The organism is Bacillus sp. CFBP9009, assembly GCF_036541465.1.
In the GTDB taxonomy this organism is placed as follows: domain Bacteria; phylum Bacillota; class Bacilli; order Bacillales; family DSM-1321; genus Peribacillus.
The window spans coordinates 115,343-166,316 of record NZ_JAZHFU010000009.1 but is presented as its reverse complement, the minus strand read 5'-3'; the positions used below and the strand labels follow the sequence as shown (position 1 = coordinate 166,316).

Annotated in this window: 52 protein-coding genes, 1 rRNA gene and 1 pseudogene (1 of these 54 only partly in view); 23 read left to right on the top strand and 31 right to left on the bottom strand. The window is 41.5% G+C overall.

Annotated features, from left to right (window positions below; genetic code table 11):
• Together V3595_RS20095 and V3595_RS20090 are read right to left on the bottom strand one after the other, a co-directional pair.
• Window positions 1-71, bottom strand: a 16S ribosomal RNA gene (locus V3595_RS20095); the annotation flags it as partial.
• 270 nt (window positions 72-341) lie between these two features.
• Window positions 342-1,217 carry a nucleotidyltransferase-like protein gene (locus tag V3595_RS20090; protein ID WP_241593563.1) on the bottom strand — a complete coding sequence of 292 codons (876 nt, stop codon included), beginning with the start codon at window positions 1,215-1,217 and terminating at the stop codon, window positions 342-344.
• 175 nt (window positions 1,218-1,392) lie between these two features.
• On the opposite strand from V3595_RS20090, the gene V3595_RS20085 reads away from it, so the two are divergent.
• Window positions 1,393-1,746, top strand: coding sequence for a YgzB family protein (locus tag V3595_RS20085; RefSeq protein ID WP_101225973.1), 354 nt, complete (start codon window positions 1,393-1,395; stop codon window positions 1,744-1,746).
• 100 nt (window positions 1,747-1,846) lie between these two features.
• On the opposite strand, the gene perR is transcribed toward V3595_RS20085, so the two are convergent.
• The 5 genes from perR to V3595_RS20060 form a co-directional block, all read right to left on the bottom strand.
• Window positions 1,847-2,290 carry a peroxide-responsive transcriptional repressor PerR gene (gene perR / locus V3595_RS20080; protein WP_076371177.1) on the bottom strand — a complete coding sequence of 148 codons (444 nt, stop codon included), beginning with the start codon at window positions 2,288-2,290 and terminating at the stop codon, window positions 1,847-1,849.
• A gap of 156 nt (window positions 2,291-2,446) precedes the next feature.
• Window positions 2,447-3,391: a D-2-hydroxyacid dehydrogenase gene (locus tag V3595_RS20075; protein ID WP_485909012.1), complete on the bottom strand. Its 945-nt coding sequence runs from the start codon at window positions 3,389-3,391 to the stop codon at window positions 2,447-2,449.
• 148 nt (window positions 3,392-3,539) lie between these two features.
• The gene (locus tag V3595_RS20070) at window positions 3,540-4,649 is read right to left on the bottom strand and encodes an aminopeptidase (RefSeq protein WP_485909010.1); all 1,110 of its coding nucleotides are present in this window, start codon (window positions 4,647-4,649) and stop codon (window positions 3,540-3,542) included.
• 11 nt (window positions 4,650-4,660) lie between these two features.
• Window positions 4,661-5,131: a thioredoxin-dependent thiol peroxidase gene (bcp, locus tag V3595_RS20065; protein ID WP_485909008.1), complete on the bottom strand. Its 471-nt coding sequence runs from the start codon at window positions 5,129-5,131 to the stop codon at window positions 4,661-4,663.
• A 62-nt stretch (window positions 5,132-5,193) separates the two neighbouring features.
• Window positions 5,194-5,613, bottom strand: a complete 420-nt coding sequence (locus tag V3595_RS20060; RefSeq protein ID WP_101225970.1) for a potassium channel family protein — start codon at window positions 5,611-5,613, stop codon at window positions 5,194-5,196.
• Window positions 5,614-5,746: 133 nt separating this feature from the next.
• Here V3595_RS20060 and V3595_RS20055 point away from each other — a divergent pair.
• Window positions 5,747-6,130, top strand: a pseudogene (locus tag V3595_RS20055) (acyl-CoA thioesterase).
• A gap of 41 nt (window positions 6,131-6,171) precedes the next feature.
• On the opposite strand, the gene V3595_RS20050 reads toward V3595_RS20055, so the two are convergent.
• Genes V3595_RS20050 through V3595_RS20040 form a run of 3 tightly spaced genes read right to left on the bottom strand, consistent with a single transcriptional unit; the run spans window position 6,172 to window position 8,809 of the window.
• Window positions 6,172-6,957, bottom strand: coding sequence for an ABC transporter permease (locus V3595_RS20050; RefSeq protein WP_048678294.1), 786 nt, complete (start codon window positions 6,955-6,957; stop codon window positions 6,172-6,174).
• 4 nt (window positions 6,958-6,961) lie between these two features.
• A complete protein-coding gene (locus V3595_RS20045; RefSeq protein ID WP_072272421.1) occupies window positions 6,962-7,753 on the bottom strand; it encodes an ABC transporter permease in 792 nt (263 codons plus the stop codon).
• A gap of 48 nt (window positions 7,754-7,801) precedes the next feature.
• The gene (locus V3595_RS20040) at window positions 7,802-8,809 is read right to left on the bottom strand and encodes an ABC transporter ATP-binding protein (RefSeq protein ID WP_034305344.1); all 1,008 of its coding nucleotides are present in this window, start codon (window positions 8,807-8,809) and stop codon (window positions 7,802-7,804) included.
• A 151-nt stretch (window positions 8,810-8,960) separates the two neighbouring features.
• On the opposite strand from V3595_RS20040, the gene V3595_RS20035 reads away from it, so the two are divergent.
• From V3595_RS20035 to V3595_RS20020, 4 genes are all read left to right on the top strand, one after another.
• Window positions 8,961-9,281, top strand: a complete 321-nt coding sequence (locus tag V3595_RS20035; protein WP_402906295.1) for a hypothetical protein — start codon at window positions 8,961-8,963, stop codon at window positions 9,279-9,281.
• A 144-nt stretch (window positions 9,282-9,425) separates the two neighbouring features.
• Window positions 9,426-10,715 carry a glutamate-1-semialdehyde 2,1-aminomutase gene (locus V3595_RS20030; protein ID WP_485909004.1) on the top strand — a complete coding sequence of 430 codons (1,290 nt, stop codon included), beginning with the start codon at window positions 9,426-9,428 and terminating at the stop codon, window positions 10,713-10,715.
• 339 nt (window positions 10,716-11,054) lie between these two features.
• Window positions 11,055-15,527, top strand: coding sequence for a glutamate synthase-related protein (locus V3595_RS20025; protein ID WP_485909002.1), 4,473 nt, complete (start codon window positions 11,055-11,057; stop codon window positions 15,525-15,527).
• Between the two features lie 321 nt (window positions 15,528-15,848).
• On the top strand, window positions 15,849-16,940 hold the full coding sequence (locus tag V3595_RS20020; RefSeq protein WP_485909000.1) for an FUSC family protein: 1,092 nt from the start codon (window positions 15,849-15,851) through the stop codon (window positions 16,938-16,940).
• Between the two features lie 57 nt (window positions 16,941-16,997).
• Here the strand turns inward: V3595_RS20020 and V3595_RS20015 are convergent, their stop codons facing one another.
• The gene (locus tag V3595_RS20015; RefSeq protein ID WP_214747548.1) at window positions 16,998-17,456 is read right to left on the bottom strand and encodes a MarR family winged helix-turn-helix transcriptional regulator; all 459 of its coding nucleotides are present in this window, start codon (window positions 17,454-17,456) and stop codon (window positions 16,998-17,000) included.
• 324 nt (window positions 17,457-17,780) lie between these two features.
• On the opposite strand from V3595_RS20015, the gene V3595_RS20010 reads away from it, so the two are divergent.
• The 5 genes from V3595_RS20010 (at window position 17,781) to V3595_RS19990 (ending at window position 22,203) form a co-directional block, all read left to right on the top strand.
• Window positions 17,781-18,419 (top strand): biotin/lipoyl-containing protein, encoded by a 639-nt coding sequence (locus tag V3595_RS20010; protein WP_485908998.1) that lies wholly within the window; start codon window positions 17,781-17,783, stop codon window positions 18,417-18,419.
• Window positions 18,420-18,459: 40 nt separating this feature from the next.
• Complete coding sequence (locus tag V3595_RS20005) at window positions 18,460-20,079, top strand: DHA2 family efflux MFS transporter permease subunit (protein ID WP_485908996.1); 1,620 nt, start codon at window positions 18,460-18,462, stop codon at window positions 20,077-20,079.
• 18 nt (window positions 20,080-20,097) lie between these two features.
• Window positions 20,098-20,628: an NAD(P)H-dependent oxidoreductase gene (locus tag V3595_RS20000; RefSeq protein ID WP_063234827.1), complete on the top strand. Its 531-nt coding sequence runs from the start codon at window positions 20,098-20,100 to the stop codon at window positions 20,626-20,628.
• 13 nt (window positions 20,629-20,641) lie between these two features.
• Window positions 20,642-20,989 carry a hypothetical protein gene (locus tag V3595_RS19995; RefSeq protein ID WP_485908994.1) on the top strand — a complete coding sequence of 116 codons (348 nt, stop codon included), beginning with the start codon at window positions 20,642-20,644 and terminating at the stop codon, window positions 20,987-20,989.
• Between the two features lie 293 nt (window positions 20,990-21,282).
• Window positions 21,283-22,203: an EamA family transporter gene (locus V3595_RS19990; RefSeq protein WP_485908992.1), complete on the top strand. Its 921-nt coding sequence runs from the start codon at window positions 21,283-21,285 to the stop codon at window positions 22,201-22,203.
• 72 nt (window positions 22,204-22,275) lie between these two features.
• Here V3595_RS19990 and V3595_RS19985 read toward each other — a convergent pair whose 3' ends face one another.
• The 5 genes from V3595_RS19985 to fabL form a co-directional block, all read right to left on the bottom strand.
• Complete coding sequence (locus V3595_RS19985) at window positions 22,276-24,024, bottom strand: ABC transporter ATP-binding protein (protein ID WP_485908990.1); 1,749 nt, start codon at window positions 24,022-24,024, stop codon at window positions 22,276-22,278.
• Window positions 24,025-24,274: 250 nt separating this feature from the next.
• On the bottom strand, window positions 24,275-24,805 hold the full coding sequence (ntdP, locus tag V3595_RS19980) for a nucleoside tri-diphosphate phosphatase (RefSeq protein ID WP_048685440.1): 531 nt from the start codon (window positions 24,803-24,805) through the stop codon (window positions 24,275-24,277).
• A gap of 233 nt (window positions 24,806-25,038) precedes the next feature.
• Window positions 25,039-25,293 carry a YgaB family protein gene (locus V3595_RS19975; RefSeq protein ID WP_063577340.1) on the bottom strand — a complete coding sequence of 85 codons (255 nt, stop codon included), beginning with the start codon at window positions 25,291-25,293 and terminating at the stop codon, window positions 25,039-25,041.
• Window positions 25,294-25,455: 162 nt separating this feature from the next.
• Complete coding sequence (locus V3595_RS19970) at window positions 25,456-25,731, bottom strand: gamma-type small acid-soluble spore protein (protein WP_485908988.1); 276 nt, start codon at window positions 25,729-25,731, stop codon at window positions 25,456-25,458.
• 81 nt (window positions 25,732-25,812) lie between these two features.
• Complete coding sequence (gene fabL, locus V3595_RS19965; protein WP_230178804.1) at window positions 25,813-26,562, bottom strand: enoyl-[acyl-carrier-protein] reductase FabL; 750 nt, start codon at window positions 26,560-26,562, stop codon at window positions 25,813-25,815.
• Between the two features lie 68 nt (window positions 26,563-26,630).
• Between fabL and V3595_RS19960 the strand changes: the two genes are divergently transcribed.
• Entirely contained in the window at window positions 26,631-26,855 is a 225-nt protein-coding gene (locus tag V3595_RS19960) for a hypothetical protein (RefSeq protein ID WP_061461732.1), read from the top strand.
• Between the two features lie 164 nt (window positions 26,856-27,019).
• Here V3595_RS19960 and mutY read toward each other — a convergent pair whose 3' ends face one another.
• Window positions 27,020-28,126 (bottom strand): A/G-specific adenine glycosylase, encoded by a 1,107-nt coding sequence (gene mutY, locus V3595_RS19955; protein WP_485909019.1) that lies wholly within the window; start codon window positions 28,124-28,126, stop codon window positions 27,020-27,022.
• 219 nt (window positions 28,127-28,345) lie between these two features.
• On the opposite strand from mutY, the gene V3595_RS19950 reads away from it, so the two are divergent.
• A complete protein-coding gene (locus tag V3595_RS19950) occupies window positions 28,346-29,323 on the top strand; it encodes a metal-dependent hydrolase (RefSeq protein ID WP_485908986.1) in 978 nt (325 codons plus the stop codon).
• Between the two features lie 55 nt (window positions 29,324-29,378).
• Here the strand turns inward: V3595_RS19950 and V3595_RS19945 are convergent, their stop codons facing one another.
• Complete coding sequence (locus tag V3595_RS19945; RefSeq protein WP_101225953.1) at window positions 29,379-29,645, bottom strand: YfhJ family protein; 267 nt, start codon at window positions 29,643-29,645, stop codon at window positions 29,379-29,381.
• Between the two features lie 113 nt (window positions 29,646-29,758).
• Here V3595_RS19945 and V3595_RS19940 point away from each other — a divergent pair, with 113 nt between their 5' ends.
• Window positions 29,759-29,914: a small, acid-soluble spore protein K gene (locus tag V3595_RS19940; protein ID WP_034305387.1), complete on the top strand. Its 156-nt coding sequence runs from the start codon at window positions 29,759-29,761 to the stop codon at window positions 29,912-29,914.
• Window positions 29,915-29,953: 39 nt separating this feature from the next.
• Here V3595_RS19940 and V3595_RS19935 read toward each other — a convergent pair whose 3' ends face one another.
• Both V3595_RS19935 and recX read right to left on the bottom strand, forming a co-directional pair.
• On the bottom strand, window positions 29,954-30,265 hold the full coding sequence (locus V3595_RS19935; protein WP_063234815.1) for a YfhH family protein: 312 nt from the start codon (window positions 30,263-30,265) through the stop codon (window positions 29,954-29,956).
• 75 nt (window positions 30,266-30,340) lie between these two features.
• Window positions 30,341-31,138, bottom strand: coding sequence for a recombination regulator RecX (gene recX / locus V3595_RS19930; RefSeq protein WP_485908983.1), 798 nt, complete (start codon window positions 31,136-31,138; stop codon window positions 30,341-30,343).
• 125 nt (window positions 31,139-31,263) lie between these two features.
• Here recX and V3595_RS19925 point away from each other — a divergent pair, with 125 nt between their 5' ends.
• The 3 genes from V3595_RS19925 (at window position 31,264) to V3595_RS19915 (ending at window position 32,647) form a co-directional block, all read left to right on the top strand.
• Window positions 31,264-32,184, top strand: coding sequence for a TIGR01777 family oxidoreductase (locus tag V3595_RS19925; RefSeq protein WP_485909017.1), 921 nt, complete (start codon window positions 31,264-31,266; stop codon window positions 32,182-32,184).
• 53 nt (window positions 32,185-32,237) lie between these two features.
• Window positions 32,238-32,360, top strand: coding sequence for a YfhE family protein (locus V3595_RS19920; RefSeq protein ID WP_081088510.1), 123 nt, complete (start codon window positions 32,238-32,240; stop codon window positions 32,358-32,360).
• Window positions 32,361-32,461: 101 nt separating this feature from the next.
• Window positions 32,462-32,647 carry a YfhD family protein gene (locus V3595_RS19915; protein ID WP_101225951.1) on the top strand — a complete coding sequence of 62 codons (186 nt, stop codon included), beginning with the start codon at window positions 32,462-32,464 and terminating at the stop codon, window positions 32,645-32,647.
• Window positions 32,648-33,032: 385 nt separating this feature from the next.
• On the opposite strand, the gene V3595_RS19910 is transcribed toward V3595_RS19915, so the two are convergent.
• From V3595_RS19910 to V3595_RS19890, 5 genes are all read right to left on the bottom strand, one after another.
• Entirely contained in the window at window positions 33,033-34,613 is a 1,581-nt protein-coding gene (locus tag V3595_RS19910) for a fatty acid--CoA ligase (RefSeq protein WP_485908981.1), read from the bottom strand.
• Window positions 34,614-34,746: 133 nt separating this feature from the next.
• A complete protein-coding gene (locus V3595_RS19905; RefSeq protein WP_485908979.1) occupies window positions 34,747-35,898 on the bottom strand; it encodes a thiolase family protein in 1,152 nt (383 codons plus the stop codon).
• A 35-nt stretch (window positions 35,899-35,933) separates the two neighbouring features.
• Window positions 35,934-37,079: an acyl-CoA dehydrogenase family protein gene (locus tag V3595_RS19900; RefSeq protein WP_485908977.1), complete on the bottom strand. Its 1,146-nt coding sequence runs from the start codon at window positions 37,077-37,079 to the stop codon at window positions 35,934-35,936.
• Window positions 37,080-37,160: 81 nt separating this feature from the next.
• The gene (locus V3595_RS19895) at window positions 37,161-37,928 is read right to left on the bottom strand and encodes a 3-hydroxyacyl-CoA dehydrogenase (protein WP_485908975.1); all 768 of its coding nucleotides are present in this window, start codon (window positions 37,926-37,928) and stop codon (window positions 37,161-37,163) included.
• Between the two features lie 73 nt (window positions 37,929-38,001).
• Window positions 38,002-38,397, bottom strand: coding sequence for a MerR family transcriptional regulator (locus V3595_RS19890; RefSeq protein WP_241593503.1), 396 nt, complete (start codon window positions 38,395-38,397; stop codon window positions 38,002-38,004).
• A gap of 164 nt (window positions 38,398-38,561) precedes the next feature.
• Between V3595_RS19890 and V3595_RS19885 the strand changes: the two genes are divergently transcribed.
• The 3 genes from V3595_RS19885 (at window position 38,562) to V3595_RS19875 (ending at window position 40,565) form a co-directional block, all read left to right on the top strand.
• Window positions 38,562-38,987 carry a universal stress protein gene (locus tag V3595_RS19885; RefSeq protein WP_137020306.1) on the top strand — a complete coding sequence of 142 codons (426 nt, stop codon included), beginning with the start codon at window positions 38,562-38,564 and terminating at the stop codon, window positions 38,985-38,987.
• A 163-nt stretch (window positions 38,988-39,150) separates the two neighbouring features.
• On the top strand, window positions 39,151-40,035 hold the full coding sequence (cidR, locus tag V3595_RS19880) for a cidABC operon transcriptional activator CidR (RefSeq protein WP_485908972.1): 885 nt from the start codon (window positions 39,151-39,153) through the stop codon (window positions 40,033-40,035).
• A 158-nt stretch (window positions 40,036-40,193) separates the two neighbouring features.
• The gene (locus tag V3595_RS19875) at window positions 40,194-40,565 is read left to right on the top strand and encodes a hypothetical protein (protein ID WP_485908970.1); all 372 of its coding nucleotides are present in this window, start codon (window positions 40,194-40,196) and stop codon (window positions 40,563-40,565) included.
• A 64-nt stretch (window positions 40,566-40,629) separates the two neighbouring features.
• On the opposite strand, the gene V3595_RS19870 is transcribed toward V3595_RS19875, so the two are convergent.
• The 5 genes from V3595_RS19870 to V3595_RS19850 form a co-directional block, all read right to left on the bottom strand.
• Window positions 40,630-41,352: an amino acid ABC transporter ATP-binding protein gene (locus V3595_RS19870; RefSeq protein ID WP_485908968.1), complete on the bottom strand. Its 723-nt coding sequence runs from the start codon at window positions 41,350-41,352 to the stop codon at window positions 40,630-40,632.
• A complete protein-coding gene (locus V3595_RS19865; protein WP_485908966.1) occupies window positions 41,349-42,005 on the bottom strand; it encodes an amino acid ABC transporter permease in 657 nt (218 codons plus the stop codon). The genes V3595_RS19870 and V3595_RS19865 overlap by 4 nt, the downstream gene beginning before the upstream one ends.
• Window positions 42,006-42,083: 78 nt before the next feature.
• Window positions 42,084-42,905, bottom strand: coding sequence for a basic amino acid ABC transporter substrate-binding protein (locus tag V3595_RS19860; RefSeq protein ID WP_137024064.1), 822 nt, complete (start codon window positions 42,903-42,905; stop codon window positions 42,084-42,086).
• A gap of 338 nt (window positions 42,906-43,243) precedes the next feature.
• Window positions 43,244-44,263 (bottom strand): AI-2E family transporter, encoded by a 1,020-nt coding sequence (locus V3595_RS19855; RefSeq protein WP_230178816.1) that lies wholly within the window; start codon window positions 44,261-44,263, stop codon window positions 43,244-43,246.
• Window positions 44,264-44,680: 417 nt separating this feature from the next.
• Entirely contained in the window at window positions 44,681-44,911 is a 231-nt protein-coding gene (locus V3595_RS19850) for an excisionase family DNA-binding protein (protein WP_283900766.1), read from the bottom strand.
• A gap of 261 nt (window positions 44,912-45,172) precedes the next feature.
• Between V3595_RS19850 and V3595_RS19845 the strand changes: the two genes are divergently transcribed.
• The 3 genes from V3595_RS19845 (at window position 45,173) to V3595_RS19835 (ending at window position 47,266) form a co-directional block, all read left to right on the top strand.
• Window positions 45,173-46,099 (top strand): glycine-rich domain-containing protein, encoded by a 927-nt coding sequence (locus V3595_RS19845; RefSeq protein ID WP_485908963.1) that lies wholly within the window; start codon window positions 45,173-45,175, stop codon window positions 46,097-46,099.
• Between the two features lie 313 nt (window positions 46,100-46,412).
• Window positions 46,413-46,946 (top strand): hypothetical protein, encoded by a 534-nt coding sequence (locus V3595_RS19840; RefSeq protein WP_485908961.1) that lies wholly within the window; start codon window positions 46,413-46,415, stop codon window positions 46,944-46,946.
• Between the two features lie 71 nt (window positions 46,947-47,017).
• Window positions 47,018-47,266, top strand: a complete 249-nt coding sequence (locus V3595_RS19835; protein WP_485908959.1) for a hypothetical protein — start codon at window positions 47,018-47,020, stop codon at window positions 47,264-47,266.
• Window positions 47,267-47,392: 126 nt separating this feature from the next.
• Here V3595_RS19835 and V3595_RS19830 read toward each other — a convergent pair whose 3' ends face one another.
• Window positions 47,393-50,974 carry the 3' portion of a hypothetical protein gene (locus V3595_RS19830; protein ID WP_485908957.1) on the bottom strand. 1,089 nt of this gene lie beyond the right edge of the window, so only the last 3,582 of its 4,671 coding nucleotides appear in the window; its start codon lies beyond the right edge, outside the window; the stop codon is at window positions 47,393-47,395.

The following is a 50,974-nucleotide window of genomic DNA, read 5'->3' as shown; positions in this document are numbered from 1 at the left end:
ATTCGCTCGACTTGCATGTATTAGGCACGCCGCCAGCGTTCGTCCTGAGCCAGGATCAAACTCTCCGAAGAAATGTTTGACTTGCTCATTTGCTTTTTTGATAGTGTGTGCTCACTTAAAATTTAACGTTGGCGCTTTGTTTTGTTCAGTTTTCAAAGAGCAATTTCGTTGTCGTTTACTTCGTAAGCGACTTTTACATCTTATCATGTCTTCAACATTGTTGTCAACATGTTTTTTAAGTTTTTTTTGTTTTGATGAAGCTGCGAAAGCTGATGTCCCGCAGCGACATGTATTAATATAACACCTATATTACTATTGGTCAACAATAAAAAAGCACTTTTTTAAAAGTTTTTTGATACCCGATAAAACCGGTGATATACCTCGTGACCTTTTGTCTCCGCTTTGATGACGTCGATTACCTTCTTCTCTATCAAATATTCCAATAAAACACCTAGGTCGACTGAATAAAACTTAACTTCCGGATGCTCCATAAGCTCCGCAATCGTCCACGGATCTTCTTTCGTCCCCATTATTTCGACCAAATGCTGTGAACCTGCATTCGTCCTCGAATAAATAAGAAATTCGCTCGCAAGGAAAAGAAGCTCCAATCTTTTTTCGAGAGTTTCCTCACTGCTGATCAATTCTTTATACAACTTATAGATCTCAGGTTCCATATGCTTCACTTGGTTCCAGACCGTAACCTCCGGATAAAAACCTTGTTCTATTATTTCCAAACGGGCCAAGTGATGCAGGGAATGAACGATATGGTTGTATGCCTCCAGATAATGGCCTTTTTCAAAGAAGCTTTTCCCATCCATGTACCTGCGAATTAACTTCGCAAACTCCATCCCCATTTTTAACTTCCTTCCATAGAAGGGGAACTCCCGGATTTCTGTTTTCAAACGGTCCAAATATTCATTCCGGTCAAAAAGAACCTTCCCGTTATATATCCAGTCAACCACTTTGCGGTTCGTACCTAATAGAAGCCATTCTTTTAACTGGTCTTCCTTTACGATATGTAAGGCTGCCTTTTTATCCCGGTAAGTGTAATGTTTTAAAAACACGGCCTCTTCGGCTTCGTCTGCAATCACAAAAAGGATGTAGTCAAATGTATCGGTAATCGGGCTATTATCATCCCTTTTTTCTATTAACAAGATTCCAAGTGTAGATTTTAAACTTGCTCGCTCTTGATAAATCGGGCGAAGGATATCTTCCATCATAAATTCCTCCAAAACCTTTTTTTTTAGATTTTCGACAAAACTCTTCAAATTCCTGCTTATGTCCCTTACCCCAAACCATCTCAATTCAAAAGTAATATGTATCCTTTATTTCTTTTTTGTTCCATCCCTTGTTTATGTTATAGTTAAAGTTATATTTTAGGAGGGACAATCCATGGCTAAATATTCTAGCAAAATCAATAAAATACGCACTTTTGCTTTGAGTTTGATTTTCATTGGCTTCATCGTAATGTACCTTGGGCTTTTCTTCAAAACGCATCCTGTTGTCATGACGATTTTCATGGGGCTGGGCCTTTTATTCATAATCGCAAGTACAGGGGTTTATTTTTGGATTGGAATGCTTTCCACAAAATCGATCCAGGTTGTCTGTCCTAACTGCGGCAAACCTACAAAAATACTAGGGCGTGTAGATATTTGCATGCATTGCGAAGAACCATTGACACTTGACAAAAAGTTGGAAGGCGAAGAATTCAACGAAAAATATAACCGAAAAAGCCTGCATGACTAAAGGAATTCGGCTAGCTGAATTCCCTTTAAAGAAGTCTTTAACAATTGTATCATTTCTTCATAACATGAAAAAAAGTTCCAACCAAGTGGAGGAACTTTTTTTAATGCGATTCTTTTTTCGCACAATCCGTACAGTCGCCGTAGATTTCCATCCGATGGTGACTAACATTGAAACCAGTGACTTGTGCTGCGAAGTGCTCGACTTCATCCAATGCAGGATAATCGAAATCCACAATTTTCCCGCAAGTTTGGCAAATTACATGATAATGATTCGTCGTCACAAAATCAAACCTTGCTGAAGAATCACCATACGTAAGTTCTTTTACCAAACCTACCTCACGGAACACACGCAGGTTGTTATAAACCGTTGCCACACTCATATTCGGAAACTTGCCTTCCAGCGCTTTATATATATCATCAGCGGTAGGGTGGGACATGGAGCTTATCAAATACTCAAGTATCGCATGGCGTTGAGGAGTTATTCTTACACCGGTATCTTTTAAGGAATCCAACGCTTCTTTTAACTGAACTTCAGACACCGTCATCCACCTCTTTTTCTCATTAAGTATGCATTCTTAAATTATAATGTTTATAAATAGTGTACCTTTTATGCGTTGAATTTGTCAATAATTCAATGGCTTAACCATTCTTTTTTAGTTTATTCATGAACACATTGAATCTTTCCCATTTTTGCATTGAGTTTAGTATCCCCTGGATAAGTCGATTACGTTGGTGAAGTCTTTTCCAGCTTTCAGGTATTCACGCATATTTTTTTCGAATATGGCAAAGGTTCTTGGTAAATATTCTCCGCTTTTACTTGAAAGATGCGGAGTGACTGTAACATTCTCCATCCTCCAAAACGGATGCCCTTTTCCTAAAGGTTCCGGATCAAATACATCCAAGATGGCATGAGATAATTCCCCGGCATCCAGCGCTTCGATCAACATTTCATCGTTAACCAGGTCGCCGCGGCCAATATTCACGAATACTGCAGTTTCTTTCATTGCTTCAAAGTGTTCTTTTTGCAGAAGGCCCTTCGTTTCATCCGTACTTGGCAGGACGGATACGATATAATCGGCTCCCGGTATGGCTTCCAATAAATTATCCAGGGCATAAAGGTGATCGATGGATTCCACTGGTTTACCGCTCCGGTTCACTCCTATCGTCGTCATCCCAAAGGCTTTCCCAAGACGAGCCACTTCCCCTCCAATTGCACCCGCACCAATAACGAGCATCGTCTTGCCATTCAATTCCCCTACTTCAATCTTTCTATCCCACAGTTCTTCCTTTTCATTCTTCATAAGCAGTTTCAATTTCTTTTCATATTGCAAAAGCATCCCTATCGTATACTCTGCCATCGGGATTTTATGAATGCCTCTAGCATTCGTCACCAGAATGCCCCGTTCCTCTATGGCTTTAAATGGCATTAATTCCATCCCTGCACTCATGACCATGATCCATTTCAAGTTCGCAGCTTTCCCAATGATTTCTTCAGTTAAGTCTTCACCATATGTAATTAAGATTTCCGCTTCACGAAGCGGCCCATCCGTCCATCCTTTTTGATAAATGAAGCTCAAGTCAGGAAAAGCTTCCGTCATCTTCTTTTGGATGCCTTCATTCGGAATGACAGTTGAAAGTATTAACATGTTTATCTCTCCCTTTTAATTAACATAAAAAAACACGGGCTCTATGTGTCCCGTGCAACTTTCTCTGAGGAGGTATTCCCTTAATAAAGCATATTCAGGTGTCCCCTTTTTGAGTTGGACAAAAGCCTTAGCCTTATTAAAAAAGGCTTTATATTAAAGAATTTGGGTTTAATGCATCTAATTCCGGCAAAATGAAAACGCCATCCCTTCTGATCAGGACGTCGTCAAAGAAGATGTCACCACCCCCATATTCGGGCCGCTGAATCAAAACCATATCCCAATGAATCGATGATCGGTTTCCATTATCCGCTTCTTCATAGGCAAGTCCAAGAGCCAAGTGCAGACTCCCGCTTATTTTCTCATCGAACAAGATATCATCCATAGGTTCCAATATGTATGGATTGATCCCAATTGCGAACTCCCCGATAAACCGGGACCCTTCATCAATATTCAGAATTTGGTTCATTTCAGAGTCACGATTGGAAGTAGCTTTAATGATTTTTCCCTTTTCCAAGTTTAATTCTATGTCACTAAAGGTGAATCCTTCATAGGTTGTTGGTGTGTTGAAGGATATCCTTCCATTGAGACTATCTTTTATGGGTGCCGTAAACACTTCCCCATCCGGTAAATTCTTTTTTCCGGCACATATGACGGCCGGCATACCTTTGATGGAAAAGGTCAAATCTGTTCCTGGCGAAACTATCCTGACTTTATCAGTTCGTTCCATCAATTGTTTTAACGGTTTCAAGGCCGTCTCCATTTTCCCGTAATCCATGTTGCATACATTCAAAAGAAAATCTTCGTACCTGTCGAAGGTCATTCCGGCTTTTTGCGCTGATGCGTTGGTGGGATAATTAAGCAAGACCCAACGTCGGTTGTTTACATAGAAAAGAGTGGGCGAATTCATAGCCTCCCCTTGAAGACGGTGCCTCTCGATGGGAACATCGGTCATTTCCACATCGTTTTCTTCCCCGGTGATGATGATGACCGCATCGATATCCTTATATTTCTTCAAGGCCCATTGCGAAGAGGTGTCAAGTTGTTCCTTTACATTCCCTTGTAACAGGTGGCGGCTTATTTCATCGTCTTCGAGTTCTACATATGGGTAAGCACCCACTCTGTAAATTTCATCAATCAGCTCTTTCAATAATGGTTTCGTGTTGATATGCCCCCGTATGAGGATTCTCTCTTTTGGCTGTAATTGTATCGAATGATGAATCAGCCTGGCTGCAAGCTTCGTTATTCGCTCATCCTTCATCTGCCTGTCCCTTATTTTTCGAGGTCGCGAAGAGTTTGAAGAGCTTCTTCGACGTGGCCTTTGACTTTTACTTTACGCCATTCTTTGACTACCTTACCAGCCTTATCAATCAGGAAAGTTGAACGTTCAATGCCCATATACTCCTTGCCGAAGTTCTTTTTCAATTGCCACACATCAAATGATTCAGCCGCTTCATGATTTTCATCAGCCAGCAGCAGAAAAGGCAATCCATGTTTTTCGATAAATTTTTCATGACGTGCAGCTGGGTCTGGGCTTATTCCAATGATGACCGCGTTCAATTCCTCAAATTGCTCATTATGGTCCCGGAAATCACAGGCCTCTGTCGTGCAGCCTGGCGTCATGTCTTTTGGATAGAAATATAAAACAATATATTTCCCCTTAAAATCCGATAGGGACACCATTTCACCATTGTTTGCAGGGAGCTTGAAATCAGGTGCTTTTTCTCCAATTTTAACAGTCATATTGAACCCTCCATTTCTTTCATTATGGTAAGAGTACCCAATAATCGAAAGAAACACAACTTTCATTTATCCTTCCTATCTTTGTGCTCTAAATCGATCACCGTCCGGATCACGAACGCTGCCGGCAGTGTATAACCGATGAAAGCCTGAATCGTAGCTATCATCCTGCCCATGCCAATCGGGGCTATATCTCCATACCCTACAGAAAACATCGTCATCGCACTAAAATAAAAAGAAGTCTTCAACTGTTCATAGAAAGTGCCATCCAATCGATTGCCCATATCAAGAATCACCGAATGATTCTGAAGTTCGTATAATAAATAAATCAGTGCAAACCCAACTAATATCGTCGCATATAAATTGCCAAGCCACAGCATATCCTCCAGAGAAAACTTCTTTCCTCCCGACTCAACAAGAAATAACGTACGAATGCTCATCACCATGCAAAAAATGATTCCTGCAATCAAGATGTAGAAAGTCATCCCCCACGCCCCATTTCAAAACGCCACTTCCTCTATACATACTCCCTGTCCAAACAATATATTCTTTTTTAGGAACAGACCTCATCCTTATCACCTACACACCTAATAACCGGATACAAATCATCACAATACCATCTTTGGCGGGAAAGTAATGGCCTATGTTGATAAAATAGCCTGCATTTGAGCTATGCGCCATTGTCGAAAACCCGTTGTGACTGCTTCAAGCAACTCTTTTGATTTTTTGGCCCCCATCAAGACGGGGGATGCGATCAACCTTGAAGCTTATGTCACCTGTGCTCATCGCACATCAATGGAGGTATTCGTGAAAGTGGAGCGTGAGAACCTATTAACAGGTGAAAAACAGCTTACGGCACGCGCTTTTTTAATGATGCTGGCCATTGATGAAGACGGTAAGCCGACAAACGTACCTCAGGTCATACCGGAAACGGAAGAAGAAAAGCAGCAATATGTTGAAGCACAGGCAAGATATATTGATAGAAAGAAAAAGCGGAACTAAACAAAAACCCCTTCAACATGAATGCTGTTGAAGGGGTTTTTTTAGTTCCCTGCCCCGCGGTACCTCTTCACTCCCTGATTCCATATGAAAACGGATATCACGAAAAAGGCAACCCCAATTACAGGTGTCGCAAATGCATATGCATACCACTCTTCTTTTCTAAGGAAATAAGATGCCGGATAGACACCAACAAACGCGAATGGCAGCACCCATGTAAGGACAAAACGAATGACCTTATTATAAATATCAACAGGATAGCGCCCATAGTTCCCGATATTGTACATCATTGGCATGATGGATGTTTTCGCATCCGACCAGAAACCAATGCTTGCTATCGCAACGAATATGGCTGCATAAGCAAGGGCCCCGCCTATTGCAAAAATGATGAAAAGAATCGGGTCATACCACGCAAGCTGCAGATCCAATGAAATCCCCGAATAGAATATAATGATCAAACCGGTCACAACACCAAATAACGCTTCAAGCTCGATTCTTTCTAAAATGACTTGAAACAGGCTATGTATCGGTCTGGTTAATATCCGGTCCATTTCACCTTTGACGATATAGCGGTCATTAAAATCCCAGATGTTGAAAAAAGCTGAAAAAAGGGCGAATGGGATAAGGAAAAATCCATAAATGAATATGATTTCTTCACGGCTCCAGCCGCTTAAAAATTGGGTATGTCCAAAAACGACTAAGATAAATACCAGATTCACGACCTGATTCAGCAGGTCAGATAGGATTTCCATGAAGAAATCGGCTCTATATTGCAGTCTTGTTTTCATATATTGACTCACATATTGAAAAAACATCGATACATAAAACATCCCGTCAACCTCCTTGAATAATCAGCTGTTTTTTTGCGACTATCCATAAAAGCTGAATCGGTATTATGAGAATGATGCACCAAATTAACTGCTGTAAAAGCGCCATGCCAATTTCGCCTGAACTGTACCCGTTCGTAAAAATCATGCTTGGTACATAGCTGATCCCTTGAAAGGGTAAATATTTCATCACTTCCTGCGCCCAAATAGGATAGAAACTGATGGGCAGCAGCAGACCGGAAAATAAATCAATGATAACCCTTTTAGCGCGGATTAATCCGGCATTATTATATAAGAAAAAGGTAGTGATTCCCGTCAATAAGTTGATTTGTGTATTGATGATGAAGCTGAACAGCAAGGAAATACCGAACATCCCCCACGTAGCCGGCTCGTGCGGCAATTCGATAGGAAAAATGAAAGCTACCAGCAGCATCCCCGGAATCGAGAAGAAGAAGAAACGGAATATCCCTTCCCCAAGTCCTTGCATCGTTTTCATGCCTAAATAGTTATAAGGCCTTATCATTTCAATGGCAACCTTGCCGTCTTTAATCTCAGTGGCGATTTCGCGGTCAATATTATTGAAATAAAAAGCGCGCGCCATCCATGCAACCGCGACATAGGTTGTCATCTGCATGCTTGAAAGTCCTTCGATGGAGCTTTTTTCTCCATATATCGCATTCCATAAGAAATAATAAGCACCGATATTAATGCTATAAATTAAAATGCCGGTATAATAATCAGTTCGATACGCAAGCATCATTAAAAAACGCATGCGGATCATGGCAAGATACTTCCCCATGGCCCTCCCCCTTCTTGATAGACACGTTGTTTCTTAATGATAAGAGAGTCAGACAGTGCCTTCTTCGTAAATATTGCGAACGATCTCTTCAATGGACGTTTCATGGATTTTGATGTCTTTTATTTTAAAATGAGATACGACAGCTGAAACAAGCTGTGAAATATGATCACTTTCTTCTTTCAACAAGGCAATGTAAGTTTGATTTTTCTCATCATAAACCCAGTTAGCGGTAAATGGGAGCGCTAATGATTGTAATTCCTTCAATGCGATCGGCTCGATGAATTGAAAATGGATCTGTTTTTCCTCAGCCCAGTTATCTTTCAAACTCTGCAATTCCCCATCATAGATGATTTGTCCTTCATCAAGCATGATTACACGCTCACATAATGCTTCAATGTCTCCTAAATCATGTGTAGTCAAAAGGATTGTCGTATTATATTTCTCATTGATTTCTTTCAGGAACTCACGAATTTTCATTTTCACGAGCACATCAAGTCCAATTGTCGGCTCATCCAGGAACAGCAAAGGCGGATTGTGGATCAAGGCTGCGGCAAGCTCGCAGCGCATTCGCTGACCAAGCGAGAGTTTACGCACTGGTTTGTCCAGCAAAGGACCGATATCAAGCGTCTTGATGACATGTTCCATATGATCGTTATATTGTTCATCCGTTACCTTATAGACCTTTTTTAACAGCCTAAACGATTCTTGAACCGCAATATCCCACCAAAGCTGTGAGCGCTGACCGAATACGACTCCGATTGTCTGAGTGAACTTTTCCCTTTCTTTATGCGGATTCATGCCATTGACCGTGATTTCACCTGCTGTCGGTTCCAAAATACCTGTCAGCATTTTGATCGTGGTCGATTTCCCTGCACCATTTTCCCCGATATAAGCTACCATCTCACCCTTTTTTACAGTAAAATTGATATCATTGACGGCAGGGACGACCTTATAATTTCTGGTAAGTAAATCCCGGAAGGCACCCTTTAGCCCTGAACGGCTTGATGCCGACTTAAATTCCTTCCGAAGCTGTTTCACTTGAATTGCATCACTCATCCTGTTACATCCTCCGTAATCTCTTGTCCTAATGAATTAGTTTATCCAAACCAACCTTTTTAGACAATAAAAATGCTTGGATGCCATATACCATTTTCAGGGGAGAAATGGCCGTTGTACCTGATACTTATATAAAGGAGACGAGTATGCTATGAATATCAAAAAATTATTACTATCCCAAATTGAAAAGGTCGTTTTCGACCTTCGATATGACTTCCTTTATGAAGATGAGTACGGTGAATTATTATGCCAGGTCATCCAAAGGGATTCCAGCGGGTCGATCGAAAGCACACCCATCAGTTTCCACCTTCGCATTAATGAAGAGAAAGGAACCGGCCAGCTAATCTATTACCAAGCCCAGGGCGAAATGAACCGCCAATCCTTCGACATCGAAAACCCTGACACCATCTTGGCCATTCTTACTTTCATAACAGGAGTTTTGAAATCCGACCCTATTTCTCAAACAAAATGAAGGCCCGGAACCCTGATGCTTATAGGGCTGCAGCTCTTCCATCAGTGAATGAATCACATTTCCCAGCCTTCGACCCCAGATTTACGGACGGAAAAGTGCTATGATTAAGGGGAAATATGTTTATATTTTTAGGAGGTTTTAAGATTGGATTTTAGTAATTCTGAGCTTTTACATAAAGAGGCATTGGAACATATCGTCGGCGGAGTTAACAGCCCATCCCGTTCCTACAAAGCTGTAGGCGGCGGTTCACCTGTTGCGATGGATCATGCCAAAGGTGCTTATTTCTGGGATGTTGATGGCAATAAATATATCGATTACTTAGCTGCATATGGCCCGATCATCACAGGTCATGCGCATCCACATATTACGGAGGCGATCGTTAAAGCAGCAGAAACGGGCGTTTTATACGGCACACCGACCAAACATGAAGTCAAATTTGCCAAAATGTTGAAAGAAGCCATACCATCTATGGATAAAGTCCGCTTCACCAATTCAGGAACCGAGTCCGTCATGTCTACCATCCGCGTTGCCCGCGCTTACACAGGACGCGATAAGATTATCAAGTTTGCAGGCTGTTACCATGGACACTCCGACCTTGTTCTCGTCGCTGCAGGCTCCGGCCCGTCCACTTTAGGTACACCGGACTCTGCCGGCGTTCCCAAAAGCATCGCACAAGAAGTCATCACGGTACCTTTCAATGATATTGAGCCATTTAAAGAAGCACTGGATAAATGGGGCAATGAAATTGCTGGCGTGCTGGTTGAACCGATCGTCGGCAACTTCGGAATCGTGGAACCAAGCCCCGGCTTTTTGGAAGAAGTCATTTCATTATCTCACGAAGCCGGATCACTAGTCATTTTCGACGAGGTCATCACAGCGTTCCGCTTCATGTACGGAGGGGCACAGGACTTTTTGGGAATTCAACCCGATTTGACCGCGCTTGGAAAAATCATCGGGGGCGGGCTTCCTATTGGTGCCTATGGCGGTAAAAAAGAGATCATGGATTCTGTCGCACCGCTGGGACCAGCCTATCAAGCGGGTACGATGGCAGGAAATCCGGCTTCCATGCTTTCCGGGATAGCTTGCTTAGAAGTACTTAAAGAAGAGGGGCTGTATGACGAGTTGGACCGGCTGGGGAAAATCCTTGAAGAAGGTATCCTGAAAGCAGCCCGCCAATATAATGTACCGATCACCATCAACCGCCTTAAAGGAGCGTTGACGATCTATTTCACGACAGAAAAAATTGAAAACTATGAGCAGGCGGAAAATACGGATGGCGAAATGTTCGCTAAGTTCTTCAAGCTCATGCTCAACCAGGGAATCAATTTGGCACCGTCCAAATACGAAGCCTGGTTCTTGACAATTGCTCACACGGATGATGATATCGCTTATACTCTAAAAGCGGTTGAACATGCATTCAAAAACCTATTATAATAAATCGAATCAGCATAATTATGCATTTTTTATACACCCTCAGGATGTACATCAATCTTGAGGGTTTCTTATTTCCCTGTAATAAATCTTTAATATTGGCATTTGAAGCCACTCCTTACAAAAATCCCACCAATTACAGCATCCATTCCATTGTATAAAAAATTGATTTCTGAATATTTAAATGATATGATATGGATACATTTATATACATTTATACACTTTCTTTCAATCTATCAAAACTTGGACTATTGTTCGGGTTTACAAATATTTCCCCCATTAAACACATGCTACAGGAGGTGAAAGGCAGAGAATAAGGGTAACCTTATTCAAGCCACATATATGACCCAACAATGGACACCTGCTACATTCAAAGAATTTCACAAGGAAGAACATGATGCCTGCGGTATCGTGTCCTGCATCGAAAAAAAGAAGATCCCTACTAACGAAAACATCTTTGCCTGTATCGACGCCCTGGTTAAAATGAACCATCGCTGCGGCTTCATCAATGGTGAGGGCGATGGCGCCGGCATCCATATCGATATTCCCCGGGCTCTTTGGAAAAAGAAGCTTGAAGCGGTAAATGTCGATTCAAGCATCGTCGATCAAGATTCCTTCATAGTCGGCCATTTATTTTTAAGCAAAAAAACAGAAGCTAACGACTTAAAAATCGAAGTCAAGGAGAAACTGCTCCAACATGGCCTCTCATTGATATTCGAAACGGATAAAGCCTACCGTTCCGAGGCATTGGGACCGATTGCCATTCAAGAAGACCCAGTGTTCTGGCAATTTGCCTGTTCCTCCACCATCAATAACAACCAGGAGCTTTCAAATGTTCTTTTTGAGCTGACTTCCGACATCGAAAAAAGTGATTTCATCCATGTTGCATCTTTAAGCCAGCATCATGCGGTATACAAAGTGATGGGTGCTGGAGATACGCTCCCTGCCTATTATCTTGATCTTGCCGACCCTTTGGCTGCCTCCACCATGACACTGGGGCATAATCGTTTTTCAACTAATACTCTATCAAGCTTCTTCCGGGTCCAGCCTTTCAGTGTACTTGGTCATAATGGCGAAATCAATACCATCGCCAAATTGCGTGATGAAGCGAAAATGATCGGAGTTCCCATCGCTAAAGACGGAAGCGACTCACAGGATTTAAACAAGACGATCGAAACTTTCATCTGCCGTCATGGCTACTCTTTATTTGAAGCTGTCGATCTTATGTTCCCGCCAATCATCAATGAAATCAAGGAATATCCCGAGCACTTACAAGACTTATATACGTATTTAAGGGAAGCATGGGGTCATTTTGCACAAGGTCCGGCAGGCATCATCTCCCGTTTCGGCGATGAAGCCGTGTTCTCAGTCGACTCTTTAGGCTTGCGCCCACTATGGAATATTGAAACGGAATCATCTTATATGTTCACTTCCGAACCAGGAATCATCCCTTCCAGTGAATATACCGGAGATCCGAAACCGATGGGGCCAGGGGAAAAAATCGGTTTGAAATGGAACGGCGACCGTATTGAATTGTACACATACAAGGATTATCAGGATAAAGTATTTGAACTCTTCAATGATCGCTTCGTCCTTTCCAATGACCGAGTCCGCTTACAGCCCCAAGTGTTTGAAAAGGTTGTCTCCATGACAAATACGCAAGCCATTCATAATGGTCAGTATAAAGCCTTTGGGTGGGAAAGGGAGCATGTCCAATTAGTGGAACAGATGGCCGAAAAAGGCGCTGAGCCCATTCGTTCACTTGGTCATGATGCGCCACTCGCAGCACTTAATCCCCAACGGACCAACATTGCTGATTTCATTAAGGAAAGTGTGGCCGTTGTAACCAACCCTGCGATCGACCGGGACCGGGAAACCGAGCACTTCTCAACAAGAACGATCATCGGAAAACGTCCTTCCCTTTTCGAAGCGAATAAGGCAGGAAAGGTTACGGAGCTGCTGACTCCTTTATTGATTGAAGGGTCAACGGGTTATGAGTGTTCATCTATCGTATCGCAGCCAAGCTATGATCAGTTCATTAAATATAACCAAGATCAAAAACTCGTGCACTTCATTTCAAGCACGTTTAAAGAGGATGAAAACATCACGGATGCCTTGACCAGGATTACGGATGAAAGTGTCAATGCAGTGGATGAAGGAAAAACGCTGCTCGTTCTGGATGATGCCCTTGCCCATCAAAACGGAAACCTTTGGCTTGATCCCCACCTTGTCACTTCAGCCGTCGATCAAGCGTTGGTCCGCACAGGCAAGCGCCGTGATTGTTCCATCCTTTTACGTTCAGCATCGCTAAGGTCACTGCATGATATCATCGTTTCTTATGGTCTTGGGGCCAACTTAATCAGCCCCTATTATATGTTCCTTTCCTTATCTTCGGATGACCTCAAGGGGGTTACCAATCTATATAACTCCTTGACGAAAGGTCTTGAGAAAGTCATCTCCACCATTGGCATTCATGAGCTGCGCGGCTATGGAAGACTTTTCTCAAGCATCGGTTTACATGAGGAAATCGCGAAATATTTAAATGTGGCTAACTTCTTCGGATCCAATGATCTGGACTATAATTTTGATAAAATCAAGGCCGATGCCATCCAGCGTGCAGAAGATTACGGCAATGAAAAAGAACGGATGGGCAAAACCTTCCATTTGTTCCCAAGGATTTGGAAGTCTATCGGGGAAGTTGCTTCAACCGGGGACTATGATGCTTATCGCGAAAAGATCACCGAACAGGAAGAATCCAATCCTACGACGATCCGCCACTTGACATCATTAAAAACTTCAGATGCTTCCATCCCTTCTGAAGAAGTCAGTCTTTCGGTCGGCGAACAGGAATTGCCGTTCGTCATAGCCTCCATGTCTTTTGGATCACAAAATGAGATTGCTTTCCGGGCCTATGCAGAAGCTGCCGAGAGGTTAGGCATGATCAGCATGAATGGTGAAGGCGGGGAAATAAAGGATATGCTTGGCAAGTACCCGAAATCCCGAGGACAGCAAATCGCATCCGGCCGTTTCGGTGTCAATGCAGAACTATTGAACTCTTCAAATCTATTGGAAATTAAAATTGGTCAAGGGGCAAAACCTGGTGAAGGCGGTCACCTTCCAGGTTCCAAGGTCACAGCGAAAATCGCAGAAGCCCGAAATGCAACAATCGGTTCCGATTTGATCTCCCCTTCCAATAATCATGATATATACTCAATTGAAGATTTGGCCCAAATGATCCATGAGCTAAAAACGGCAAACGACAAGGCAAAAGTTGCCGTCAAAGTACCAGTCGTTCCAAACATTGGTACGATTGCTGTCGGCGTCGCAAAAGCGGGGGCCGATATCATAACGCTTTCCGGTTTTGATGGCGGAACGGGTGCTGCCAGGATCCATGCACTCGCACATGTCGGTCTGCCAGTTGAGATAGGTGTGAAAGCCGCCCATAATGCGCTGCTTGAGTCAGGTATCAGACAGAATGTCGAAATTTGGGCTGACGGTGGGTTAAAAAGCTCGATGGATGTATTGAAGGTAATGCTGCTAGGTGCAAACCGTGTAGGTTTTGGAACCCTTTCGATGATTGCCGTCGGCTGTACAACGTGCCGCGGATGTCACCTTGATACTTGCCATGTGGGCATCGCCACACAAATTGAATCGGAAGCGCAGGCGAAAGAACACGGGCTGCGCCGTTTTGTTCCACGAAAATTTGATTTAGCCGTTCAGGGATTAACGAATATGTTCAGTGCATTTGCAAAAGAACTCAAATCTTTGACCGGATCACTTGGGGTGAAGAATCTTCAGGATATCGTCGGACGTTCTGATTTACTGCAGCAAGTTAAAGGTCAACAATCATTGGATTTAACCTATTTATTGAAAAACTTGGATATAACACCGTTCTCACATAAGGAAACGGCGGCATATTTGAATGAAGGCTCCATGCAGGTAGCCGTTGGCGCTGAATATCTTGATTCGCATGTAGATGATCTGCAGCAATCCCGTAGCTATAGCTCTATCACTTCCGAGCAGCGTGTACTCGGCAGCAGGGTGTCCTGTCACCGCGTTAGGGGCAGATTGGACGGATCATACAAAAAACTTCCCCCCGTTCACCTATCCTACCAGGATGGTTCCATCCCGGGTAATGGACTCGGGGCATACAATACGGAGGGAATTTCAATCAGCGTGAATGGCGGTGCCCAGGATGGTATCGGCAAAACATCGATTGGCGGAAATATTGCCATCTTTAAATCTCCAGGAAAAGATGGAAAGTTCTACAATGGCTCTGTAGGCAAGGGATTTGGTTACGGTGCACAGCATGGTCTTCTCATTGCCCAAGGTGATGCCGATGCCAGGGCGGGAATCCGGCTTTCCGGAGCGGATATGATCATTGGAGGATTATTGAAACAACCGCTTCCTAAAAAGGAAACCGGTAATATTGCGGTAACTTCCAATATTAAGGGATTCGCTTTTGAATACATGACAAATGGAAGAGGTTTGGTTCTGGGAGATCCCGGTCCATGGATTTGCGCAGGGATGACAGGCGGTGTCGTTTATTTACGGCAACAGCCTGAATCTGGATTAACCAAAGAGGTCATTAAGAAGCGGGTTGCGAAAGGGGCAAAGATTTCCATTGAGCCCCTTTCCGCAAGAGGCCTGCAGGATGTGGCCGAACTTCTGGGCAAATACACGGCCCTCTTGAAAGATCATGGCCAAACCGAAGAAGCGGCCTCTTTAGAGGCACTGCTTCAAAATCCTGAAGAGCACTTCCTTCAGGTCGTTCCAGTTAAAGAACAGGCGGACCCTGCTGTTTCCACAGAGTGATGCCGAAAATATATATAAATAAAGGCTGATGCTCTTTAATGCGAGCATCAGCCTTTTCCAGTCATATACCTCTGGAATGTCTTCAAACGATGGAAAAACAAACTTGAAAGCAATCAAGAAATTGCCTATCGTTTCTTTATATATTAAACTTGATTTTAGCTATTGTAACTCTTAGGAAAATCCTGTATATTACTTTTTGTTTACATCTTCTTATTTTAGTGTAAAGTACTAACAAATAAGTTAGAATACAACTTTAAGCAGAAGCCTATATATAAATAGAGCCACGATTCATTACAATACAAAGAAAGGATTAACCCATATATGAAGTTTGGTGCCCGCATTCTCAAAACAGGAATAGCAATCGTTTTAGCGCTTTATCTCTCGGAACTGCTTAACCTTCCTGCTCCTGTCCTTTCTGGGATTGCTGCAATTTTTGCAATACAGCCGACCATTTACCGTTCATATCAAACGGTGTTGGAGCAAATTCAAGGAAATATCATTGGCGCATTGGTTGCTGTCTTCTTCGTTTTGTTGTTCGGAAATGATATTTTTATGATCGGTCTTGCCGTAATGGTTGTCATAACCATCAATTTAAAATTGAAAATGGATAAAACAATCGTCCTTTCCATCGTGACGGTCATTGCCATCATGGAAAGCCAGGACGGGGAATTCCTGAATTTTGCCTTTATTCGTCTCTCATCCGTTTTGCTTGGAATTGTTTCTTCGTTTATCGTGAATCTGGTTTTCATTCCTCCAAAGTACGAAGCAAAGCTTTATACACGCATTACAGATGTAACCGAAGACATCTTGAAATGGATCAGAATCAGCACAAGACATGCTACAGAACACACTTTATTAAAAAAAGACATCAGCCGATTGAAGGCGGAGTTACTCGATCTGGAACATATCTATTCCATGTACAAAGAGGAACGGGAATATTTCAAGAAAAACAGTGTAGCTAAAGCAAGAAAGCTTGTCGTTTATCGGCAAATGATCATAACGACAAAAAAAGCGTTTGAAACCTTGAAGAGAATCCATAAATTCGAGAATGAAGTATATCAAATGCCTGAGGATTTCCAACGGAGCATCTTACAGCAGCTTGATTCCTTGATCCGCAAGCATGAACAGTTGATATTACTGCATATCGAAAAAATCAAGTCCATCGAGGAGATTGAAGATTGGGACCAGGATTGTTTAAGTCGTAAAGAGCTGCTCGCCCACTTTTTCGAACAGCAAAATCAAGTGGACGAAATGCATGATAATCTGGGCCATCTCTCTGCCCGCCTTGTACCATTGATTTCAGCGGTCATAGAATATGACGAGCAATTGGAACATCTTGAAAAGCTGATCGTCAGCTTCCAGTCCTTCCATAAGGAAGATAACGAAATATCTGTCCATTATGAAGAAGATTAAAAAAGACGGTTCCCGGGAACCGTCTTTTTTCGTCTCTATTTAGAGCATGCCCCTCATTCAATCATCCAAAAGGTTCTTATCTGCCGCCTTTTCAATCGTATCCAATTTCTTCAAAAGATCCTGCAGCTCATCTTCTGAGAATGAATTGAAGTTCTTACCCATCAATTGGTTATGCTCCGCAAGGACTCTCCCCAAAATCGCTTCCCCTGCCTCTTTCAATTCAAGGTTGATGACCCTGCGATCCTTATCAGAGGGCTGCCTTTTTACATAATCCATTTCGACCAACTTATCTACAAATACGGTAATCGCACTTGGCTTAACGGTTAAGAAGTCAGCCAGCTGGGTCGATTTGATCGACCCCTCTTTTTTCAATATCAATAATATGAAAAACTGAGGCGATGTTAATCCATAAGGCTGAAGATTTTTTGCTACGATGGCCCTAAGCTTCTTCCTAATCCGAAAAATCTGCATTTCTATACTATTAGTTACTTCCCATTTAAATTCCAGCCTTCTCACTCCTTATATAGGACAATCCTACCTCTTAAATTTAATTAAATGGCATTCCATTGTCAACTTTACTTTCCATATATCCTTAAAACTAAAAAAAATTCAAATTTTTACTATTTCACTGTATTTATTTCCCACTATTATTCCGAATAAATTACATGACAAAAAATAATTAAACTGGTAAACTCTTTACTTAATAATATTAATACTTATAAAAGTTAATATTTATTTAATTTAACAAATAAACATTAGAATAGGAGGGTTGTCATTTCTAGCTAATGAACAGTATCGAAAAAAGGAATACATCATCAATATTTTTTGGAGGCGAAACAAGTGAATAGAGGACGTTTAGTTTTAATCAATGTCATTGGTTTGGTTATTATCATAGCTGTATTAGCCGGTGGGGCTTATTACTATTATGAAAGCACGAATTTCATTAAAACGGATGAAGCGAAAGTGTCGGGAGAGCTATATACCATCGTTGCCCCCGCTGCAGGTAAACTAGCAGATTGGGACTTACATGAAGGAGACAGTGTAAGTAAGGATGACAATGTTGCCAATGTAACAACCTTAGACGGAAAAGAAACGGTAAAAACCGCAGCACAAGGTACAATCGTTAAAACACAAGTGCATGATGAGCAGCTTGTTCAAGCGGGTCAAACGCTGGCTCAGACCATCAATATGGATGATCTGTCCATAACGGCTAATATTGAAGAAAATAAATTGAAGGATATCGAAAAAGGTGACAGCGTAGATATTATCATCGATGGAGATCCCGATACTGTCTTCGAAGGTACATTGGAACAAATCGGTTATGCTACAACGTCTGTCTTTTCAGTGATGGGCAATCAAAACAGCAGCGGAAACTATACGAAAGTCACCCAAAAAGTACCAGTTAAAATTTCCATCAAAGCACCATCCGATAAAGTTCTGCCTGGAATGAACGCAGAAGTGAAGATTTCAACTAAATAAAATGGCTACACAGTTATACAGAAAGGAGGCTTTTCTTTAAATGGCTTCTCAAACCATCACAGTAAATGAAAACAAGGGAATGAAGCAGTTTGCCCCCATGTTAATTATCTTAATGCTAGGTTTGTTCATGGTCATTTTGAATCAAACCCTGCTTAGTGTCGCCATGCCCAGGATGATGGCAGAATTCAATGTAGCTGCGACTACGATTCAATGGTTATCAACTGGATTCATGCTCGTGAATGGAGCCTTGATCCCACTGTCCGCTTTTTTAATAGAACGGTTTGGCACGCGCATTTTATTCCTTGCTGCCATGTTTTTATTCACCGTCGGGACATTCATCTGCGGCATCGCACCAAATTTCCCCGTCATCCTTACAGGCCGGCTGATTCAGGCGGCTGGCGGCGGGATCCTGCAGCCATTGGTCATGACGATCATTCTTTTCATCTTCCCTCCGGAAATGCGCGGGAAAGGAATGGGAATCTTTGGACTTGCCATTATGTTTGCCCCTGCAATCGGCCCGACTTTATCTGGTTGGGTCATTCAGGAATATAGCTGGCGGGTCATGTTCTACGCAATGGTGCCATTAGGCATGATAGTCATGACACTCGCCTTTTTAAGTATGCGTAATGTAGCAGAACCAAAGAAAATCAAATTGGATTTGTTGGGTGCGTCTCTATCCTTGCTGGGAGTCGCATCATTACTATACGGTGTCAGTGAAGCGGGTTCCAAAGGCTGGACGGATCCCATCGTTCTGGGAACGATCATCATCGGGCTGATCCTTTTGACGCTTTTTGTGGTTCAACAGCTAAAATCGGAAACACCTATGCTCGACTTCCGTGTATTTAAGTATGACATGTTCGTATTATCGAATATCATTTCCGCCATCGTCACAGTGGCCATGTTTACCGGGATATTCTTATTGCCTATATATTTGCAGACTTTAAGAGGCTTCACACCAGTTCAATCCGGCCTATTGATGTTACCCGGAGCCCTTGTGATGATGGTGATGTCACCCATTTCAGGAGCATTATTTGACAAAATCGGACCTCGTCCATTAGCACTAATTGGTTTAGCGATTACTGCCGTCACAACCTTCGAATTCGCTAAATTGACTACGGAAACAACCTATTCGACTTTGGTCATCATCTATGCCATCCGCGCACTTGGAATGTCTTTACTGATGATGCCAATCATGACTGCTGGGATGAACCAGCTTCCTAAGCATTTGAATACACATGGTACGGCAATGAGCAATACGCTGAAACAAGTAACCGGAGCCATTGGTACGAGCTTCGTGACGACCATTTATACTACCCGTGCTTCTTTCCATGGAACTGCTTTAGGAACGGAAATGAGTACGAGTGATCCCGGTTTTGTTCAGAATTTCCAAACAATCGTTCAATCCATCATGAGTTCGATGAATCAAACTAGTGAACAAGCACAGGAAACTGCCATGTCGCTGATTTCTTCACAAATTCAGGGTCAAGCAAATGTGATGGGAATCAATGATGCATTCTTTTGGGCAACAGGCTTCGCAATTGCCGGTATCGTTCTTTCACTGTTTTTGCGTGACGTTCGGAAGGACAAAGCAATGAAAAAAGCTAAACAAGAACATTTGGACGTACCTTTGCTTCCTTCACCAGTAAAAAAATCGGTTTAATTAAATGGGGGAATAAAAATGAAGATCTATGTTGTTTACGACAGTGAAGGCAACCATACGAAAGCACTTGCCGAATCAATAGCTCAAGGGGCCGCCGCGGTCCCTGGCGCTGAGGTTCTCATTGACCATGTGAACGAGGCGGATGTTTATAAGCTCCAGGAAATGGATGCCATCATTTGGGGCTGTCCCGGTCATTTCGGCACCATCAGTTCGAGTTTGAAAACATGGATCGATAAACTTGGGTATCTATGGGCGGAAGGTGCGCTGATCAATAAAGTGGGTGCTGTGTTCTGTACGACGGCCACCGTACATGGCGGACTCGAGGCTACCATGCTGAACTTAATCACCCCTATGCTTCATCAAGGCATGATCATTGTCGGCTTGCCCGGCACTGTCCCGGAAAACGCCTTATATGGTTCCTACTATGGAGTAGGGATAAGCTGTCCGCCCGGTGTGGATGACAACATTACCAAAAATGACTTGCAGCTTGGAGAAGCATTAGGAAAACGGGTTGCCCATGTCACCCGTTCATTCATAAACGAGCTCTAGGAGGCTTGATTCAATGGGCATAATTCTAATTATCATCGTTGCCATATTAGCGGTTACGGGCTTGATCACATACAATATCAAAGCCTTATCGCCTGAGGGTAAGCAGCGGGCAGTCGAGGAAGAGAACTCGTTGGAAGAGTCCGCTTTCTCTTCGGCTGATGATTCCGTTACCGAAATCATCTCCCCAACAGACAATGATGAATTGAAAATGAAAGATCAGGATTATCGTTTGGCACTTTCCAAGCTTCACAATCAAAAGCCAAATGATGAGCCAACTGCAGAAAAAAAGCCTAATCTTCGAAAAATGAAAGACGAGGAATACCGTGGTACATTGGAAGACTTCCGGCAAAATGGCGATTGAAGCACTTCACCCCATTCGGCATATTCGCCTTTTTAGGGGTTTTCAATTACTTGGGTGAAAGGAACATCTCCTGCCTATTACACCGCCTTTAGCTTAAAGATCGACCTGCAGGCTTAACTTATTTTTCTGGTTGACAAATATTCACAAAGACTTTAAGCTAAGGTAATGCAACACAAACATTTTTTTAAACTCAGCTTTTGTTGAGAGACGGAATTTTAAAAGGATTTCCTTTTTTCGTTCGTCACTTGCCTTTTTGGCAGGTGGCGATTTTTATTTTTACAGGGGTGAAAAACATGCAACTTTTGAAGTATTCCATAATGGTCTTAATCGGTTCGATCTCATATGGCACATTATCCACCATGATGAAGTTTGGATTCATGGATGGCCATTCATCCGGAGAACTGGTCGGCAGTCAATACCTCGTCGGTTGGCTGATTGTCTCCGTGTTATTTCTTTTTTCGTTTAAATATAAAGTTTCATGGAAGAGTGCCGGATTACTTTTAATCACGGGCATGATGTCCACTTTCGTCGGAAAGGCATATGCCGTTTCCGTATCCGAGCTTCCCGCTTCGATTGCCGTTGTCTTTTTATTTCAATTTACCTGGATAGGCGTCCTCATTGAAAGTTTCATAAATAAAAGACGCCCGGATAAAAATAAACTCATTGCCATTTTCGTTCTCTTCATCGGAACATTATTGGCAGGCGCTATCTTTGGTCAGCCTCTATCCGGCTTAAGCCTAAAAGGCGTATTGTTCGGTCTATTGTCTGCCTTGCTTTTTGCGCTATATATGTATTGCAACTCTCAATTCGCAGTTGGTGAATCTTCAATGAAACGGCTGTTTTTCATTGCAACGGGTGGTATGCTGACTGCTGTATTCACGACTAACCCCGTCACACTTGTGACGAATCTTGTCCAAACGAACCTATGGTACTACGGTCTGTTGCTCGGCACATTGGGTGTTTTAGTTCCTTTCTTTTTCTTTGCTATCAGTTTGCCCAAAGTGGGTGTCGGGCTTGGAACGATTCTTTGTGCTGCGGAACTGCCTTCAGCGATGGTCGTTTCCGTCATCTTCTTGAATGAACAGGTTACGTCACTGCAATGGTTCGGGATGTGCTTGATCATCGTAGGCATCGCCTTGCCTGAGGGGATAAAGCATCTGCCTCAATTCCTTCCTGACAGAAAAAAAACGCTGCATGAAAAAAGGATTTCATAACGTGCATGCACAAGAAAGACCATTCCCGTTAGCGGAATGGTCTTCTTTTGTATATTGTTTTTCCTATTCTTCTTAAGAATCCAATTGTTGTACTTGAAACAGGTTGTAGTAATGCCCTTGCTTTTTCATAAGTTCTTCGTGTGTTCCCATTTCCGAAATTTCCCCATTATCGATATGAACGATCCGATCGGCATGGGTGATGGTTGATAACCGATGGGCCACGATGATGGTGGTCCGGTCTTTCGCTAAAATATCCAGCGCCTCCTGGATATAGTGTTCACTTTCCAAATCCAATGCGGATGTGGCTTCATCGAGAACAAGGATTGGCGGGTTTTTCAAAAATACCCTCGCAATGGCCACCCGTTGCTTTTGGCCTCCGGATAATTTAACTCCCCGCTCCCCGACTTTCGTTTCATATCCTTCTTTCAGACCCATGATGAAGTCATGGGCATTCGCCGCCTTTGCCGCTTCAAATACTTCTTCATCAGTTGCATCAGGTCGTCCCATAAGGATGTTGGCCTTAACCGATTCACTAAATAAAATATTATCCTGTAGAACCATTCCTATTTTATCTCTTAGGCTACGGACTTGATACTTACGGATATCCGTCCCATCCAATAATACCCTTCCCTCCGTCACATCATAGAAACGGGAAATCAAACTGACGATCGAGGATTTCCCGCCGCCGCTCATTCCGACAAGTGCAATGGTTTCCCCTGGTTTGACATCCAAGTTTATATGTTTCAAAACGGGTGCCTCTTTCTCGTCATAAGCAAAGGATACATCCTGAAAGGTTATTCGGCCTTCCACATGCTTTAGCTCTTTCGCCCCTGGCTGGTCATCGATATCATACTTCTCATCCACAAACTCAAAAACCCTGTCCATGGACGCCAATGTCTGGGTCATTGTCGTCGAAGAGTTAACTAAACGTCTGAGGGGATTATAAAGCCGGTCAATAAAACCGACGAAGGCAACCATGGTACCCAGTGACAATTGTTCATGAATGACCTGATAACCGGCAAATCCTATCACGAGCAAGGGCGCAATATCCGTGATCGTATTCACGACAGCAAATGACTTGGCATTCCAGCTTGTATGCTTTAGGGCCTTATCGAGGAAATTCTTGTTTTGCTTCGCAAACAATTCCTGTTCCCTGTCTTCTATCGCAAAGCTTTTGATGACTGACATCCCTGAAACCCGTTCATGAAGGTGACTCTGTACATCAGCTAACGCTTGGGACCGAATCCTTGTATAGGTTCTCAGCTTGCCAAAGAAATGCTTAATCGAAAATGCGTAAAATGGAAGCATGATGATCGATACAACGGTTAACTTCACGTCCATCGTAAACATGATGACTATCACTATGATGATCGTTGCGATATCGAGCCAAAGGTTCATCAAACCCGTGATGACAAAGTTCTTCGTTTGCTCCACATCCGTGATCATCCTCGAAATGACCTCGCCCACCCTTGTATTGGAATAATATTTAAAACTCAGTTTCTGTATATGAGTAAATAAATCATTACGAATATCATATAAGATTTTCGTTCCGGTCCATTGCGCAAAATATTGTCTGTAATACTCAATCGGCGGTCTAACTGCAACGAAAATGAAAATCATGATGGCCATTGCCCATAAAAGGCGTTCGGACTTCACGGCTTTGGAAAGGTCACCATTTCCGATGATGTCATCCACTATATACTTACTGAGCAATGGAAGCAAAAGCGGAATCGCGAACTTTAGCAATCCAATCAGTACCGTCCCGATTATCTGCCATTTATATGGTTTAACGAATTGCAAATATCTCTTAATGCTCCCCACGGAATCCCTCCTTTTCTGAATCATTAAATCCAAATGAAAAAAAGTCCATACCAGTCAATTTGTAATCTTATAAGCACTTGTCCAATTATATTTTCCTTTTCGATGATTAAGTATCAAAAGGATTTCATTCACTAACTTTCACACACATTTAAAGGACTTTAATGGTTCCTGCATAGTAATAGATTGAATCAGTTTTGTAGATATGTTACACAATGAAAAAGCCTGCCAATTAAGCAGCAGGCCTTTTCTATCATCGATAGGTTAAAAAGCGTTCATACCAACTATCAATAAACTCTGCGGAGAATGGTCCTTTTCGCTGGCGTATCATATAAATCAAATAGTCTACGTTCTGTTTCAATATTGAATCGATGGCATCCGGGTAATTCATTTCTTTCCGATGCCTTTCATATTCATCCTCATCCAGCAAATTAAACGTCATATCTGGGAATACTTTAATGTCCAGGTCATAATCAATGTATTTCAATGCTCCCGAATCGTATGTGAACGGCGAACTGATATTGCAATAATAATAAACCCCGTCCTCTCTCAACATACCAATAACATTAAACCAATACTTTGAATGAAAATAGCAAATCGCCGGCTCTCTCGTAATCCAGGTCCTTCCATCTGATTCCGTTACCATAGTACGGTCATTCGCTGCTATCACCAGATTTTGGGTCCCTTTTAAAACGGTTGTCTCTTCCCAGATACGATGGATATGTCCATTATGTTTATAGCTATGGATTTGGATTTTTCCTCCTTCGGCAGGAACAATCCCCATTTATCTCTCCCTACTTTCTATAGACACCCTGACAGCGTACTGTGCCCTATTCCGTTTGCAGTTGTTGTGTGTATTTAAAATATATACTTTTTTCCATTTACCCTATATTCCTATATTATAGCGATTTATTCATAAATTTAAAACAAAAGTGGCTAATCTCCCAGTGAAAATGTGTAAATAAGTCGAAAAAGTCTGACCATCCACCCATTTTAACTAAGAAATTAGCCGGTTATTTATCGTATGGCAGCCTGTCCTTGCTGAAAATAACGGATGACTTCTTCCGTTTGCTTCTCGAACATATCATGGATACTTTTCAATTCCTGTTTTTTGAGTTGAATCTCTTCCTGAATGGTGACTGCTTCACTCTCCTCTTCCAGGGCAAGGAGTTGCTTCTCTATATCTTGGCATCTTTCGATTTCGGATTGTAAAAGTAAAAGCTTATCCATCGTTTTCAACTGGTTGTTAATAAGCCGGTTAAATTCCTCCATGAATGCACCTTCCTAATCTGTATTTTTTCTATAAGTATGTATATTCTATTTTAATCAGCTTTTTCCTTTGACATAAAATGTAAACACAACGAAACATTTGTCGAATCCAATGAAAGGCAAAAAAAAGCACCCTTCATAAGAAGGATGCTTTTTCATCGGCAATTAGCCTTGGTTTTTATTGCTTTGAGATTTTTGGTTTTGTTGTTTCACTTCTTGGACGTTAGTTTCAGAAGCAAACTCTGTACCGAATTGGCCTTGTGCTTGACCTTGGCCTTTTTTTTGTTGAGATTGTGCGTTTTGTTGTCTCACTTCTTGAACGTTAGTTTCAGAAGCAAACTCTGTACCGAATTGGCCTTGACCTTGTTGAGATTGCGCGTTTTGTTGTCTCACTTGTTGAACATTTGTACCTGCTTGTGATTTATTCATGTTTTTAGCCATTGATATCACCTCCACGATAATAAGATAACCATTATCCAGGAGTGCTATCCAACAAAAATCATTTAAATTTTTCCAGTTACATTAAACAAGCAATGAAATGCCTCCATCAACTATTACGGTTTGTCCACGAATCATACTGGCTCCATCGGAAATTAAAAACAGGATGGTATTCACCATATCTTCCACCTCGACCATCCGTCCAGCGGGAGTCTGATCTGCCGCCTCAGCAAGCATTTCATCCCGATTCGGGAAAGACTTCAAGGCATCCGTATCGATCACACCACCTGAAACGGCATTGACACAAATATTTTTCGCAGCCAGTTCGACCGCTAAATATCTTGTCAGGGCTTCAAGTGCAGCCTTGGAAACTCCAACAGCTGTATAATTTTTTAAATAGCGAATGGATCCCAGTGAACTGATGCTGACAATTTTCCCTCCGCCGTTCCTCTCCATTAATTTCGCCGCTTCCTGTGCGCAGAAAAGGAGGGCTTTTGTATTGATGTCCATGGTCCAGTTCCAATGGGATTCCTCCAGCTCCATCAATGGGCGCTGCACTCCAGAGGCAGCATTATTAATGAAAATATCCAAACGTCCATAATAAGCATCGATTTCCTCGAACATGCTTTTCACTTTCGCAACGTCACCGACATTTGCCTTGACTACAAGGGCTTTGCGCCCCAATGCTTCAATTTCGGCTGCCACTTCTAATGCTTTCGACTTGCTCCGGGCATAATTAATAACGAGGTCGTAACCTTCCTCTGCAAGCCTTATTGCCGTGCTTCTGCCTAAACCTTTACTGCTACCTGTAACGAGTGCCACTTTTTGTTCCATTCGTTTATTCATCCTTTCTGAGTAAACACCAAGTATTTAAAATCATTTTTTTAAGGAGTGTTACTGTTATGTATGTTGGACGTGATATGACAGAGTTGTCGATGATGAAAAAATCGGATTGGGAAAATAGTGAACTTGCCTATTTTCATCACTCCCTTCAACAAATGGTACCTTATTTAAACCAAGAAGGACAGAGTATCCATAGCGAAATCGTCAAAGAAATTGAAAATAGAGGCGGACTTAATAGACAAGAAGCAGATTATACTCATGGAACGAAAACCATTTACGATTGATTTTATACGGATATCGCTTTAATAATCAACAAAAGGAAGAGGATATCTTAGCGGATATCCTCTTTTAGCATAATATCCCTGTTCCCACGGATTTACAAATCGCACCCAAAATATAAAGAATGTAATATGATTGAACCCACGATTGATTGAATGACTATAATCATTTATTCAATACACTCTTTTTCTTTATACGCTCTCATCATTTTTTGGTGGGAAACCGGAAATGCTAACTCATCCATCTCTGCTTCACTTACCCACTTAAGTTGCTGTTCTCTTAATGTCTCTTCACTGATGGCTTCTTTGACCACTCCGATATACGTGTCCACTTTCCAAACGAGGTGTGAGAAAACATGTTCAATTCTCACAAGTGATTCAGTGATTTCCGGTTTGACGCCATACATTTCCTGAAACCGACTCTCGAAGAACTCCCTCTTATGCAAAAGGGATGAATGGTTTTCGAAATTCGGATATTCCCAAAGATTTGCAAGCAATCCTTCTGGTGCTCGCTTGTGAATTAAAAATCCACCTTTTTCATTCGTTAAAACGGCAGCTACAATTGGTACATCCCGCGTTTTTTTCTTTTGGATCTTTACCGGCAATTCCGACTGAACCCCCGCTTCAAATGCTAGACAATGACTTTGAACGGGACATAATAGGCAGGCAGGCTTACCTGGTGTACAAATCAATGCTCCAAGTTCCATCAACGCTTGATTGAAGGCAGAGGTATGTCCATGATCGATCAGCTTTCTGACGGCTGCTTCGAAAGTTTTTCTTGTCTTTGGCTTTGCTATGTCTTCATATATCATCAATATCCTTGATAAAACACGCATGACGTTTCCATCAACGGCTGGCTCCGGCTTACCGTATGCGATACTAAGTATCGCACCAGCTGTATAAGGGCCGACACCTTTCAATTTGGATATTTCCTCGGGATCATCCGGTACAATCCCATTATAGGATGCCTTCACTTCCTGAACGGCACTATGCAGATTCCTTACACGTGAATAATATCCCAACCCTTCCCATGCTTTTAGGATTTTCTCTTCATCGGCATCGGCAAAATCCTCGAGTGTAGGGAACCATTCCACAAAGCGGTTGAAATAAGGAATCACCGTGTCCACTCTCGTTTGCTGCAGCATTATTTCAGAAACCCAAACACGGTACGGGTCCTTATTTTTCCTCCATGGCAATTCTCTTTGTTCTTCGAGAAACCAGGAAACCAAATCTTTTTGAAATTCATCGATTTTTATTTTTTCTATTGTCGGGATCATTATTTCTTTCACATCAGTTCCTCCAAAGATGTTACACTCTTATCAAAATTGGGAATACCTATAGTAGGCCATTCTTTTTTAATATCATGTTCATATTCATTTATTTTGTAAAGGTTCACGGAAATAAATCAAAATTATATTCATTTGATGGTTAATATATAAATACGGTATGATGAAAGAAGACCATTTTTTTCAAATTGTGGCAGGGAGGTTAGTTTTTTGGATACAGGTACTCACTTTGTCATGGGAATTGCACTTGGAGGTCTTGCCACATTAGATCCTGTCATTGCGCAGAGCCCAGTCACTGCAAGTGCAGTCATAGCAGGTACGATATTGGGATCACAAGCTCCGGACATTGACACTGTTTTAAAATTAAGGAATAACGCTGTATATATACGAAACCACCGTGGAATCACGCATTCCATTCCCGCTGTTTTACTTTGGCCCTTGATTATCAGCGGAGCACTTTTCGCCATCATACCTGAAGCAAATTACCTACATCTTTGGCTTTGGACCTTTTTAGCCGTTTTCCTTCACGTATTCGTGGATATATTCAATGCTTATGGGACCCAGGCTCTTAGACCGATTTCGTCAAAATGGGTAGCTTTAGGGGTCATCAATACATTTGACCCGTTCATTTTTGGAATACATGTTGCCGGCCTGATATTATGGGGCTTTGGATTTCCTCCAGGCTATTTATTTCTTTCCATTTACGGAATACTCGTCATTTATTATATTTCCAGGTTCAGGGAACAAACTTTTATAAAAAAAGTGGTCAAAAAGCAAATTCCTGGAGCAAGGAAAATTCTATTATCACCGACCATGCGTTTTCATCGCTGGAAAATTGCGGTGATTACCGAAAAGAATTATTATGTGGCACGGGCCGATAATGGATATGTGACGATTCTAGATACGTTCGATCGAGTGCCATTGCCTGAAAGTGAAATTCTCGAAGCCGCCAAGAAGGATATCAACTTGGCAGCCTTTCTGTCCTTTTCGCCGGTTTACCGCTTTGAAATCGAACAGATAAAAGAATATTATGAAGTCCGTTTTATCGATTTAAGATACCGCAGCAATGGATATTACCCGTTTGTGGCAGTGGTCCATTTAGACAGCGAATTGAATATCTTGAATTCTTATACCGGCTGGATCTTTAGCGAAGCGAAACTGCAGAAGAAATTGAATATTATTTTGTAGTCACTGCGTATTGAAAAAGAGCTGATTCCAGGGAACCCCTCTGGAATCAGCTTTTTTAATGCACTCGATTCTGCTGATTTAATAACTGTTGATATTTAGGGTTTTTTGCAATGAATTCGTGGAATTGCTCTCCGTAGTTATCAATCCAGGTCCTTACAACGCGCGATGTCATTTCTTCTCCGGCATATTCATGCCCGGCCTTTGCATAGGTCGCCTCGAAATCTTCCCATAATAATTCCACCCAAGTCAAAGCTTGCTCATACGTGATGTGTTCATTTTTCTCAAGCAGAATCTTGGTTAATCTTTCATGGTAATCATTCATTAGAACCACCTCATTGCCAATATTTTTACAGAATGAACTATACTGTTCCATACCCATACTAGTGGTAAGCGGAAACGCTTCTGTCTTTAATCTGATGCTTGGAGGAGAAAAATTTGCGAAATAAACAAAAAGGATTCCCCAACCAAAACAATAATAAATTCCAAGGCGAGCCTCGTGCCAAAGCAAGATATGCTTCAAAGCGTGCAGATGGCAGTATTAATACACACCCTCAAGAAAGAATGAAAGCATCAAACGAGCGATCGAATTAGGTTGCACCAGAAGGAATCGGGTACTTCCCCGGTTCCTTTTTATTTTAACATTGAAATCGGCAGTGCTTCTTCCTTACCGCTTCCACCTAAGCGGTATCCCCAGGCGAATACGCCATTCATATAATCAATTTTGAAATAGACACCGGGATCTCCGTCAATTTGATATATTTCACCTTTTTTGAAATCATCCGGATTTAACAAATAGGCCTTGGCCATCGTCACTTTTCGTTCCAATACTGAAAATTCATTAACCATTCCCAATTGCTCTGCTTTTCTCGCTTTTTCAGTCAACGCTGCAATTTCCTGCTGTAGTTCATAGGCGGACAACTTGCTGTATCTTACGTCGCTCATATATATGACTCCTTAAATGAAATATTAATTTACCTCTATATTAAACAAAATTTTGAGATTTGGCTATCAATGCACTTAATCCCCATCTGTATTGGAAAGATAACGCTCAATCAATTCTATTGGAAAACCTTTTCGGTATAATGCCTGCTTCATTTTTTGTTCATATTCGAAGCCTTCATGGTTTTTATATCGACGTTGCATTTTTTCGGCATGGTGGCAAAGAGAATCCCATTGTTCATCTTCATCCTTTTCAACCGTCACATCTTCAAGTGCTTCATAGATGACATCTCTAGGGAAGCCTTTCCGTAACAAGGTTTGTTCAACCTTCAGCCTTAAAGCTCGTTCGGAAATGTTTTTTTCCTTTTTGACCGCTTTTCCAGCAAGTTTCCTTGCATGTTCAATCTGAATATCATAGGGGTATTCCTTCAATGCCTCGACAACCAACTTTTCTTGCACCCCTTTTTCCTTAAGCTCGAGCTTAAGGGTAGTGGGCCCTTTATTGCCTCCATTCACATGGGTCCTTACGTAAGCCTTGGCAAATTCAAGGTCGTCTAAATAGTTAAAGCTGTATAGTTTATGTATCGCTTCCTTAATAATCGGCTCTTCCGTTTCCTTCTTTTTTAAATAAAGGCGAATTTCCGATTCGGAGCGCATCCGGTATGATAAATAATTAAGTGCATCGGTAAATGCTTTTTGAATTTCATCATGGAATTGTATTTCAGCCAAAAGCAGGTCATCAAGTTCCATACCCTTTTTCAAATGAAATTTCAATAGCACTTCTTCGTCTACACTGAAGGCATATTTTTCGTCAACGAAAATGTTATAACGATCTTTACGTTTCTTTTGGGTTGTTATTTTTGTTATGTTTGGCATAAATCCACCCCCACCCCTACTTTACCCCTTTACGTTTACCATTTCTATATATAGCATGTCTAAAAATGAAAAAAGAACATGGGCATGTTAAAGTGAAGGAAAGAAAGGGAAAGGAAGTGGTTTTCATGAAAATAGCCATTGCTGGTGGAAGCGGTTTTGTCGGCACAGCCCTTATTGATGAATTATCAAAAGAAAATCATGATATATATATTTTGACCCGTCATCCTGAAAAATTTAATAAACAGACTAATTTGACATATATCGGCTGGTTGACCAAGGACGCAAAGCCGGAAAAGTACTTGGCGGGTCTCGATGTTTTCATTAACCTTGCTGGTGAATCTTTAAACAGCGGGCGTTGGACACCTGAACGAAAACGCCGGATTGTCGAAAGCAGGGTCGAAGCTTCCAAAGAGATGAACCGGATCATTTCCATACTGCCCGATAAAGTGTCCGTCATCATTAATGCAAGTGCAATCGGATATTATGGTATTTCGGACGATGAAACCTTTACCGAAACCTCTGAATCCATTGGTGATGATTTCTTGGCCCGTACTGTTCAACTATGGGAAAAGGAAACTGCTAAATCACGCTCTTACAGTAAAAGGTTGATCCTGACAAGATTCGGGGTGATTCTTGGAGAAAAAGACGGTGCACTGCCAATGATGGTCCTCCCCTATAAACTATTCGGCGGAGGAAAGATGGGCAAAGGGAATCAGTGGCTTTCCTGGATTCATATCCATGACGTGGTCCGTGCAATCATCTTTTGCATGAACGATGCTCGGATAGAAGGTCCAGTCAATTTTACGGCACCGAACCCCGTTCAGATGGATAAATTCGGGGAAACGATAGGAGCTGTCCTGCACCGGCCCCATTGGTTGCCCGTACCTCCTTTCTTCCTCAAGAAACTGCTTGGGGAGATGAGCATACTTGTACTTGAAGGGCAAAATGTCCTTCCCACTAAACTTAAAGAGGAAGGATTCACCTTCTCCTTTCCAACCCTTAAAGAAGCTTTACAAAATATCTTAAAAGAAGATTCTCACGTATGAAAGGGTCATTTTAGGAAAAAATAGGGATATTAAGTGGAATGGAGATGATTTAATTGCTCAAAAAACACGATAAAGAGAAAAGTAACTTAACTAGTACACAAGCGATTCTTTATGCTCGCGAATTTAAAAAAGCAGATCGAGCTGGTGGATATACCGAAAAGAAATCCCGTCGTTAAGTTTGGAGTTTTTTCCCGTACATTTTGAACAGCCACTCAACACAAAATAAGCTGGAGATGATTAATGAATTCATCTCCAGCTTATTCTAGGGGGCGCTAACATGGGACGCAATAACATACACCATAATCGAGATAAGAACAAACAGAAACTTCCTCAGGTTCCTAAAAACCTGAAAAGTGACGGACTTGACGTTGAATATTCTTCCGAACTGGCTGACCAGGAAGACATCGAGGCACAAGCCCGGGCAAATGCGGCTGACCGCCGTGCTCATAATCGCCGCTTATAAGCAGGAGAAACCAACCAAGGGGCTGTAAATCAGCCCCTTAGGTTTTCTTTATTTACATAGCTTATCCACAGCCCTGTGTATATTGTGGATATATTCTGAAAATACTGATAAAAAACAAGTGCAATAAATCACCTTATCAACATGAAAATAATGTTATTTCTGGATAACCCTGTGGATTATGTGGATAAAGGGGATTTTAGCTAACCACTCTGCATTATTGTTGTGGATAACTATTCTCGGCCCTTGAATTGTTCCACAGGATTATTATTTATATAATAACTATCTGTTACGGTCTTTATTAAATGTCTTCCCTCCAAGTATTATCGCATGCCAAATGACTTTTCCAACTAACTTGTCAGTAGTTTTATCGCTATTGACCCTGGCATTAAAGAAGGTTCCCCAAACTTTTTCCATCTGCATTTTCTTCCAACTGCTTACGAAGCAAAAATTTTTGTGTCTTCCCACTTGCGTTTCGAGGCAGCTCATTACTGAAGATATATCTTCTTGGACGTTTATAGTTCGCCAGTGTTTCACTGTTCTTACACCAGGTTTCTAAGTCGGATTCCGCTAGCGAAGGGTCTTTGGCTACAATGAAGGCCGTTACCATTTCCCCCCAATGATCATCTGGCTGACCAAGGACTGCACAGTCGAGAACTCCTGGATGCTCATATAATTTATCTTCCACTTCACGTGGATAAATATTTTCCCCTCCAGAAATAATCATGTCGTCCACCCGGTCCTTGACCCACAGATATCCATCCTCATCCAGGAAACCGATGTCACCGGAATGGTACCAGCCTTTGTAAAGCGCCGTTTCGGTCTCTCTATCTTTTTGAAAGTAACCCTGCATGATACATGGACCCTTCACAAGGATCTCCCCTGTTTCCCCAGGTTCCAGCATATCCTCGGGATCCGATGGCCCTTCGTCATTCGGACGGACAATGATGATTTCATGATTGGAACATGCCTTGCCGGCAGAACCCGCTTTCCTAATTTGATCTTCCTCCAATAGGAGAGTGATGGCGGGACCCATTTCAGTCATTCCATAAGCTTGGATGAACTGGATGCCGAGTTTCTCCTGACAGGCCCTTACAAGTGAGGGGGCCATCGGGGCTGCTCCATAAAGCCCAAGCTTCAAACTCTGGAATTTATAATCATCCAAGTTTTCCTGAATGAGCATGTTCCACATCGTAGGAGCAGCAAAAAACTTGGTGATCCCCTCGGATTCAATCAGTTCCATGACTTTTTTGGGATTAAACTGATGTAATATGACATTTGCGGCACCGACCTGTACGCGAGGTAAAAAGGAACAGTGCAATTCGGCACAATGGAACATCGGTGCAGTAATCAAACCGATATCAGAGCGTTCGTACTTCATTGCCTCTATTAAAATCTCTGCTTGTTTGACCATATCTTTATGAAGGTGAATGACCCCTTTGGGACGTCCGGTTGTCCCGCTCGTATACATGATGGCATAGATATCATCCTCATGAACATCCACTTCTTCTGGCTTTGATGAGATACTGGCCATTTTCTGGCGGTAACCTTTGGCATATCCAGGCACATCATCATCAATATACCAGAAGGCCGTTTCCGAAAATCGCTTTTCAACCGCGGCAACGTTCGCTTCCAATTCGTGTTCGAATAAAACGACCTTTGGAGCAGCGTCGTTCAAGATGAAGGCCAACTCTTCCGGCATTAAACGGAAGTTAATTGGATTAAAGATTGCACCGATTTTTGCACAGGCAAAGAATGATGTTGCAAGCTCTTCATTGTTGTAAAGGTACGTAGAGACCCTGTCCCCTTTTCGCACCCCTTCCGCTTGAAGGGCCGCCGCCAACCTATTCACCTGCTCATTCCATTGAATGTACGTATAACGGATATTTCTTCTCACGTCGTAGATAGCTTCTTTAATGGGGAATTCCTGAACCGTCTGATCAAAGATATTTTTAATCGTTACTGACATATCATTTTCCTCCTCAAGTAGGCCCACCATCAACAGGAAGAGTTCAGGCAAAGCCTGCGATGGTCGGCTTCATCCCTTTTTCAGCTTTTACTTTCGTGCGAATTACGAATATTCATAAATGGAATGTCCAGATTCAGTCCAATCTTTCAATGATGGTCGCATTCGCCATCCCATGGCCTTCACACATTGTTTGCAGCCCATAACGGCCGCCCGTCCTTTCTAACTCATGGATCATTGACACCATCAATCTTGCCCCGCTTCCGCCAAGAGGATGACCCAAGGCAATCGCCCCGCCATTTGGATTCAGTTTCTTCGGGTCTGCCCCCGTTTCTTTTAGCCAGGCAATCGGTACAGGAGCGAAAGCCTCATTCACTTCAAAGATGTCGATATCATCAATTGTAAGACCTGCTTTTTCCAAAGCTTTTTGGGTGGCGGGAATCGGCCCCGTAAGCATCAGGGTAGGATCTGAGCCGACAACAACCCGTGTATGCACTTTAAAGCGCGGTTTCAATCCAAGCTCCTCGGCTTTACTGCGTTCCATCAATAATAAAGCGGCAGCACCGTCACTGATTTGACTTGAATTCCCCGCATGGATTAAACCGTCTTCTTGGAAAACCGGTTTCAATCCAGCAAGTACTTCAAGAGTAGTTCCCCCCCTTGGGCCTTGATCTTCCGTAACTTCGATATGATTTCCTTCTTTATCAGTACCCGATACTGATATCATTTCACGGTTAAAATGTCCTTCTTTTTGAGCACGTATTGCCTTGGCATGACTCTCCACGGAAAACCGATCACAATCTTCACGTGTTATTCCCCACTTATCGGCGATTCTCTCAGCTGATAAACCTTGGTTGATCACCTCATAAAGGTCCATATACTTTTGGCTTGTTACAGCACCTTGATAATTAGACCCCATGGGAACTCGTGACATGTTTTCCACTCCACCGGCCACTACCACATCCATATCACCCGACAAGATGGCCTGGGAAGCGAAGTGGACTGCCTGCTGACTTGATCCGCATTGACGGTCAATCGTCGTTCCCGGAACTTCAATCGGAAATCCGGCAATCAGTGCAGCAACCCTTGCTATATCACCGGCCTGTTCGCCCGACTGTGAAACACAGCCTAAAATGACATCATCGACACTAGCCGGATCGATGCCCGCCTTTTCAATCAGCTTCTTCAATACTTCCCCTGCCAGATCATCAGGGCGGACGTCTTTCAAGACACCGTTCCTTCTGCCTACTGGCGTGCGAATCCCTTCAACGATAACCACTTCCCGCATATACTCTCTTCCCTTCTCATCCTTTTTTTATTAAATTAAAGACCCATATTCTTCGCGATGATCTTCTTCATGATTTCATTTGTCCCGGCATAGATGCTCGCTACCGGAACATCCCGATACCTTCTGGCAATCTTGTATTCCTCCATATATCCATAGCCGCCATGGAGCTGCATGCATTCAATGGATATTTTTCTGGCAGTCTCCGTCAAACGCCATTTTGCCATCGAAACTTCCGTTACAACCTGTTCACCAGCCATATGTTTGGCGATCAATTGATCTAGGAAGGCACGCCCCATTTTGATTTCCGTTGCCATTTCCGCGATTTTGAATTGAGTATTTTGAAACTGACTTACGGATTTTCCGAACGCTTCCCTGCCCTTCACATACTCAATCGTATCGGCCAGCATATCCTCAGATGCGGTTTGAGCACAAATTGCCACCACAAGTCGTTCCTGCTGCAGTTTATCCATTAGGTAATTAAACCCTTTGCCTTCTTTACCAAGCAGGTTTTCCTTTGGAACACGGCAATCCTCGAAGATGAGCTCTGCTGTATCCTGACTGTGCAAACCAAGCTTCTTCAGTTTTCGCCCCCTGGAAAACCCGGGTGTATCCCTTTCGACCACGACTAAGCTAACGCCTTTATGTTTCGGAACGGCATTTGGATCCGTTTTACAGGCAACGATGACCAAATCCGAATGTATGCCATTCGTGATGAATGTCTTTTGGCCATTTACTATGTAATGATCTCCATCCAAAATGGCAGTCGTTTTAATATTGGCCAAATCCGAACCTGTACCAGGCTCTGTCATGGCAATGGCTGTAATGATTTCCCCCGTCGTGCATTTGGGAAGCCAGCGCTGTTTCTGCGACTCATTTCCGTATGCGGAAATATACGGAACGGTGATGTCACTGTGAAGTCCGAAACCAATGAAACCAGAACCGACTCTTTCCAATTCCTCATTAATTATAACGGCAAAGCCCCAATCTACCCCTGAACCCCCATAATCTTCTCCTAGGTCCGGACATAAAAAACCCTGTTCCCCCATTTTCACCCAAAATGACCGGGGAATGATCCTCTCTTCTTCCCATCGTTCATAGTGGGGAACTGCTTCTTTCTCTAAAAACTTTCGGAATGACTTACGGAAAATCTCATGATCTTCACTTAGGTATGGATGTTTCATCTGTTTTATCTCCTCTCTTAACTCTTTGTCGGAGGCTCTTTTCCTGGATTTAGAATGGACTGCCCTGAAGGAATTAACAACTTACCTGGGTGACATTCTAATGGCCCCATCCAGTCTGATGGTTTCCCCATTCAGCATTGGATTCGTTATGATGCTTTCCGTTAGTTTAGCGTACTCTTCTGGATACCCGAGCCTTGATGGGAATGGTACGGTTTTCCCTAATGACGTCCTAGCTTCAACAGGTAACGAATCGAACATCGGAGTATGGAATAGACCCGGTGCAATCGATACGACACGTATCCCTTTGCTGGCAAGCTCCCTTGCGATTGGCAGAGTCATACCAACAATCCCACCCTTGGAGGCACTATATGCGGCTTGTCCGATTTGTCCTTCAAAGGCAGCGACCGAAGCGGTATTGATAATGACTCCACGCTCCCCCTCTTGATTCGGCTCATTTTCGACCATTTTTTCCGCCGCAAGCCGGATTACGTTAAACGTACCGACCAAATTGATTTGCACGACTTTTGAGAACGCTTTCAATTCATGTGTACCTTTTCTGCCTATGACCTTCTCTGCAATTGCAATGCCTGCACAGTTGATGACCGCATTGATGCTCCCGAATTTTTTCATCCCTTCATCCAACGCCACCGATACGCTTTCTTCACTTGTTACATCCGTTTTAATAAATAGGACTGAATCTCCCAATTCCTGAGCCATTTTAGCGCCTTTTTCCTCAGAGAGGTCAAATATGACCGCTTTTCCACCTTTTTTAATGATGTTTCTTACTGTCGCGGCTCCAAGACCTGAAGCTCCTCCTGTCACAACTGCAATCGTTTCTTGAATTTCCAAATCCTCACCCCATTTGTTTCTAGAATATATATTCATCTTTCACTATCATCAAAACCTATTTTCAAGATTAATTTCATCGCTTGCCTGTTTTATCGTTCACTTTCAAGTCATGAAGGGTTTCGGTAAAGCCTTTGATTACCTGTTCAAAATCCTGCTTCAACCCATCCAGCTCTTTAATGCGTTCATTTATTTCGTTCAGCTTCTGTCCTGCAGTTTCAATCGTTTTTTCCAATTGCTTTATGCCTGTCCTATCCTTATCGAATAAAAGGACGATATCCTTTATTTCCACTAACGAAAAACCATACTTCTTACCGCGCATTATGATTTTGAGCTGTGCATATTCCTTCTTTCCATAAACCCTTTTTCCCGTTTCGGTACGCTTTGGTCTAAGCATACCCAGTTCCTCATAATATCGGAGGGTCCTTGTCGTCAATCCGAATTCTTTTGCTAAATCAGAAATGGTGTACATGTTAAAACCACACTTTGCAAAGGGATTATTTACCTTCATTTTAACATTGACGTTAACGTAAACTTCAATAATTATTCACAAAATTTATAATATATGAAACTGTATGAAAGATTTAAATTGATATACTAAGGGTATATTCTTTTAAAGAAGGGAATGATCGCTCAATGCTATGTTCAAAAATATTAGTTGCTTATGATGAATCTGAATTGGCACTTAAATCTTTAGAAAAAGCGATTGAATTAGCGAAGCTGGATCCCGCTATCGAAATCCAGGTGCTTCATGCTGTTACGCTGCCAATCAAGCCAAATATATATGGCAATGCCTTTCAGGAAATTGAAGAATCCATGCTCAAGTATGGCAAGGAAGTGATTAAAAAAGCGGAAGCGCTTTTATCCGAAATCCCGAATGCATCCCAAACATTTGTCGTAGAGGGTTCAGCCATCACGACTTTATTGGAACATGCAAAATCCCAGAATTGTGACCTTATCATCATGGGCAGTCGCGGATTGAGTGGCTTCAAGGAATTCCTAGGCAGCGTGAGCCACTATATCGTTCAACATTCCCCAGTTCCTGTCTTGCTGGTCAAATAAAATTCACGGCAGTACTCTTTATGGCCAGCCCTTTCCTAGGCTGGGTTCCCCCTGGAATCCAGCTTATTTATGCGTGCATGAACTCCAAACTTATCATGTTTTACAAACACTTACTTTTACGGGTAAAATGAAACTAATTTAAACGAGGATAACAGGTGACGCAATGGATATTAAACATTTGCAATACTTTATAGAGGTAACCAATTTCAATAGCTTCACTCGGGCTGCCGACCATTTATTCATTACCCAGCCGACCATCAGCAAGATGATTAAAAACCTGGAAACCGAGCTAGGTGTTGAGCTTTTTGATCGTTCACGCAAGCAACTGATCTTGACCGATGCAGGCAGGGTAGTCTTAGAGCAGGCAAAATTGATTGATAAGGCCTTTCACAATTTAGAAACAGAAATGGACAATTTATTAGGTTTGAAAAAGGGACATATACGTATCGGGCTTCCGCCGATAATAAACGCTTCTTTCTTCCCCCGGATACTTAGCCGTTTTCACGAGGATTATCCTAATATTACCTTTCAATTAGTAGAGGATGGTTCAAAGAAAATAGAAGAATCCGTTCAAAATGACTTAATTGATATAGGCGTAATAGTCCTGCCAACCAACACCGCACTTTTTCATCATTTTGCTTTTTTGGAAGAAGACATCAACTTGATTGTTCATCCATCCCATCCGCATGCTTGTGTCGAAGAAATTGATTTGGCCGACCTGGAAAACGAATCTTTCATCTTATTCAATAAAGATTACGTCCTTCGAGATCTCATCATTTCATCCTGTAATGAAGCTGGTTTTTCCCCACATATCGTCACGGAAAGCTCACGCTGGGATTTTATTGAGGAAATGGTTTACTGTAAACTAGGCGTTGCTCTATTACCTGAAAGTTTATGCCGTCATGATGAGCGCGTAAAGACAATCAAGGTTAAAAATCCCTCCATTAGCTGGAATTTAGGATTTATTTGGAGTAAGGAACATTACCTTTCATACGCTGCAAAAGAATGGCTGAAATATACGAGGGAAGCGTTATCACATAAGCAGTGAATTATCTAGCATGATTGATGTAAGCACTATCATAGATTTAAGTTATGCACATGATAACATCTAACCATTTTACAATGGGTTACGGCGGGGTTAGACTAGTATAAGTAAAAAGCACGGTAAATGCTGATGAATCCATATATTCTAAAAAGGAGATATTCATGATCACTTTATCTAGTGTCGATGAGTTACAGGCAACAGAAGCAGCTCTGGAGAAAATTAAATATTCATACCCCGAACTATTTGATAAACTGCTCCATGTCGTTGCCTTAACACGGGCTCTTCAATTTAAATATCAATTTATGGGCACATTACTCATGGATGAAAACCCTAACGAATACACCCCTGAATTCGTTATGCCCTCCGTTATCGGATTATATATAGAGGAAGTTCAAAAGTTAAAGGATGATCCGAATATCCAAGCATTACTTCAGATCTTCTCCCAAAATAAAAATATTGGATATGCCAAAATCAGTATGCTTGTGCTCGGTAAAAGCCCTGAATCGCTTTTAGGCGCTTCATGCATCAAATGAAGCCCCCTGATATACTCCAAAAAAAAAACCTCCCTTTATGGAAGGTTTTTTTCTTTACGTGTAATTAAAGCACTTTGCTCAAAAAGGCTTTAGTTCTTTCCTGCTGGGGATTATTGAAAATCTCACTAGGAATATTTTCTTCAATAATATAACCTTCGTCCATGAAAATCACGCGATCTCCAACTTCTTTTGCAAACCCCATCTCATGGGTCACAACTACCATGGTCATGCCTTCCTTAGCCAGTTGCTTCATGACCTCAAGGACTTCACCGACCATTTCCGGATCTAGAGCGGAAGTCGGCTCGTCGAATAGCATGATTTTCGGTTCCATCGCCAACGCCCTGGCAATGGCGACGCGCTGCTTTTGTCCCCCCGATAATGAATCCGGATATGCGTTCGCTTTCTCGGCAAGTCCCACTTTCTTAAGCAGTTCCATTCCTCTTTGGGATGCCTGTTCTTTGGTTATCTTGCGGACCTTTATAGGCGCAAGCATTATATTCTCAAGAACAGTCTTATGTGGAAATAAGTTAAAATGCTGAAATACCATGCCAACTTCCGTCCGGACTTTATTGATATTGACCTTCTTGTCTGTCGTATCAAGTCCTTCAATGAAAATATGGCCTCCCGTTATCGTTTCAAGTTGATTGATGCACCTGAGGAAAGTGGATTTACCAGACCCAGAAGGACCAATTACCACGACTACTTCCCGAGGGGAAACGATTGCATTGATATTTTTCAATACATCATTATCGCCAAATGACTTCTTAAGATTCTCCACCTTTATCATTCTGTTTTCAACCTTCTTTCGAGTCTATTTAATACAAAACTTAAAATGAGGGTAAGGAATAGATAGATGAAGGCACACGCCAAGTATGGCTCCCACACTTTAAAGTACTGACTCCCCATCGCTTTCCCCCAATACATCAATTCCGGGGCAGCAATGACACAAAGCAGGGATGAATCCTTCAATAATACGATGAATTCATTACCTAACGGAGGAATCATTCGTTTGAAAGCTTGAGGCAATACAACATGTATCATTGTTTGGATATGGGTCATTCCCAATGAACGCGCCCCTTCCATTTGCCCTTTATCGATGGATTGAATGCCCGCCCGGAAAATTTCGGCAATATATGCGGCTGCATTTAACGATAAAGCAATGACACCGGCGGTTACTGCATTCGTTTCCCCGGTAAAAAAGGGCACAATTCCAAAATGGATTAAAAAGATTTGAACTAAAAGCGGTGTTCCGCGAAAAACCGTGACATAACAGTAAAATGGAAAAGCAAGCACCTTGTTTCTCATGATTTTCCCTAAACCGATAAATAACCCCAAAAAGGTTCCGATCAGGATGGAGGAAACCGACAGCCCAATAGTAAGCAATGTCCCTTTTAATAAGAAAGGAGCATATTCAAAAATAATATCCCAGCGAAAACTCATTTCGTTCCCCTCCTAAGGCCAAAAAAACTGCGTAACTTCACACGTAAAGTTACGCAATCTTTTACTATCCATTTGTTTTTATTGTTGTGCTTTCAACGTTTCAATATCTGGATCAGTTCCAAACCACTCTTTATAAATTTCTGCATATTTCCCATTTTCATAAATGGCATTCACGGCTTTATCGAACTCCGATTTCAACTCACTGCCTTTTGGGAACATAAGACCATAAAACTCCTCATTGAAACTTTTGCTATCTTCAACGACTTTCAGTTTTTGATCGGGGTTATTTTTCACATATTCTTCAACAACCGTATTATCAGCTACGACAGCCGCAGCTCCGCCTTTTAGTAATTCCTGAATGGCCAGGTTATTATTTTCGAATTTTTTGATATCCTTGTGATTCTTTCCAAGGAGTTTCTCTACCGCTTCCTGTCCGGTAGTACCAGTCTGAACGGCAATGACATTTCCTTTCAATTCACTTCCTGATTTTATATCACTATTCTCAGGAACGAGAATCTTGTTTGTGGATAAGAAATACGGAACCGAGAAGTCATAAGATTGTTTTCTTTCGTCATTCACTGTAATCGCAGATATGGCGACATCCGCTCTCTTACCTTCGATTTCAACAAAAATCGGATCCCAGCCAACACTTTCCAATTTAACTTCATAACCCGCTTCTTTTGCAACGGCATTGATGAAATCAACATCGAATCCTACAATCTTATCTCCTTCAAGATATTCAAATGGAGCATAGTTGGCGTCCGTCACGATCCTGAGTGTTTTCCCATTGGACTCTTCTTCTTTTCCAGTTGTCGAGACTTCCTTACCCTTCCCGCATCCTGTCATGACTAGTAACAAAGAAGCTACCATGGCAAACACTAAAAAAGAAACCTTTTTCAAAATAATCCCCTCTTCTCTCTCGTAAACTCTCTTTTTGAAAAAACAGATAAATCTAACTTTAGAGAACATTCAGTATATTCTTTTAAGAATATTATACGTTTATTTGTTTTTTTATGCAATAAAAAGTCGATAAATAACTTTAGTAAAATAAAATTTTAATCAATTAACTTGGTAAATCAAAAACGCAGCTAAGCTCTAATCGGGAAAGATGCACCCTTTTACCCTTTACTCGAATTAATGGATATTATATTGAAAACAGATAGCGCCACCTTTCAAAAGGTTTAATAGAACAAAAATAAGCAGCGGCCATATTAGCGTGGCCGCTGCTCAAATGATTATTATGGAACTTCCTTATTCCCCTCTTCAATATCCAACATATCCAACAGGAAGATGAAGATCGGTATTCCGATGATCAATCCCCATATCCCAAGGAAATGCTCGGAAAACAATAGGATGATGAAAGTGAAAAATGTTGGAAGATTTGTTTTTGCCGACATGAATTTCGGATTTAAAATATAGCTTTCAATTGCATGGATCACAACAATCATGATTAATACAGCAATCACTTTGGGCATGCCGCCGATACTATAGGCAATCATGCTAAGTGGAATGAGGGAGATGATGACCCCTGCAACCGGAATCAAACCCAGGAAGAAAATCATGATCCCTAGACCGAGCAACTGCGGGAAGCCAAGAATCCATAAGAAAGTTACAGATAGGACAGCATTCGTAATGGCTATCAAGAACTGGACCTCAATCACCTTTCCGAATGAATTGATGAATTTGACGCCAAAGTGGCTTAAGTTTATAAAGAAAGATTTAAATTTGGCCCGCTTGAATTTAGAAGTGAAACGAATTATTTTATCTTTTTCCAATAAGAAAAATAGACTAAGCAACATGGAAATGAAAATTTGAAATGCCAGTTTACCGAAATCGGATATATAAAGATAGAGTGTATTCATCTGTGTTTGAAGATCCAGCGGCGATCGCAGCTCGTTCATTATATTAATGGCATATTGAATGACCCTACTATCTGGTGGATGTTGAAAGAAGAAAACGATCTGTGTCACTAATTCCGTGAATTGCAGCGTAATGACCGGTAGATATTTATAAAGAACGATGGCTAAACAAGAAATGACGACTGCATATAAAAAGCTTATAACAACCTTAGAGTTGATATGCATCACTTTATTCAGCCGAATCATGATAAATTGCTCCAGCCGTCCCATCAGGAAAGTGAAAACAAATGTGAATAACACGATATTAACCATACTACCGATGCTTATTAAAAAGAGAACTAACACAATTAATGTAATTAACCTTGAAAAACCTTCGCTTTGCAAATACTCTTTTACCACTTACCTATCTCCTAACTACCATTCTGCCGTGATAATTCCATCTACCTTTCATTTTACACGGAATTGAGGAATTCTACTACAATTACCTTCCATTGACAACAAAATTATTTGAATGATCAGTAAACCCAGGATGGAGACGTAGTTAAGACCTTTTTCGAAAATCGCTCATTAATTTCACAGCCATTTCTGCATGAAAAAACATCTGCCAAATCGGCAGATGCCATACCGTAGACGTTGATTTCCGCTCCAGGCACTCGCTTTCCGCGGGCGGTCGTGGAGCCTCCTCGGCTTTCGCCTGCGGGGTCTCCCCTAGACGCGCTTTTCCCGCAGGAGTCTCGCACCTTCCATTCCAATCAACTTAACTTTAGATAGAACCCCTTTTGTCTATAAACTCAACATCTGCAAAATGGAAAAATGCTAATCTTCATCCTTCACATCGATATCTTCGGGGATGGGTTCGTTATAATAATCCGCTAATTCCTTCTTATATTTCTCCATCTGTTCAAGATGCATATTAAACTGATCTTTAAAAATCAAATGCTGCTCACCATCATGAACGGTGCGAATTTTATTTTGAACGATCAAACTTTCTATATAAGATTCCGGCATCGATAGATATTCCGCAGTCTCTTTTACTGTCAAGTACATGCCTTCACCCCTTTTCCTCTCTAACTATACTAGATATGAGGCATTATTTGAAGCGCTTGATTTTTAACTGAAAACCCCTTACATGCCAAGTAAAGGACGATACCAGTTTCAGGGTATTGTCCTTTACTTGGCATGCAACCTCACCAGCTCAATCAATTTCCGCCAATGGAATATTTTAGATAAAAAACTTACAATCCCTTCCAATAACATGTAAGATAATGTTAAAGCAATATATCCATAGATTAAGAGGAGTGGACAAAAATGACCTTCTTTTATGTCATTCTTGCGGCAATTTTTGCTGTTTTCCTGGTCAATTTCGTTAAAGGGCTAAGTGAACCGGCTAAATTAGAACGCTATCAAAATGAATTCCGTAAATACCATGGTGAAACTTTAGATCTGCATGCAACGGAAATCGTTTCAGAAGCATTGATAGAAAAGCTTAATAAAGCACTGGATTTTAATTATATGGAAAAGATCAATACTGAATTCCGCCTGAAGCATCCACGGGACTCACAGTTAAAGGTCAATCAGGCTTGGCGTGAATTGAAACGCTACTTAATCATGACTGCTGTGTTTGGAAAAGTTGAAATGTTTAATTCAGTCATCGATGAGTTATGGCATATCATGCTGAACTATAGACAGGAATATGATGAGTTTTGCCAGGCTTTCATCGGTAGGACCATTCAGCACCATCCTCATTCAGAACCTGTTTTCAAACCCGAAGAGCGCACTCTTTTTGACTTTTACTATGTACAGTTATTTACGGTGGACTCCCATTCCATTCAAAAATGGGGCAAATTTTTCAAACATGATAAAGGGCTAACGCTTCTCCGCGATTTTGAAACGCTGGAGCTGGAGCAGTTAAAAGAGAAATATATGCGGAAACCGACAAGTATACAAGCGGAACGGACCTTTGAATCTTTCACTTCCCAATTTAAAGAAAATCGCCCCATGACAGAATTGAATTGGCGGAAAACGTACGATCAGACTGACTACGCAGCTCCTGCCTATTTCACTTATGCAAGCACCGATGATTTTGACAGCGAATTTAAAGATATTTTCGGGAATGAACCGAACACAGTTTCCTCTGGATCCGGCCATGCAGATCATGGTGGCCATAACGGTTCCCATGACAGCAGTTCTGATTCCTCTTCTAGCTGTTCTTCATGCAGTTCTTGTTCGTCTTGAGCTTTTCGCTTGGAGAAGCATTTGAATAAACGCGAAAAAACCACTCTGTATGCTTTCAGAGTGGTTTTTTATGATTTTGATGATGTTCTCATATGTATTTCTACTAATTCTTCACAAACTTTATCTCAGATGTTTTGAAAGTCTTCAAAACCATCTCCATGAAAAGTAAGAGAGATTCTACTATGAGTTTGGTTTTTCAGATAATAATTCAAAATTGAAAAGATATTAACCAAAATTGGAACAATGTCCTCTAATAATTTTTAAAGAATTTAATTTATAGCTTTTAGATTATTAATTAAAAGGAGAAGAAAAAATGAAAAAACACTTTTTAGCAATTTTAGCAACGATTTTAATGTTTTCCACTATTGCTCCAACATTTAGTTTTGCTGTTGGTAATAAAACAACAGTTAATATTGAACAAGATGTAAATATGACTAATGAATATTCAACTAATACAGCAGATTCAATGTTTAACAATTCATATGAATTTGCTACAGAAGAACCATCCTCAGGAGAGGTAGGTATTCAACCTGCCGGATTTAAAGGATGGGCAATACAGATTGGGATTGATGCACTTAAAGTAGCAGTAAAACAAGGTGGAAGTATCTTGTCTTATGCTCTAAAGTTTTTAGATAAAGATGCTGCTAAATATGTGAAAAGTAATTCATCTAAAATGACAAAAGCATTAGATAAACTTGATAATTGGATTGATGAAGCTGAGGGTGTTACTCAATCAACAATTAAATCACGATTAAATACTTATTTAAAAAATGCTGGGGTACCTTCTAAATATTCTTTACAAATTGCCGATGCTTTTGCTCGTGCAATCACTTGGTTTATAATGTGATTATAATATTTTGTATAAAATTTAAATAAATAATATATTTAATTTATTTTTTAAAAGGAGTTACAACTGATATGCATGATAATGAGATACGAAAATTCAGACCAGTTTTTGTCTATGCAAATTTGGAAAACAAGAAAAAATTAGTACAAGGTTTAACTGAAGATCGAGTGAAATTAATTCAAGAATTAAAAAATTATAGAAATGCCCTTTCACCATTTTTAATTAATGTTTTGCAAACTAATATAGATCAGTGGGAAATAGAAATTCATGATTGGCAGGAAGAAATAAAGAAAGTAGAAGAAGAGAAAAAGAGCTTTTAATTGCTCTCAGTTTGCAGACAAAAAGGGTTCGGAATTTATAAATTCCGAACCCTTTTTGAGATTTCCTTTGAATTTTCGTCCAAGGTTAAGAGCTTGGGTATCTGACGCATTCCATTTCCTTCTTCATTAATTCCACCGATTGAACCAATTCTTGATCCTTTGTTTATTTTTCTCAAGAACCTCCTTCGATGTCCGGTTGTCTTTTTGTTTTTTCCATTCAAAGAAAGATGCAATTCCGATAAGCAGCCCTCCGCCGATGATTAAATACAGCCACCATGGCATCTCGCTCCACATCGAATTGGTATTCATATAGACATTGAATAAAATCGTCCCAGTTCCAGCGATGAAATAGGATTTGTATTTCATCATGAATCCAAAGAGCATTGCTGCCAATGACACCGTGCCGATAATGAGGGCATCATATAAGGTGTTTCCTGCCATTGCATCAATGATCAGGGCTAGAAACAAAAGGAAAATAATACCACTTTCGATATATTGTGTGATTTTGCCTTTAACAAAGATTTTCCTCAGCAGAGTGGTGCTGACAATGAAGAGCGGCAGAATATTCACCTCCTCCTCAAGTACAGGAGGGATCGTGAGCTGATCGACAATGACCCAATACGGATATAGGCTGAACAAAATCGCTGCTGCCAACTGGGATTTTCTTTCCAACATGTCTGTCGTCGTGCTTCTCATCAAAATGAAATAGGCCGGAATCAGAAGTGCCGCGAAGATTTCCAAAATGAAATGGGCCGGTCCCCCCGTCAAAACATCCATATTCATGGCAAGAAGAAACAGCAGACCATAGACTCTGTAAAAATCCAATTGAAGTCCTGCCCCGCCTTTATCAAGCAAGCCTTTAAAGTATTTCCTGCTTAGCAGTACCATTATGGCCGTACACCCAAAAAGGACTGCCATTCCAACGAAAGGCTCTAATGTGTCCGCGTACATGATGATGGTCCAATACGGATACAAACTGAGAACTCCCGTCAGCCAAACGTAGATGCCCTTTTCTTTTACATCCTTTGTGAAACTTCCAATTAAGATGAAGTAAACCGTGATCAAGAGCGATACAAAAACTTCGAGTAACTGGGTCAATGTTTCAGTTACTGGAAATCCCCGATTCATGGCCAGTAAAAACAGCAGGCCATATATCCTGTATGCATCGATGGTAATTCCTGTTTCTTCCTTTTTGATTAAACCATCGAAATAACGCCGGCTTAAAAGCAGCATCCCTGACATACAGCCGAAAAGGAACATCAATCCCATTACAACCGATAAGCTGTCGGCATAGCCGACGATGATCAGGAAGGGATACAGACTGACTAGTGCAGCAATATTGGAATAGATTTTCCTTTCTAGCTTTTCCGCTGTCAAGCTTCTCAGGAAAATGAAATAAGCGGTTAACAGCAGCGATACAAAGACTTGGAGTAACTGATGCTTAGTATCATTAAAAACCTCTGCATTCATATCGATCAAAAAGAATAAACCATAAATCCTGAAAGGATCAAAGTTGATGATACCTGATTCATTTTTCTTGAGTAATCCGCTGGAATACAGCCTGCTTAACAACAACATTCCTGCCATACAGCCAAAAAGAACTGCCAAACTCGTGACGATTGGGAGTGTATGGGAATAGTCTATGATATTGATGAACGGGAAAAGGCCGATGGTGGCCGCTATTCCCGAGTAAATGCTTTTTTCTTTCTTATAAATCGTGAATCTTCTCATCAGGATGAAGTAGCTAGGCAACAGCAGGGAAACAAAAATCCCCAAAATCGCAGAATCTGTATCGCTCATAAACACTTCCAGATTCAGAGTACACAAATATAACAAGCCAAAAATCCGATAATAATCAATGACTCTCTTCGTTCCCTCTTGGTTGAGCAATCCTTTGAAAAGGCGTCTGCTAGCCATCACCATCACAGCCATACATACAAGCAATACAATAATCGCCATAACCAGAGGTAATGTATTTACATACATATTATAGAAGATGTACGCCAGGCCTAGAGGAACCACAACATAGTTCCGCCAATTCCTTTGCATGAGCAGATACCAGGCAAACAATAGCTGTACAGTCATCACCCCTACCCAGACCAACTCCCGGTTAAGTGGAAAGTCCCGGATTGCCGTTTCCAAAATGGATATGCTTATCCCTAAATGAATGAATGGAATAAGGTAATACTCAATGATGCCTTTCCAATTCTTATTGGATAACGCCCACAGAATAGTTATGAGTCCTGCTGTAATCATCATGCATATTGATGTAATGAATACCATTTGCTCCATGTTTACCACAAATAAATGGACCTGCAGGAAAAGGACTGAAAACCCTAGGTACGTAAAAACACATTTTTCCCATTTCACATGCGCCCTTAAAGCACTTAAAATATAAATCAACAGTTGTGCAACATATAGTAACGGTGAGCTTTCCGTATAAATAATGAGCAAATATCCAACAGGAATCGCCAGTAAATTGGCAAGGTGACTTGCGTAAAAGAAATACAGTTTCCCATTTTTTGAATATTTCCCAAGCCATTCTCCTAATAGGAAAAAGATAATGGGGCCCAGCAACACGAACGCAATCCTCAACACCATTGAACCAAAATCAAAAACATCGTAGAGTGAAGCATATAAGCTGGCACTTGTAATCACGACAGGCACCCAGAATATGTGCTTCCTATGGATATGGACGGACCAGCCGTTTATTGCAGTAGCTACGGCAATCACTCCGCTTGCCTCCAAAGGATTCAGTGAATCGAACGGAATCGATATCAAGGAAAGGAAGGAAAGAATCTGTCCGCTATATGCAAAAACAGGAAAGAATTTATGGTATCCCTTTTTAAATGTGTAAGCTGCACCGATGGAAATCAGTGAAACACCCATTAAATAGACGCTGAGCGGGATATTTGACCGAACCCATTCTAAACTCTCCCTCAAATATGGATAGAAAGCAACCAAAGCCAGTACGAAAGTGATTGGAAATTCGTATAAGGCATTTTCCTTCATATGCTTTGATTCGTCTTTTATATATGTGATGAAGAAAAGCCCAGAGATCATGGCGAGCGCCGCACTAACAGCAAGCCAATCCATTTCGCTGAATTTAATGGTCAGTATCACTAACATGATCATTGGGGAGATAAGTAAGATACTCTTCCTAAACAGACTGTACCTTGGGTGACGATTATAAAAATATACTCCAAGATATTGAATGACCTGGATAACAAAAATCAGATTTAAGATGGTAGAAAAAGAGACTGGCAATGCAAAGAAAAGATATAGTAACGCTAAGTCGAAAATAACAACAGCCGGGTACGTGAGGCTTGAATTTCTCGATTGAAGGGAAACATAGGCAAGCTGAGCGAATACTAACATGAGCGCGACGAATATTTGCGCATAGTTCTCCTGGTACATCATCGCGTTACTATATAAGAAAACGATCCCGCTCCCAATCAAGCTGGTGAACATGAAGTTCTTGGAAAGCCTAGTCATTTTGGATTTAGCCAGATATTTCGATAGCGTAGTAAAAATGATTGGTACAATTGCAAATGCAATGATCATGTACTCACTAAAAAACGAGTTATAAACAAGATGGATATATCCATACGTGAAAACGGCGCTAAAAGCCATTTCATAATATTTTTTTTGGAATTTGACCGAAAAAATTAAAAACAAAACAGAAAAGATCATCAACGTTAGCGAATA

What these genes read in the sequence shown, in the direction of transcription:
- V3595_RS20090 (WP_241593563.1), bottom strand. Translation starts at nt 1,217, where the DNA reads ATGGAAGATATCCTTCGCCCGATTTATCAAGAGCGAGCAAGTTTAAAA.
- V3595_RS19910 (WP_485908981.1), bottom strand. Translation starts at nt 34,613, where the DNA reads ATGTCAGTAACGATTAAAAATATCTTTGATCAGACGGTTCAGGAATTC.
- V3595_RS19970 (WP_485908988.1), bottom strand. Translation starts at nt 25,731, where the DNA reads ATGGCTAAAAACATGAATAAATCACAAGCAGGTACAAATGTTCAACAA.
- V3595_RS19885 (WP_137020306.1), top strand. Translation starts at nt 38,562, where the DNA reads ATGCTATGTTCAAAAATATTAGTTGCTTATGATGAATCTGAATTGGCA.
- perR (WP_076371177.1), bottom strand. Translation starts at nt 2,290, where the DNA reads ATGACGGTGTCTGAAGTTCAGTTAAAAGAAGCGTTGGATTCCTTAAAA.
- V3595_RS19900 (WP_485908977.1), bottom strand. Translation starts at nt 37,079, where the DNA reads ATGAAACATCCATACCTAAGTGAAGATCATGAGATTTTCCGTAAGTCA.
- V3595_RS19875 (WP_485908970.1), top strand. Translation starts at nt 40,194, where the DNA reads ATGATCACTTTATCTAGTGTCGATGAGTTACAGGCAACAGAAGCAGCT.
- V3595_RS20020 (WP_485909000.1), top strand. Translation starts at nt 15,849, where the DNA reads ATGAAGTTTGGTGCCCGCATTCTCAAAACAGGAATAGCAATCGTTTTA.
- V3595_RS19960 (WP_061461732.1), top strand. Translation starts at nt 26,631, where the DNA reads ATGTATGTTGGACGTGATATGACAGAGTTGTCGATGATGAAAAAATCG.
- ntdP (WP_048685440.1), bottom strand. Translation starts at nt 24,805, where the DNA reads ATGGGGATTGTTCCTGCCGAAGGAGGAAAAATCCAAATCCATAGCTAT.
- mutY (WP_485909019.1), bottom strand. Translation starts at nt 28,126, where the DNA reads ATGATCCCGACAATAGAAAAAATAAAAATCGATGAATTTCAAAAAGAT.
- V3595_RS20075 (WP_485909012.1), bottom strand. Translation starts at nt 3,391, where the DNA reads ATGTTAATACTTTCAACTGTCATTCCGAATGAAGGCATCCAAAAGAAG.
- cidR (WP_485908972.1), top strand. Translation starts at nt 39,151, where the DNA reads ATGGATATTAAACATTTGCAATACTTTATAGAGGTAACCAATTTCAAT.
- V3595_RS20025 (WP_485909002.1), top strand. Translation starts at nt 11,055, where the DNA reads ATGACCCAACAATGGACACCTGCTACATTCAAAGAATTTCACAAGGAA.
- V3595_RS20070 (WP_485909010.1), bottom strand. Translation starts at nt 4,649, where the DNA reads ATGAAGGATGAGCGAATAACGAAGCTTGCAGCCAGGCTGATTCATCAT.
- V3595_RS20040 (WP_034305344.1), bottom strand. Translation starts at nt 8,809, where the DNA reads ATGAGTGATGCAATTCAAGTGAAACAGCTTCGGAAGGAATTTAAGTCG.
- V3595_RS19925 (WP_485909017.1), top strand. Translation starts at nt 31,264, where the DNA reads ATGAAAATAGCCATTGCTGGTGGAAGCGGTTTTGTCGGCACAGCCCTT.
- V3595_RS19935 (WP_063234815.1), bottom strand. Translation starts at nt 30,265, where the DNA reads ATGAGCGACGTAAGATACAGCAAGTTGTCCGCCTATGAACTACAGCAG.
- bcp (WP_485909008.1), bottom strand. Translation starts at nt 5,131, where the DNA reads ATGACTGTTAAAATTGGAGAAAAAGCACCTGATTTCAAGCTCCCTGCA.
- V3595_RS20050 (WP_048678294.1), bottom strand. Translation starts at nt 6,957, where the DNA reads ATGTTTTATGTATCGATGTTTTTTCAATATGTGAGTCAATATATGAAA.
- V3595_RS19990 (WP_485908992.1), top strand. Translation starts at nt 21,283, where the DNA reads ATGCAACTTTTGAAGTATTCCATAATGGTCTTAATCGGTTCGATCTCA.
- V3595_RS19890 (WP_241593503.1), bottom strand. Translation starts at nt 38,397, where the DNA reads ATGTACACCATTTCTGATTTAGCAAAAGAATTCGGATTGACGACAAGG.
- V3595_RS19905 (WP_485908979.1), bottom strand. Translation starts at nt 35,898, where the DNA reads ATGCGGGAAGTGGTTATCGTTGAAGGGATTCGCACGCCAGTAGGCAGA.
- V3595_RS20060 (WP_101225970.1), bottom strand. Translation starts at nt 5,613, where the DNA reads ATGACTTTCTACATCTTGATTGCAGGAATCATTTTTTGCATGGTGATG.
- V3595_RS19870 (WP_485908968.1), bottom strand. Translation starts at nt 41,352, where the DNA reads ATGATAAAGGTGGAGAATCTTAAGAAGTCATTTGGCGATAATGATGTA.
- V3595_RS19835 (WP_485908959.1), top strand. Translation starts at nt 47,018, where the DNA reads ATGCATGATAATGAGATACGAAAATTCAGACCAGTTTTTGTCTATGCA.
- V3595_RS20005 (WP_485908996.1), top strand. Translation starts at nt 18,460, where the DNA reads ATGGCTTCTCAAACCATCACAGTAAATGAAAACAAGGGAATGAAGCAG.
- V3595_RS20035 (WP_402906295.1), top strand. Translation starts at nt 8,961, where the DNA reads ATGAATATCAAAAAATTATTACTATCCCAAATTGAAAAGGTCGTTTTC.
- V3595_RS19975 (WP_063577340.1), bottom strand. Translation starts at nt 25,293, where the DNA reads ATGGAGGAATTTAACCGGCTTATTAACAACCAGTTGAAAACGATGGAT.
- V3595_RS20045 (WP_072272421.1), bottom strand. Translation starts at nt 7,753, where the DNA reads ATGGGGAAGTATCTTGCCATGATCCGCATGCGTTTTTTAATGATGCTT.
- V3595_RS19865 (WP_485908966.1), bottom strand. Translation starts at nt 42,005, where the DNA reads ATGAGTTTTCGCTGGGATATTATTTTTGAATATGCTCCTTTCTTATTA.
- V3595_RS19945 (WP_101225953.1), bottom strand. Translation starts at nt 29,645, where the DNA reads ATGAATGATTACCATGAAAGATTAACCAAGATTCTGCTTGAGAAAAAT.
- V3595_RS19845 (WP_485908963.1), top strand. Translation starts at nt 45,173, where the DNA reads ATGACCTTCTTTTATGTCATTCTTGCGGCAATTTTTGCTGTTTTCCTG.
- V3595_RS19995 (WP_485908994.1), top strand. Translation starts at nt 20,642, where the DNA reads ATGGGCATAATTCTAATTATCATCGTTGCCATATTAGCGGTTACGGGC.
- V3595_RS19840 (WP_485908961.1), top strand. Translation starts at nt 46,413, where the DNA reads ATGAAAAAACACTTTTTAGCAATTTTAGCAACGATTTTAATGTTTTCC.
- V3595_RS20085 (WP_101225973.1), top strand. Translation starts at nt 1,393, where the DNA reads ATGGCTAAATATTCTAGCAAAATCAATAAAATACGCACTTTTGCTTTG.
- V3595_RS19850 (WP_283900766.1), bottom strand. Translation starts at nt 44,911, where the DNA reads ATGTACTTGACAGTAAAAGAGACTGCGGAATATCTATCGATGCCGGAA.
- V3595_RS19915 (WP_101225951.1), top strand. Translation starts at nt 32,462, where the DNA reads ATGGGACGCAATAACATACACCATAATCGAGATAAGAACAAACAGAAA.
- V3595_RS20000 (WP_063234827.1), top strand. Translation starts at nt 20,098, where the DNA reads ATGAAGATCTATGTTGTTTACGACAGTGAAGGCAACCATACGAAAGCA.
- fabL (WP_230178804.1), bottom strand. Translation starts at nt 26,562, where the DNA reads ATGGAACAAAAAGTGGCACTCGTTACAGGTAGCAGTAAAGGTTTAGGC.
- recX (WP_485908983.1), bottom strand. Translation starts at nt 31,138, where the DNA reads ATGCCAAACATAACAAAAATAACAACCCAAAAGAAACGTAAAGATCGT.